Here is a 55,639-nt window from a genome sequence, read left to right as displayed (position 1 = left end):
CCCGAGGTGCGCTCGCCGATCTCCTGGATGACCTGGTAGCCGTGCATGGGCCCCTCGGCGAGGAGGAGCAGGATCGCGGCGCGGATGTCGCCGCGCCCGGCACGACCGCCCGGTCCGCGGCCACCGGGGCCGCGGTGTCCGCGACCGCGCGGGCCGCCGCCGGGGCCACCAGGGCCGGCGCCCGGCCCGCCGCGGTGTCCGCGGGGGCCGCGGCCCTCGAAGCGGTCGTCGAAGCGCTCGTCGTGGCCGTGGTGGCCCGGGTGGCCCGGGTGGTCGTGATGGTCGTGCCCGTCAGGACGGGCGGACCCGTCAGGACGACCGGCACGGTCAGGACCGGCCCCGTCGGGTCGTCCGCCGCGGCCGCCGCGCGGGCCACCGGGGAAGTCAGCGTCGGGTCCGAAGCCCTCGGGCTGGGGGAAGTCGTCGCGTCGGCGACGGGGTCGGCCCCCGAAGGGGTCGAAGGCGCCGGCGCGGCCGGAGCGGTCGCGGGGCGGGCGGGAAGAGTCTGGGTGCTGATGGGGGGTACGCATGGGGTGTCTCCTGACGAGTCCGTGTGTCTGTGGGGGCCCCTCCGCAGGGGCATGCCGAGCGATGGGCTCGGGGGACGGGTGCCGGCGGGTTCTCGTCGGTCCTCCGACGGGTCCTCGGCCTGGCATCCGGGTCGTCGACGCTGCGCAGCCTGTGCCGCACTCTCCGCGTCGATGAGTTAAAGATATATCGTTGACGTATCGATAGTCAACCCCGGATCTCGATCGGGTTGCGGAGCCCGCGCGGGAACCGTCCAGGTCGTACAGTGACGGGAAGGCCCCGGGCACTCGCGCCACGGGACCGGCAGTCGCTCAGCAGTCACCGTGCAACGACGCACACCCCGCACCGTCGCACGTCCCACGCCCGCTCCGGACCAGACAGAGGCGCAGATGACGACCAGCACGCCCGGACCCACGCAGGTCCCCCGGCACTACCTGATGTGCCGCCCCACGTACTTCACGGTCAGCTACGAGATCAACCCGTGGATGGACCGCGCCCGCCCGGTCGACACCGCGCTCGCCGTCTCGCAGTGGGAGCGCCTGCGTGACGTCTACCTCGACCTCGGGCACCGCGTCGAGCAGATCGACCCCGAGCCCGGCCTGCCCGACATGGTCTACGCGGCCAACGGCGCTACCGTCGTCGACGGCCTGGTCTACTCGGCCCTGTTCCGCCACCCCGAGCGGGCGCCCGAGGGCCCGGCCTACCTCAAGTGGTTCGCCGACCGCGGGTACGTGACCCACACGGCCGACCACGTCAACGAGGGCGAGGGCGACCTCCTCGTCGCAGGCGACGTCGTCCTGGCCGGGACCGGGTTCCGCACCGAGCGCAGCGCGCACCAGGAGGCAGCCGACCTGTGGGGCCGCGAGGTCGTCACGCTCGAGCTCGTCGACCCGCGCTTCTACCACCTCGACACCGCGCTCGTCGTCCTGCGCGGCAGCGAGGGCGCGCCGCGTGTCGCGCCGGGCGGCACGCCGCCGCCGTTCCTCACTCCCCTGCCCGACGGCGCCGCGCACCCCCTCGACCCGCCGCACCCCGGCGCGGCTCGTGCTGCGGTCGAGGTGCCCGTGGACCTCGCGTACTACCCGCCGGCCTTCTCGCCCGCGTCCCAGGAGCTCCTGGCCGAGCGCTTCCCCGACGCGCACCACGCGACCGAGGCCGACGCCCTGGTGCTCGGCCTCAACGCGGTGAGCGACGGGCGGCACGTCGTCCACGCCCCGGCAGCGACCCACTTCGCGGGCGCCCTCGCCGAGCGCGGCTACGAGACGCTCGCGGTCGACACGTCCGAGCTCCTGCGCGGCGGCGGCGGCGCCAAGTGCTGCACGCTGGAGATCCGCTCGTGAGCGCCCAGAGCCAGACGGCCCCCGCCTCCGCGACCACTGCCGGTGCAGCACCCGACCACCTCGCGCACAACTACCACCCGCTGCCCGTGACCATCGCCACGGGCGAGGGCGCCTGGGTCACCGACGTCGACGGTCGGCGCTACCTCGACCTGCTCGCCGGGTACTCGGCGCTGAACTTCGGGCACCGCCACCCGGCGCTCGTCGAGGCCGCGACCGAGCAGCTCGGGCGCGTGACCCTGACCTCGCGCGCGTTCGACCACGACCTGCTGCACCCGTTCGCGGACCGCCTGACGCAGCTGATCGGTCCGCTGGTCAGGGACGGCGGCCCCGGCGCGACCCCGATGATGGTCCCCATGAACACCGGCGCCGAAGCCGTCGAGACCGCGATCAAGGTCGCCCGCAAGTGGGGCTACGAGGTCAAGGGCGTGCCGGCCGGGCAGGCGAGCATCGTCGTCGGGCACGGGAACTTCCACGGGCGCACCACGACCATCGTGTCGTTCTCCGACGACCCCGACGCGCGGGACGGCTACGACCCGTTCACGCCCGGCTTCCGGCTCGTGCCCTACGGCGACGCCCGCGCCGTTTCGGACGCGATCGACGAGACCACCGTGGCCGTCCTCATGGAGCCGATCCAGGGAGAGTCGGGCGTCGTCGTGCCGCCCGACGACTACTGGCCGACGCTGCGCCGCGTGTGCGACGAGCGCGGCGTCCTGCTGATCGCGGACGAGATCCAGTCAGGACTGGGCCGGACGGGGACCACGCTCGCGTGCGAGCTGTGGGACGTGAGGCCGGACCTCGTGACGCTCGGCAAGGCGCTGGGCGGCGGCGTCGTCCCCGTGTCGGCGGTCGTCGGGCGCAGCGACGTCCTGGGCGTCCTGACGCCCGGCACGCACGGGTCGACGTTCGGCGGCAACCCGCTCGCGTGCGCCGTGGGGCTCGCGGTCGTCGCCCTCCTCGAGACGGGCGAGCACCAGGCCCGGGCACGTGACCTGGGGACGCACCTGCACGCTCGGCTCGCGAGCCTGGTCGACGACGGTCTGCTGACAGGTGTCCGAGGTGTCGGGCTGTGGGCCGGGATCGACCTCGACCCGGCCCGCGGGACGGGCCGCGACCTGTGCGAGGCGCTGCTCGCGCGGGGCGTCCTGGCCAAGGACACGCACGGCTCGACCATCCGTCTGGCCCCCCCGCTCGTCGTCGACCGTCCAGACCTCGACCTCGGGATGGCCGCTCTGCGTGACGCACTGACGCAGCTCGCCGCGGATCGGTAGAGTCCGGAGGGTGACCACTCCTGCCTCTGACACCTCCACCCGCCTCGCCGAGTGGCAGCAGGCCTACACCGACCTGCAGTCCCTCGGCCTGAAGCTCGACCTGACCCGCGGCAAGCCCTCCGCCGAGCAGCTCGACCTCTCCGACGCCCTCCTGGCACTTCCGGGCGCAGGAACGGTCACCGACGCCGACGGCACCGACGTGCGCAACTACGGCGGGCTCGACGGCCTGCCGCAGGTCCGCCGCATCTTCGCCGAGCTCCTCGACGTCCCCGTCGCCCAGCTCCTCGCGGGCGGCAACGCGAGCCTCACGCTCATGCACGACACGCTCGCGTTCGCCATGCTGTTCGGTCTGCCTGGTTCCGAGCGGCCGTGGTCGCGCGAGGAGAAGGTGCGTTTCGTGTGCCCGGTCCCGGGCTACGACCGCCACTTCGCGCTGTGCGAGGCCTTCGGCATCGAGATGGTCACTGTCCCCATGACGGCCGACGGCCCCGACGCCGAGGCCGTGGCCGCGCTCGTCGCGGACGACCCCACCATCAAGGGCATGTGGGTCGTGCCGACCTACGCCAACCCGGACGGCTCCGTGGTCTCGCGCGAGGTCGCCCAGCGCCTCGTCTCGATGCCCGCTGCGGCCCCGGACTTCCGCATCATGTGGGACAACGCGTACGCGGTGCACCACCTCACCGACGTCGAGACCGAGTCCGCACCCGCCCTGGCCCTGGCGGCCGAGGCCGGGAACCCGGACCGCGTGCTGCTCTACGCGTCGACCTCCAAGATCACGTTCCCCGGCGCGGGCGTCGCCTTCCTGGGTGCGTCCCCCGCCAACGTCGCCTGGTACAAGAAGCACCTCGCGGCCCAGTCGATCGGCCCGGACAAGATCAACCAGCTCCGCCACGCCCAGTTCTTCGGGGACGCCGACGGCGTGCGCGCGCACATGCGCAAGCACCGCGACGTGATCGCCCCCAAGTTCGAGGCCGTCGACACCATCCTGCGCGAGCGCCTGGGAACCGACTCCGGCGCCTCGTGGACCGCGCCGCTCGGCGGATACTTCGTGTCGCTCGACGTCGTCCCCGGGACCGCGGCGCGCGTCGTCCAGCTCGCCAAGGAGGCGGGGATCGCCCTGACTCCCGCGGGCGCGACGTTCCCGTACGGCAAGGACCCCCACGACGCCAACATCCGCCTGGCACCGACCCTGCCCCCGCTCGACGAGGTCCGGGTCGCGATCGACGGCGTCGCGACGTGCGTCCTGCTCGCGGCGGCCGAGAAGGCGGCTGCGGACGCCTGACCTCCTCCTCCCGGAGCTGTCAGGACCAGCGTGACCTCTGGTCCACGCTCGTCCTGACGAGCGCTGCTCCCGACGGGCGCCCCCGGCCCCCGGGCCGGCGGCCGCCCGTCGTCGCATGATGGAGGGATCGCTCGCCGTCGGGTCCCGGGCACACCTGGCCCGCTCGGCGTCCCGGCCGACCCTCGCACCGATGAGTTCCCACGCCCCGGACGGTCGAACACTGGACAGACCCGTGCACCACCCACGACACAGGGAGCACGCATGACCAGCGCACCAGACCTGGCGATCGAGGCCCACGGCCTCGTCAAGCACTTCAAGGAGACCCGGGCCGTCGACGGGATCGACCTCGCCGTCCCGACCGGCACCGTCTACGGCGTCCTGGGCCCCAACGGCGCCGGCAAGACCACCGCCGTCCGCATGCTCACGACGCTCCTGCGCCCCGACGCCGGGACTGCCCACGTCCTGGGCCACGACGTCCTCACCCAGCCCGATGCGGTTCGCTCGCTCGTGGGCCTCACGGGCCAGTACGCGTCGGTCGACGAGGACCTCACCGGCGCCGAGAACCTCATCGTCATCGCGCGCCTGTACGGCTTCTCGACGCTCGCGGCGAAGCGCCGCGCCCTGGACCTCATGGAGGCCTTCGGGATCGCGGAGGCCGCGAACCGGCCCGTCAAGACGTACTCGGGCGGAATGCGCCGCCGCATCGACCTCGCCGCGAGCCTCGTCATGAGCCCGCGCGTGCTGTTCCTCGACGAGCCCACGACCGGCCTCGACCCCCGCAGCCGCAACCAGGTGTGGGACATCGTCCGCGTCCTCGTGGCCGACGGCGCGACCGTCCTGCTCACGACCCAGTACCTCGAGGAGGCCGACCAGCTCGCGGACCGCATCGCGGTGATCGACCACGGCAAGGTCATCGCCGAGGGCACCGCGACCGAGCTCAAGCGCTCGGTCGGCGAGGGGTCGGTGTCCCTGCGGCTCGCCTCGTCGGGCGACCGCGGCCGGGCCGCGGAGATCGTCGAGCGGGTGCTCGGTGCGGAGGTCGTGCTCGCGCAGGACCCGTACGCGTTCTCCGCGCGCGTGCCCGACGACGGCGCGGACCTCGCAGCACAGCTCCTGCCGGCCCTCGCCGAGGCCGGGATCGCGGTACCAGAGTTCACGCTGGGGCAGCCGAGCCTCGACGAGGTGTTCCTGGCGCTCACGGGCCAGCCGGTCGACGAGGACGAGCAGACCGACCACGAGGAGGTGGCCTGATGGCCGCGACACAGACCGAGGTGATCACGACCCCGGAGGCGCAGGTCCTCCGCGCGGCGATCGCGATCGACCAGCACCCGACACGGCCCTCGCCGCTCGCGAACACCTTCACGTTCGCGTGGCGCGCGCTGCTCAAGATCAAGCACGTTCCCGAGCAGCTCTTCGACGTCACCCTGACGCCGATCATCTTCACGCTCATGTTCACGTACCTGTTCGGCGGCGCGATCGCCGGGGACCCGGAGACGTACCTGCAGTACCTGCTGCCCGGGATCCTGGTGCAGACCGTCCTGATCATCACGGTGTACACGGGCTTCACGCTCAACACCGACATCACCAAGGGAGTGTTCGACCGGTTCCGCTCGCTGCCCATCTGGCGCCCGGCCCCGATCGTGGGGGCGCTCCTGGGCGACACGGTCCGCTACACGATCGCGTCGGCGATCACGGTCGGGCTGGGGCTGGCGATCGGTTTCCGGCCCGACGGCGGCGTGGTCGGCGTCCTCCTGGCCGTGGCGCTGCTGCTGGTCTTCGCGTTCGCGATCAGCTGGATCTTCACGATCCTGGGCCTCGTCATGCGCACGCCCAACGCCGTGATGGGCGTCTCGATGCTGGTCCTCATGCCGCTGACCTTCGCGTCGAACATCTTCGTGAACCCCGACACGATGCCCTCGGGGCTCAAGGCCTGGGCCGAGATCAACCCGGTGAGCCACCTGGCCACCGCGGTGCGCGCCCTCATGGCCGGCACGGCGACGTTCGACCAGATCGGGTGGGTGCTGCTGGCCTCGGTCGTGCTCACGGCGATCTTCGCGCCGATCACGATGCACCTGTACCGGACGCGCAACTGAACCTGCGCGCCCCCCGACGTGTCAGGGCGGGCGTGACCCTGAGGTCACGCCCGCCCTGACAGGTTGCGGAACGGTCGTCAGCCGGCCTGGTCGTCGGCCGCGGGGGCCTTGTCGTCCTCGCAGCGCTTGGTCACGACCATCACGGGGCACGCCGAGTGGTGCAGCACGGCCTGGCTCGTGGACCCGAGGAGCAGGCCGGTGAAGCCTCCGCGACCCCGCGACCCGACGACGATGAGGTCCGACGCGGTGGAGAACTCCGTGAGCAGCTCGGCGCCGGTGCCGTCCAGGACGATGCGCTTGATCGTCACGTCGGGGTTCTCGGCCTCGTGGCGGTCCACGATGACGTTGAGCCCCTCGGTGATGTCGTCGAGCACCTGCTGGTGGTCGATCGAGGCGGGCAGCCACGCGAGGAGCCCTGCACCGGCGCCCACGGGGACTCCAGCCACGGCGACGAGCTCGGCCCCCCACGCCCGGGCCTGCTTGATCGCGTGGCGCAGCGCGATGTCGGCCGACGGCGACCCGTCGACGCCGACCACGATCCGCTTGAGGGGGTTCACGGCAGGGAGCTCCGTGTTGTCGTCCGGTCCGCTCTTGAGCGGCACGACGACCGTGGGGCACCTCGAGTGGGCGGGCAGCGCCGACGACACGGTGCCCAGGAGACGCTCGGTGAAGCCGCCACGCCCTCGCGTACCGACCACGACCAGGCCGTAGTCCTTCGAGAGCTCGACGAGCACTCCTGCGGCGTCCCCGGTGGCGATCGCCGCGGTGGTCCTGACACCTGCCGCCTCGGCCCGCTGGGTGGCCTCGGCGAGGACCGCCTTGGCCCCTTCCTGGATCGCGGTGTCGTCCAGGGCCGCGTAGCCGCCGTCGAGCGAAGCCGCGGTGAAGGACGGGAGGGAGTACGAGCACACGATGTGCAGGGGCCATCCGACCTGGCGCGCGTACGCGGCCGCCCAGTCCAGCGCGTGCAGGCTGGGGGTCGATCCGTCGACGCCGACGAGCACGATCTCCGCACGGGTCATGGTTCCGTCTCCTTCCGAGGGCAAACGTCCATCCTGAGACAAACCTATCGAAAGAACTGGCAAAGTCACACCGGCGCGCGCACACCGAGGACGGGGCGGACGCAGAGAACCCCGCCCCTCTGCACGCAGCAGAAGGACGGGGTTCTCGGCCGGTTCGCGGAAGCTCTTCCGCTGTTCCGGGTGGTCTCAGGCGACGCGGATGAACGTCGGGTTCGACTGCCAGATCTGGCGGACCTGGATGGTCTTGCCGGGGCGCGGTGCGTCGATCTGCATGCCGTCGCCGGCGTAGATCGAGATGTGACCGGGGGTCCAGATGAGGTCGCCCGGCTGGGCGTCGGCGGCCGACACCTTGGTGCCGACGCCGCCCTGAGCGCTCGAGGTGCGCGGCAGGCTGATGCCGGCCTGGGCGAAGACGTACTGGGTGAAGCCCGAGCAGTCGAAGCCGTCGGGCGAGGTGCCGCCGTAGACGTAGGGGACGCCCACGTAGCGGGTGGCGATCGAGACGATCGCGGAGCCGGCGGCCGAGGCCGGAACCTGGACGGGCGCGGCCTTCTCGGTCGTCGCGGTGGTCGCGCTGGACGCCGCGGTCGAGGTGCGCTGGTTGGAGCGCGACGGGGTCTGCGTGGCGCGCGTCTCGACGACTCGCTCGACGACGGGCTCCGGTGCGGGGGTCACGGCGACGGCCGCGCTCTCGATCGCGAAGCCGGCCTCGGCGGCGACCGTGACGGCCGGCGCGGACTCGAGCGCGGCGCGGGCCTGAGCCGTGAGCGCGTTCAGGTCGACGGTGTTGAGCTTGGTCGAGTCCTGCTCGACCGGTGCTGCGTTGGCAGCCGTACCGCCCAGCATCGAGACGATGAGTCCCGACGAGGCAGCGACGACAGCGGTGCGGCGGCCGACGGAGGAAGCCGTCGCCGCCGAAGCAAGGGTGGAAAGCGGGCGTCGTGCTGCACGATGGCGTGCGCCGTTCGTCACTGCGTTCACTAGTTACCTCTCCTGGACGCCTGCGAGGTCAGCTGTCGGGTTCGGGTGGGAGAATCACCCGGCCGTCCGGACCGAGGTCCTTCTGGCTTCACCCCAAGGGCACCGTTGCCGGTACCCGAATTTGGGTCCCCCGTCCCTGTCAGCGGGTCGTGGTGTTCCTCTCGCGGTGACAGGGTTAGGCGTTCCGCGCGAGGGCTTCGACGAATGAGTCTTCCGTGAAGCAGAACCGACCGTACAGGACCGCTCGGAGAATGTCACGTTCCCATCACGACGAGCTCGCAGACCGTGCCGGACCAGGACGAACCACCCCGGGCACAGCGCCGCCCCCGTGCCAGCCGGAGCGGCGGCACGGGGGCGGCGTCGGCCGTGGTGCGCCCTGTCAGGGTGCCGTGACGAAGATGTGGCGAGCGACGTCGTCGGGCAGGTCAAGAACCGTCTCCGCGCCCTCCGCGGACACCGTGAACGACCCGGCCTCCGGCGTGACCGCGACCTCCTGGCGGGGCAGGATGCCGGCGGCCGCGAGGCGCGCGAGCAGGTCCGTGTCCGTCTGGAGGGGCTCCGCGATGCGCTGCACGACGACGCGCAGCTCGCCCGGCGCGCGCCCCGCACGGTCCGCGGCGGCCACGTAGGTCGGCAGCGACACGACGCCGTCGAGGTACTCGATCTCCTGGATCTGCTCGCCCAGCTCCGACAGGCCCGGGATGGGGTTGCCGTACGGGTCGTAGTGCGGGTGGTCGAGCAGGCCGATGAGGCGCTTCTCCACGAGCTCGCTCATCACGTGCTCCCACCGGCAGGCCTCGACGTGCACGAACTCCCAGTCGAGCTTGATGACGTCGGTCAGGAGGCGCTCGGCGAGGCGGTGCTTGCGCATGACGCGCTGCGCCTTGGCGTGGCCGTCGGGGGTGAGCTCGAGGTGACGGTCGCCCGTCACCACGACCAGACCGTCACGCTCCATGCGCGCCACCGTCTGGGAGACGGTGGGCCCCGAGTGGCCGAGACGCTCCGCGATGCGCGCGCGCAGAGGGACGATCCCCTCCTCGTCGAGCTCGTAGATGGTCTTCAGATACATCTCGGTGGTGTCGATCAGGTCGGTCACGTCGCGCTCCTGTCGCTTGGGGGCTTGGGGGCACCTGCCGCACCGGCGGGCCGCTGACCACTAGTTTAGGTCCGAGCCACCGACATTGTGGACGGCGAGCGGTGTTCGCGCCAGGCCGGACTATCGTTGGCCCGTGCCTGAGCCCACCCAGATCACCGTCCCCCCGAACCTGCTGCCCAGCGACGGCCGCTTCGGCTGCGGTCCCTCCAAGGTCCGTGAGGCGCAGGTCCGCGCACTCACGGAGGCGGGGACGTCCTTGCTGGGGACCTCTCACCGCCAGGCACCCGTCAAGTCGCTGGTCGGTCGGATCAGGTCCGGCCTGGCCGAGCTCTTCGACGCCCCGGAGGGCTACGAGGTCGTCCTGGGCAACGGCGGTTCGTCAGCGTTCTGGGACGTCGCGACGCTGTGCCTGGTGCGCGAGCGCGCCCAGCACGCCGCGTTCGGCGAGTTCGGCGCCAAGTTCGCGACCGCGACGACGCGCGCCCCTTTCCTGGCGCCCTCGCAGGTGATCACCGCTCCCCCCGGGTCGGTGGCCGTCCCCGAGGCCGCGGACGGGATCGACGTCTACGCCTGGCCCCACAACGAGACCTCCACCGGGGCCATGGCCCCCGTGCGCCGCGTCCCGGGCTCGCGCGAGCAGGGCGCGCTCACCCTGGTCGACGCGACGTCGGGCGCGGGCGCCCTCCCGGTCGACCTCGCGGAGACCGACGTGTACTACTTCGCGCCCCAGAAGGTCTTCGGGTCCGACGGCGGGCTGTGGGTCGCGATCATGTCGCCCGACGCCGTCGCGCGCGCCCAGGAGATCGAGTCGGGCGACCGCTGGGTCCCCGAGTTCCTCTCGCTCGGCGCGGCGATCACGAACTCGCGCCAGGACCAGACCCTCAACACCCCGGCCGTCGCGACGCTCGTGACGTTCGCCGAGCAGGTGGACTGGCTCAACGAGCAGGGGGGCCTCGCGTGGGCGAGCGAGCGGTCCGCGACGTCGGCCCGGACCCTGTACTCGTGGGCCGAGTCCCGCGACTGGGCCACCCCCTTCGTGGCACGCCCCGAGGACCGGTCCACCGTCGTCGGGACGATCGACCTCGACGAGTCGATCGACGCGACGCAGGTCATCACCGCACTGCGCGCCAACGGGATCCTCGATGTGTTCCCGTACCGCAAGCTCGGGCGCAACCAGCTCCGCATCGGGATGTTCCCGGCGATCGAGCCCACCGACGTCGAGCTGCTCACGCGCAGCATCGACTTCGTGGTCGACGCGCTGGTCTGACCCCGCGGCTCAGGCGGCCGACGCGGCGTCCTCGGCGTCGTCCACACCGAGCCGACGGCGCGTCTCGCTGCGTGCGTTGCGCTCCTTGGGGGTCCCGCCCTCGGGGTAGGTGACCACGAGGTGCGGGCGTCGGGTCACGCGGTAGCTGACGGTGAACTTCCAGTTCCGCATGGCCCAGATCGCGGCCCCGACGGAGACCAGGAGCGCCGTGATGGAACCGATCCCGATCGCCCAGCGCGGCCCGTAGGCCTCGGCGATCCAGCCGACGATCGGCGCGCCGACGGGCGTCGCGCCCAGGAACACGATCATGTACAGGGACATGACGCGCCCGCGCATGACGGGGTCGGTCGTCATCTGGATGGTCGTGTTGGCCGCGGTCATCATGGTCAGCGACATGAAGCCCACGGGGATGCAGGCGATCGCGAAGGTCGTGTAGCTCGGCATGAGCGCCATGACCCCGGTCGCGATCGCGAAGCCGAAGGCCGACCCGATCACGAGCCGCACGCGCGGCCGCTCCCGCCGGGCCGCCATGAGCGCACCGGTGAGCGACCCGATCGCGAGGATCGAGCCGAGCATGCCGTACTCCCCCGCGCCCATCCCGAACTCGACGCGCGCCATCATCGCGGACGTCAGCTGGAAGTTGAGCCCGAACGTCGACACGACGCTCAGCACGACCATGATCACGATGATGTCCGAGCGGCCGCGCACGTACCGGATGCCCTCGCGGATCTGCCCCTTCTCGCGCGAGGCGCTCGGCAGCCTGTGCATCTCGCGGGTGCGCATGCGCGAGAGCGCGAGGATGGTCGCGCCGAAGCTGATGCCGTTGATGATGAAGACCCAGCCGGTGCCCACCGCGGCGATCAGCAGGCCGGCGACGCCGGGGCCGATGAGGCGGGCCGCGTTGAACGAGGCGCTGTTGAGGCCCACCGCGTTGGACAGCTTGTCGCTGGGCACCATCTCGGCGACGAACGTCTGGCGCACCGGTCCGTCGAGCGCGGAGACGCACCCGAGCGCGAGCGCGAAGCCGTAGACGTGCCACAGCTCGACGTGCCCCGACAGGACGAGGGCACCGAGGCCGAGCGCGAGCACACCCGAGGCGCCCTGCGTGGCCATGAGCATCTTGCGGCGCGGCAGGCGGTCCGCGAGGACGCCCGCCCAGGCGGACAGCGCGAGGACGGGCGCGAACTGCAGGGCAGTGATGACGCCGACGGCGACGCCGGAGTTCGCCGTCAGGACGGTCAGGACGAGCCAGTCCTGCGCGATGCGCTGCATCCAGGTGCCGATGTTCGCGACGAGCGCGGACCCGAACCAGAGGCGGTAGTTGAAGTACTTGAGGGAGGAGAACGTCGCGCTCATCGGGCGGCGATCCGGGTCAACAGGTCACTGGCGCGGGCCAAGGTCTCTCTTTCGTCGGGGGTCAGGCTGATCAGCTGCTGGGTGAGCCATGCGTCGCGGCGCCGTCGGGTCTCCTTGACCTCGAGCACGCCGGCCTCGGTGAGGGCCACGACGACCTGGCGCTTGTCCGTCGGGTGCTCGAGCTTGTGGACGAGGCCGAGCTCGACGAGCGCGTTCACGGTGCGCGTCATGGACGGCGGCCGGATGCGCTCGTGGGTCGCGAGCGCGCCGGGGGTCATCTCGCCGTGCTTGTGGAGCACGGTCAGGACACCGAACTGGCCCTCGGGCAGGTCGGCACCTCCGCGCTGCGAGCGCAGGGCGCGCGAGACGCGGGTGAGGGCGATGCGCAGGTCGCCACCGAGGGTCGCGGGCCGACACTGCGCCTTCGTGGGGGACGAGGGCGTGGACTGTTCCGCGGGAGGCACATCGTTACCTTAACTCATTACCTTAGGTAAGGAAAGGGTCCGGGTGGGGTGAGAACGCTCCCGGGCGGAGATCCGAGACGTCCCGAACGTCCGCTATGGTGTGCGCCGTGCATCAGGAACTCACCCTCGCCGAGACGCTTCACCTCCTCGGCCTCATGGGCCGCAATCTGCCGTCGTTCATCACGTCCGTCTCGGGGCGCGACGACGCGCTCGACCTCGTCGCGGAGCCGCGCCAGGTCAAGCGCCTCCCCGCGCCCCTCAAGCTCGCGACGCGCCTCGCACCCACCGTCCGCGCGACGCTCCGCGTGATCGACGTGACCGACGGCGTCGCGACCTTCTCCGTGGAGGCGAGCGCAGGCGGCCTGCCCGCACACAAGCTCCTCGGGCTCGCCGCGAGCCGGATCGAGGCCGTCGTCGCCGCCAAGGGGCTGCCCGCCGGCTCCGTGCGCGTCCTGCCCGACGCAAGGATCGCGCTCGACGTCCAGCGCCTCCTCCAGGCCCGCTACCCCGGCACCCGCGTCGCCGGCATGACCTTCAGGAACGGCCTCGTCGTGCTCGACGGCGCCGCAGCCTGACGGACCGCCCCGCAGCCCCTCGCCCCGGAGCGACGCCCTGTCGCTCAGCGGCGGGGCGACGCCGTCGCTCGGTCGAGCAGGTCGAGGAAGGACCGGTAGTACTCCTCGACGTAGTGCACCGGCGAACGACCCCACCTGTGGTCGGGGTCGCCCACCACGAGGTGCGCCGGCACACGCACGAACTGGTGCGGCGCAAGGTCCAGCCGCAGCCGCCCGTACATGTACTCGAGCAGGTGGTTCGCCTCGGCCGACGCCTGGTAGTCGAACCGGGTCCCGTCGGCACACAGCTCGGCCCAGCGCGCCTGGTGCACGACGATGCGCTCCACCAGGCCGGCCGCCCGTGCCTCGGCCATGAATCGACGACGACCGGCCTCCCAGGCCATCAGGAAGTCGACGGACCCGGGGGCGACGCGGTGGAGCTCGGGCGAGAGTCCCCCGGCGCGGAGGAGCTCGGCCGACGGCGTCCCGACGCCGGCGCGGTCGTCCACCAGGATCCCGAACCGCTCGTCGACGAGGTCGACGACGATCACGTCCGCCTGCACCGTGGGCATCGCCCGCCAGAACGTCTTGGTCAGATCCCGTTCGACCATGCGCCGCTGGAAGGCCGACGGGATGACCGCGGTGTCGACCCCCTCCAGGCCGTGGTCGGCGAAGGCGCTCGCGAGCGAGCTGCGCGCGTAGTAGTCGGCGAGCCGAAACCTCGGCTCGCCCGGCAACGCGAAGGCGTCACGGGTGACACAGCTGCCGTGGATCAGGACCGTACGAGCACCGGCACCGGAAGGTACCGCGTGTTCGGTCACTTCACCGTGGGTGGGAGCACCGCGAGCTCTGCCTTGTGCTCCTCGACGAACGGCGCCGCCGTGTCGGTCGCGAAGGACGCCATGAGCGGGTCGAGCAGCTCTCGGTTCAGCACGACGATCGACTGCCCGTCGGCGGAGCGCCCCGTGCCGTTGTGCGGCGCGGTGAGGAAGACGACGTCGTTGGTCGACAGGCCGCGCGCGCTCATGTAGAGGGCCTGGATCCGATCCATGGTCAGCCCCTCGTCGACCGCCACGGACTCGCTGAACGCCTTGAAGAAGGACGTCATCATCGGCACGTCGTTACGGTTGTTGTTGACCTTCGCGAGGATCGATCGCATCCAGTTCTGCTGGCGCTGCGCGCGGCCGAAGTCGCCGTTGGCCAGACCGTGGCGCTGGCGCGTGTAGGCGAGGGCCTCCTCGCCGGACATGTTGTGCACACCCGCCGTGAACTGGACCTTCTTCCCGTCACCGATGTCCTCGGGGATGCGGATCAGCACGCCGCCCAGAGCATCGGTGAGCGTCGTGAAGGACGTGAAGTCGGTCAGTGCGAAGTGGTCGATCCGCACACCCGTGAGCTGCTCGACGGTCTCGATCATGAGGGCCGGCCCGCCGTAGGAGAAGGCCGCGTTGATCTTGGCCTCGCCGTGCCCGGGGATCGGCACCCAGCTGTCGCGCGGGAACGAGACGACCTGTGCCGACTTCCTGTCCGCCGGCAGGTGGACGAGCATGATCGCGTCGGTGCGCTGGGCACCGGCCTGCCACTGCGAGGGATCGCCCGCCGAGATCCGGCTGTCCGAGCCGAGGACGAGGATGTTGACCGCTTCGTTGGAGGCATCGGGGTTCGTCGGCGCCGGCGCCGGACGGTCCTTGATGTCCGCGAAGGGGTCGGCGAGCTTCTCGATGTTCTGGTCGAGGCTCTGCCGGAACGCGACGACCGCGGCGAAGCCCCCGAGGCAGATCACGGCGACCAGGGCACCCAGGACGATGAGGGTGGTCCTCGTCCTGTTCTTGCGCTTGCGCACGTGACGACGGCCAGGGCTCACGTCGCGCGGATCAGGGGTGGACTCGGTCCCGACCGGGAGCTGCTCGTTGCCAGACACGGTTGCATCCTAAGGTACCCGGCGATCGCTCGGGCCCGGAATCCCGCCCTTCGCGCACCTCTTCACCCCCTGAGCAGCACGGGTGTTTCGTTCGGACACCCACCACAGCGATAGAATGTGGAGGTTTAGCGAGAGAACGTGGGACTTCCGTACGCCATTTCGCCCGATACGTGAAGGCGAGCGGGCTGTGCCGACCGATGTCCTCCCACACTGCCGAGGGAAATCAGGGGGACATGGACCGCCGCCGCACGAGGGGAGCGCTCCGCGCGCGACGGAAGCCGTCGTCGGGGCATCACGTCCTCCTGGTGACCCATCACTACGCCCCCGAGACCGGTGCGCCGCAGCGCCGTTGGGGGGCTCTCGTCGCCCGGTTCGTCAGTGCGGGTGTCGACGTGAGCGTGCTGACCCCCCCTCCGCACTACCCGTCGGGCACCCTCGCTCCGGGCTCCGCCGAGCTGCGCCCGGGGACCGTCTCCCGCGGCGCGCACGGTGAGCGCATCATCCGGGTGCACTACCGGGAGCACACGACCGGCCTGGTCTCACGCACCGCGGACCACCTGGTGGCCGCCATCAGCTCGATCGGGCTGGGTCTGCGGCGCCTGCGCCGGCGCACCCACCGCCCGACCGTCGTGATCGGGACCGTGCCCGGGATCCCGAGCATGTTCGCGGCCTGGGCGCTCGCGCGGATCTTCCGCGCGGCCCTGGTGGTCGAGATGCGCGACGCCTGGCCCGACCTCATCCGGCCGAGCGGGATCATGACCGGTTCGCTCGCCCAGCGCCGTCCCGGTCGCGCCTTCGCGACGACGCTCGCCCACCGGGTCATCACGCGGTTGCAGTCGCGCGCGGACCTGGTGGTGACCACGACGGAGACGTTCGCCGACGTCCTCCGTTCCCGTGGTGCCCGCAACGTCGCGGTCGTGCGCAACGGCACGGCCTTCCCCGTGGTCAGCCGTCCCGTAGTGGTGCCGGGGACCGACCTCGAGCCGCGGCCGTTCCGCGTCGTCTACGCAGGCACGCTCGGCAGGTCACAGGGTCTCGAGGTCGCGGTGCGTGCCGCTGCGGTGGTCGAGTCGCGCGGGCTGCCGATCGAGGTCCGGATCGTCGGAGCAGGCAACGACGCGGCACAGCTCGCAGCACTCGCTCGTTCGTTGGGAGCGCCGGTGACGGTCGGGCCGCCGATCCCCCACACCGAGATCGAGGCCCTGTACGAGTGGGCGGACACCCTCGTGGTCTCGCTCCGTGACTGGGAGCCCTTCCAGTGGACCGTGCCCTCGAAGCTGTACGAGGTCATGGCCTCGGGGCACCACGTCACCGCGTGCGTCGCGGGAGAGTCGGCCGAGCTCGTCCTCGCGCTCGAGGCGGGGGACGTCGTGCCACCCGGGGACGTCGAGGCGCTGGCGAACCTCTGGGCCGGCTATGCGGAGTCCGGGGTCGCCCCCGTCGCGAGCCGTGCCGCCAGCGCGTGGGTCGCGATCCATGCGAACGACGACGTCCTCGCCGCGACGTACCTCGCCCTGCTCGACGACCTGGCCCGATGAGCCGCCCGTCCGCCGTGCGGGACCTCACCCGCAACGTCCGGTTCGCCCTGTCCTTCGGGACGCGCGCGCTCGTCGACGACCCGGTCTGGCTCCTGATCCAGGCCGTGCGGCGCTCCCCCGCCCGGGTCCGGGCCGGCGCCGTGCGCGCCCTGGGCCTGGCACCGTCCCCGTCGGCGCCGCGCGCTCTCTCGCGCTACCTCGCGGGCGACTCCGCCGGTGCTGCCGACGAGTCGACCCGACTCCTCGAGTCGTCCGGCGGGCGGTCGCGGATCGGGGGCGAGGTGGCCGTCGCCGTCGGGCGTCCCGACCTTCTGGACGCTTTCCCCTCCCCCGGACCTGCGCACCTGCGCGCCTTGTGGCAGCGGGGCGACGTCGCTGCCCTGCGCGCGGCACGGGCGTCGGGCCGCGCCGAGCGCCGCGTCCTCGCGAGCCTGCTGGGTCAGGTCGACGCCCTCGCGCCGCGCGCGGAGGTCGCACCCCGCGAGCGACCTGCCGCCTCTCCCGGCCCGACGGCGACGCTCGCCGTGCTGCACCACCTCACCAACTCGTTGCCGCACACCCAGAGCGGGTACACCCTGCGCAGCCACGCGGTCCTCACGGCCCAGCGGGACGCGGGGATGCGGGTCGAAGCCACCACCCGGGCCGGCTACCCGGTGACCATCGGGTCGTTGACCGCCCGGGGGGTCGACGTCGTCGACGGGATCCCGTACCGACGACTGATCCCGTCCAGGCTGCCGAACGATCCCGCCCGACGGTTCGCGGACGCGACCGACCTGCTCGTCCGGTCCGCGGAGGACTTCGCCCCCGACCTCCTGCACACCACGACCCCCGGGACCAACGGGGACGTCACCCGCGCAGCGGCGCGACGCCTGGGGATCCCGTGGGTCTACGAGGTGCGCGGCCTGCCCGAGGAGACCTGGGTCGCCTCGCACGGGACGCCCGAGGCCCGCGAGGCCGCGGAGCGCTCCGAGCGCCGGGCGTTGCTCCGCGCCAAGGAGACCGAGCTCGCGACGTCCGCGGACGCCGTCGTGACCCTGAGCGCGACCATGCGCGACGAGCTCGTCTCCCGCGGCGTACCGGCCGAGCGGATCTCGGTCGTGCCGAACGCCGTGCGGTCCTCGCTCCTGTCGGAGCACCCGGCCCCCGACGCCGCCCGGGCGGCGCTGGGGCTGCCCGAGGCCGCGTTCGTCGTCGGCACCGTGAGCAGCCTCGTCGGGTACGAGGGGCACGACACGATCCTGCGCGCCGTCGCGCTCCTCCGGCAGCGAGGCGTCGACGCGACCGCGCTCGTCGTGGGCGACGGCGTCTCCCGGCCCTCGCTCGTGCGCCTCGCCGACGAGCTGGGGCTGGGCGCGCACGCGATCCTCCCGGGACGGGTGCCGCACGAGCAGGCCTCCCTCTACATGGCGGCGCTCGACGTGTTCCTCGTGCCGCGCCGCGACGACCGCGTGACACGGCTGGTCACGCCGCTCAAGCCCGTCGAGGCCATGGCGATCGGCAGGCCCGTGGTCGCGAGCGACCTGCCCGCTCTCGCCGAGGTGCTCGACGCTCCCCGTGGCGGCCTCCTCGTCGCCCCGGACGACGTCGACGCATGGGCCGACACGATCGAGTCGCTGCACCACGACGCGGCACTCGCGGAGGAGCTCGTCACCCGAGGTCGAGCACTCGCGAGCGAGCGCACCTGGGCGAAGAACGCGGACGCATACCGGAGCATCTACCGACGTTGCCTAGGATTCGCCTCATGACCGCAGCATCGAAGGCCCCGACGACCGGGCAGACGGAGGGGAAGGCCAGCCCCGCGGATCTCTACGCGATGCTCTTCCAGGGGCCCGAGACCAAGATCGAGGTCATCTCGGCAGGGCGCCTGACGCGGGTCGGAGCACGGCCACCGCTCGGCGAGTACGTCTCCCAGCTCTGGGGCCGGCGCCACTTCCTGTGGGCCGACGCCCGGGCCAAGGTCACGAGCGGTACCCGGGAGACACTGCTCGGCACGGCGTGGCTCGTGCTCAAGCCGGTTCTGGACGGGCTCACGTACTTCCTGATCTTCGGGCTGCTGCTCAAGTCCTCGCGGGGGATCGAGAACTTCCTGGGTTACCTGATCGTCGGGGTCTTCCTCTTCGCCTTCACGACGCGTTGCGTCACGGGCGGTGCCCGCTCCATCACCGCCGGGCGGAACCTCATCCGTGCGTTCGCGTTTCCCCGAGCCGCGCTCCCCATCTCCGTCATCCTGCGCGAGATGCTCAACATGGTTCCGGTCCTCGGGGCGATGGTCGCGATCCTCCTCGTCCTGCCGCCGACCGAGGCCATCACATGGCGGGTGCTGCTGGTCCCTGGGGTGCTGGCGCTCCAGGTGGTCTTCTGCACCGGGCTCGCACTGCTGCTCGCGCGCGCAGCCGCCAAGGTCCCCGACCTCAACCAGCTCATCTCGTTCGCGATGCGGCTGTGGCTCTACGGTTCGGCGGTCTTCTTCTCCTACGAGCGGTTCATCGACCACCCGACCGTCCTGTCGCTCATGGAGGCCAACCCCATGTTCATGGTGCTGGACATGGTGCGCGACTGTCTCCTCTATGGCGAGACCCCGGCCGGCTCGATGTGGCTCGCCCTGAGTGCGTGGGCGTTCGGCACCGTGATCGTGGGCTTCCTGGTGTTCTGGCAGGGGGAGGAATCGTATGGTCGCCTCTGACCCGTTCGCCACGGCCACGGTCGCGGTCCAGGACGTCCACGTGCGATACCGCGTCCCGTCGACGGACGCGGCCGAGCGGCGGCGCTCCAACCGGCTGACCCGCGCGGCAAGGACGCTGATGGGGCGTCAGCCCATGGTCATCGTCCGCGCGCTCGCCGGCATCTCCTTCGTCGCCCGGTCCGGTGAGCAGATCGGCATCGTCGGTCAGAACGGGTCGGGCAAGAGCACCCTGCTGCGGATCATCGCCGGGCTCGAGAAGCCTGCACGCGGCCAGGTGCTCGCCGAGAGCAGCCCCGTCCTGATCGGCGTCAACGCGGCCCTCGTCCCCGACCTCTCCGGTGAGCAGAACGTCAGGCTCGGCTGCCTCGCCATGGGACTCTCCCCCGAGGAGACCGCCCTGGCGGTGCCCGACGTCATCCGGCTCGCCGGACTCGGCAAGTCGATCTACCTCCCCATGAAGACGTACTCGTCCGGCATGGGGTCCCGTCTCCGCTTCGCCATCGCGACGGCGGCGAACCCGGACATCCTGCTGATCGACGAGGCGCTCGCCACGGGTGACGCCGCGTTCAAGGAGCGTAGCGAGGTGCGGATGGAGAAGCTCCGTGAGAACGCCGGAACCGTCTTCCTGGTGAGCCACGCCGCACAGACCATCGAGGAGACGTGCACCCGCGCGATCTGGCTCAACCACGGTCGCCTCATCCTGGACGGCCCCGCCGAGGACGTCGCCCTGCGCTACCGCAAGTGGGCGTGGGCGATCGCCAAGGACAAGCCCGAAGAAGCCAAAACCATCATCGAAGAAGCGCTCCGAGAGCGCGAGGACACCTTCGTCAAGATCGAAGAGCCACCGGGGAAGTTCTACACCCCACGCCACGTCCGAGGGCAGCGGAAGAGCACCCGAGACACAGAAGAGAGCAGGTAGCGGTGCGCCCCCGCATCATGACCGTCTACGGGACCCGGCCGGAGGCCATCAAGGTCGCCCCGGTCATCAAGGCCCTCGAAGCCAGTGACGACTTCGAGAGCGTCACCGTCGTCACCGGGCAGCACCGCGAGATGCTCGACCAGGTCAACGAGCTGTTCGGCATCGTCCCGGACCACGACCTGAACATCATGAGCCACGGGCAGACGCTCGCGCAGATCTTCGCGCGCGTCATCGAGGGGCTGGACCCGATCCTCGAGAAGGAGGAGCCCGCGGCGGTCATCGTGCAGGGCGACACGTCGACGTCGACGGCTGCCGCACTCGCCGCGTTCTACCGGCAGATCCCCGTCATCCACCTGGAAGCCGGCCTCCGCAGCGGCGACATCTCGTCGCCGTTCCCCGAGGAGGCCAACCGGAGGATCACGACCCAGATCGCCGCGCTCCACCTGGCGCCGACGGAGGTGTCCCGGGCGAACCTGCTGGCCGAAGGCGTGGACGACTCGACGATCGTGGTCACGGGGAACACAGTTATCGATGCACTTCTCATGACCGCGTCGAAGGAGGTCCACTTCGACGATCCCGCTCTGGAGGCTCTTGCTGCGAGCGGACGAAGAATCCTGCTCCTCACGACCCATCGCCGGGAGAACTGGGGGGCTGCGATGCTGGGTGTCGGTCGTGCCCTGGCCCAGATCGCGCTTGAGTTTCCGGACGTCGAGATCGTCCTCCCTCTGCACCGTAACCCCCTGGTAAGGGAAGCTCTACTCCCGGCGTTGAACAACATCGCCAACGTGACGACGATCGAACCGCTGAACTACGGTCAGTTCACCCGCCTTATGTCATTAAGCTACCTCATCGTCACAGACTCAGGAGGCATCCAGGAGGAGGCGCCCAGCCTCGGAAAGCCAGTCCTCGTCCTTCGCGATAGCACCGAAAGGCCCGAAGGCGTCGCCGCTGGAACCACGCGACTCATTGGAACATGCCAAGAAGACGTCGAGCATCAGATTCGCCAGTTGCTCAGTAGTCAAGAGCTTTACGACAGGATGGCGGGCTCCACGAACCCGTACGGGAACGGTGACGCGGCCCAGTCTTCCCTTCATGCGCTCAGGTCGAACACCGACCGTAGATCGGCCAACCCAGGAAACATGCAGACCACCACCTTCGGCACCACACGCAAGTGAGACGATCCAGATGATCCCCAGCACAGATACCCTGGCCAGACGTACGGCAAACACGGCAAAGCTGGTCGCGCGCAAGGCAATTGCCTCCGCTTCGCGACCCACCAACGCGGCAGCACGGTACAAGTACGGCTTGGAACTTCTCAAGACCGGGAAGATCGACGCCGCTGAACAGCAGTTCGCCTCGGCTGTCGAACTGAATCCAGGGCAGGCCGAATGGCAACACAAGCTAGGTTTCGTCCAGGAGAGGAAGAAGCGCTTCGAGACCGCGCTCGGGTCCTACTTGGCTGCGATCGCGCTCCGTCCTGGCGTCTCTGAGTGGCATTACAGGGCCGGAAGGTGCCTCCAGGCCCTCCATCGAAGGGACGAAGCAGTCGGGCACTTCGAGACTGCCCTACAGCTTGATCCGAGCAACAAGCGCGCGGCGCGCGAGATCCTCGCCTCGGTTCCAACAGGTGTCCCGGCGTGGCGAAAGCTCGACCTAGTAGCACGTGCAGCGCGCACCCTCACTGACGAGAACTCGATACTTGCACTGGCACGCGCCGCGAGCGCAATGCGTGACCACAAGTTGGCCGCGTCAGAGTACGCCAAGTATCACCAGATCACGTCCGGCACGGCGCAGACGCATCTCTCGCACGGCCTGGCGCTCGAAGGAATCGGGCAGGTCGACGAGGCTGTCGAGGAATACCGGGTCGCCAGTCGCCTCGATACGAAGCACGACGCCGCAACCCTGGGTCCAGGTGCGTTGTTTCAGGCTCAGGGCGACTGGGAGAAGGCCTCCGAGTGGTACATGAGGTCCTGGAACGAAGGCAATAGACTTCCGTTGATCGCCTTTAAAGCGGCGTACGCGCTCGATCGGCAGTACAGGTGGGAAGAGGCGATTCACTGGTTCAACACCGCCCTCGTCCTCGAGCCAGAGAAGGCCTACTGGAACTACAAGTTGGCACATGCACTCGAACGAAACCATGAGTACGAGTTGGCCGCAGATGCCTACTCGCGAGCTCTCGAGATCGGTCAATGGAAGCAAAACGACTGGGCCTATCGGCTGGGATTTTGCCTAGACCGAATCGGGGCTCACAAGGAAGCCTTCGTCGCACTCCTCGCCTTCGCACGGAGGCCGCAGCCACTTCAGCTGACCTCGGGGTCTGACGACGAATCGTCCCTTTCCAAGGCCGAGGGCCGGTCCCGCTCACTGCAACACCAGCTGCGCATAGCCGAGGCCGGTGTCGCGCAGTACCCGACGAGCCCCGAGTCTTGGCTAAGGCACGCACGACTCCTCAGCGAGGCGCGCGACCCCGAGCGCTCGATCCATGCCTTCGCTCGATACAGGGAGCGTGCGAACGAGATCGAGTTGGGTGCGGCTGCTGACCACGCACAGGCGCTCGCCTCCGGAGGCGACTACGTTGGAGCGACCGACGTCCTACTGGCAGCTCGCGAGTTCAGTCGGCCGGACGGAATCCCGCTCGACGAGGTCCTGACGTCGACGCACAAGCGTCGTCGCGCACTCTATGCCGAGTACTGGAGCCGCCATCCGGTCAACAACCGGGTGGTCATGTTCGAGTCCTACTGGGGGGAGAAGATCTCCTGCAACCCCCTCGCAATGTACAAGGCGATGATCAGGGATGATCGATACCGCGATGCCCTCTTCGTCTGGACGGTCAAGTCCGATACCTCCGTCCCCGAGGCGCTGCTCACGCACCCCCGAACGGTGCTGGCCAGTTATGGGAGCGAGTTATACATCCGAATGCTCGCCACAGCGGGCACCCTCATTAATAATACGTCCTTTGTCGAATATTTCGCGAGGCGTCCGGAGCAGAAGTATCTGAACCTCTGGCATGGCACCCCGATCAAGGCCATGGGGAAGCACATCAAGTCCGGCATCATGGACCACGCGAACGTCGCCCGAAACTTTCTCAATACTACGCACATATTTGCGCCGAATGAGCATACCCGAGACGCTCTGGTCAATGACTACGACATCTCCGGCCTGTACTCGGGATCCGCCATCGCGACCGGTTCACCGCGGCTCGACCAAGTAGTCGGAGCAAACCGCCACAATTCCCGAGCCGCGCTGCTTCAGAAGCTCGGCCTACCAGTGAGTCCTACGTCCCAGATCGTCTTCTACGCCCCGACCTGGCGTGGCTCCCCCACGGACCGCACCGTCGACGTCGCAGCAATAACAGACGACCTCACTGCCATGGCAAGAACGCCGGACACCCACGTGCTATTCCGCATGCACCATCTTGTCGAGAACCAACTGGAGGGTCTAGACCTTCCCGCGATTCAGGTACCCGAGGCGATCGACACGTACGAAGTGATGGGGGCCGCCGACGTTCTCGTCACCGACTTCTCGAGCCTCATGTTCGATTTTCTCGTCACCAATCGCCGGGTCATCATCTACGCTCCGGACATCGACACATATGCCGCACAACGAGGGCTCTATTTCCACCCATCCCAGGCCTTCGACGACATCTGCACCGACCGGACGAGCCTGGTCGACCTCTTGAGCTCTCATGACACGTTCACTCCTGGACCTCGCTACAGGGCCAGCCGACAGAAGTACGTCGCACATGAAGACGGCAATGCGGCACAACGGTGCATCGACCTACTCTATTCCGCTCCGAAGCCGTCGCTCCAGACAGCCGAAAAAGTTCGCTTGGTTTTCTACGCTTCTCTCATCCCGAACGGGATCACCACTTCCCTGATTAGCCTCCTAAAGACAATCGATCGGGAGAAATACGAAATCTCGCTCATCGTCGAGCCAGACAAGGTTGCGAAAGACGAGGGGCGAGCAGCGATGCTGCGCCTCGTCCCGGAGGACGTGATGTTGATCGGCAGACAAGGGGTCCTTCTGGCCACACCGGAGGAACAGTGGGTCATCGACCGCTTTACCCACACCGGTCAGATGTCATTCGCACAACGAAAACTGTTCGATGCCGCCTATGAGCGTGAACACGTTAGGGTGCTTGGAACTCCCCTACCTGCCGTGTACATCGAATTCGAGGGATACTCGCTGTATTGGATGTCTCTTTTCAGTGTCGCGCACGCAAGGAATGGCCACAGTATCGCGTTCATGCACAGCCAAATGCTTGACGAGTCTCTCGTCCGTTTTCCCAGGCTTGCCCGGATCTTCCGCCTCTACCGACGATTCGATCAGCTCGCCGCTGTCTCCGGTGCGACCGCCACACTGAATCAGGCGACCCTCGGGGCTTTGGGACACGTCAGACCCGGTCAAGTCTCCACTGTTCACAATGCGCTCGACTGGGAGTCGATCCAGTCTCGCGCGAAAGAGGAACTGCCTGCACCTGTCGCATCGGCTACTGCGAGCCGGTGGCCCGTGATCGTGACCGTCGGACGGCTGTCCACCGAGAAGAACCAGGCGGACATCATTCATGCGGTCCAGACACTTCGGGCAACGTACCCAAGGGTCCTTGCCCTCATCGTCGGGTCCGGACCGATGGAGTCGTCTCTCGAGGCCACGATCCAGTCGCTTGGCCTCGCCGATCACGTGCGGCTTACCGGACAGCTAGCCAATCCAATGCCGCTCGTTGCGCTCGCAGACGTCTTCACCTTGACGTCGCTGCACGAAGGCCAGCCGATGGTCCTCTTCGAGGCGATGACCCTGGGTACCCCCATCGTGACTTACCCTTCGCCTGGAATTCTAGAAGCTACGCACCTTGGATACGGGTCGGTCGTTAAGCCGAACAGCGACGACCTGGCCGCCGCCCTCGTCGCCACGATCGAACACCGGGGCGACTCTACCGAGGCTTTTGTTGCACCCAAGTACAACGCCACATCAAAGCGCGAGTTCGATGCCCTGGTCCAGTGCGCGCTTAAGACTGGAGACTGCTCCGATGACTAGCCCGACACTCACGACCGTGGCGACACTTGAGAACCCATGGACGAACCGCGTCATGCTGGACACGCTCGATGCAAACCCCCAGGCCAACTTTCTCCATCTTCGCCGCGCGGACATATCTACACAACGCAACTTCGTGACTATCGGCGTGAGGGACCTCGAGACCCATACCATGGTCAAGACGCTCGCCTCACGCGGATATCTTCACTACATGGCCAGCGAGGGCGAGTCACGATTTGTTCATCAACGCCGCCTTTCGACATTGTGGAAAGCCGTCATCGACGGGGACCTCTCAGTAAGCGACAATGGCGCCTACTATTCCTTGGAGCTTCCCTCCGAAGTGGAGCCTCGGCGACTTCTTGTTCTTTTCAGCAGTATCTACGCACCGCCCACTAGTGCAAGCCTGTGGCGCTACATGGCCAGAAACTACCAGCACGTCAACTCATCGATACCGGATGACACTGCCATTCTTCGTATCGCTGACGTCGGCGGTGTTCTCGGCGCGTTCTACCTGGATACGACCGCGATGCCTACCAACTCGGCTGTGATATCCGGGCTCATCGAGCAGACGATCAACGAGTTGGGTATCCCCCGTAGCTCAGCCGTCCTGCTCGGGCCGTCGAAGGGAGGGACGGGCGCCACGTTCCACGGACTTCGGCTCGGCCTCCCGTTCGTCGCGGTCGATCCGATTCTCGATGACACTCACTACGAGCAGGAGATGTCGGATGCGCATTTCACTGGACACCCTGTCTTCCCGGCTGCCAAGCAGGCCGTGTTCGGCAATCTGTTTGCGCAGGTCCTGGAGACATACTCTCCTGGTGAACCCAGAGGTCTGTTCGTGACCTCCCCGCGCTCGGCTCAGTATCCGATCGTCATTGATGCGGCCCGGGCTTTGGCCGGGGTCGTGTCGGTCATGACCGCAGACAGTCCCCGGATCAAGTCGCATCCGGATGTCGCTCGAGTGACTCTCGGTCCGACGCTCAGTCTGGTCAACAGCCTCTTGTGTGGTTGGCCGACGCCTCGCGGGTTCTTCTCCGTGTAGCGGGCCCGCCAAGAGCTTGACGGGCGGGACTGCACGGGACTCATCTCGTGCAGTCCGGCCCGTCGTCGTCGACCTGGGGCGCCCCGAACCCCTCACCCTGGATGGCGATAGGCTCCCGTGCCATCCGGGGCGGTGCATCAACGCGCCCTCCCGCCGCAGTGCTAGCGGGTCGAGAGGTCCGACTTGATCTGGCTCGTGGAGATTTCGGCGGTACGCGCAAGGTACTTGACCTCACAGAGGTCCGAGAACTCATCGAACTTACCTTCCCAGTCGTCCCCCATGACGAGCACGTCGACGTGGTAGCGGACGATGTCCTCCGCCTTCTGCTCCCAGGTCTTCTCCGGGATCACCAGGTCCACCGACCTGATCGCCTCGAGGATTCCTCGGCGCTCCTCCCAGCTGAAGTACGCCCTCTTGTTCTTCCCGGCGTTGAACTCGTCGGTGGAGAGGGCGACGATCAGGTAGTCGCCCTGCGCCTTGGCTCGCTCCAGCAGTCTGATGTGACCGTAGTGCAGAAGGTCGAACGTCCCGTAGGTGATAACTCGCTTCACTGGCTCATCCTCTAGGTTCTTCACTGAGTTGTTTCAACGGGTCGTGGCATGCTCATCGTCCGAGTGCGTCGGCGACCCGCGTGTGGATCTTGGTCTGAACATCGTCGAAGAGCGTGACAGTGGGGCTCGTCACCGCCTTTGCGGTGACCGACCGAAGCGCCTCGGCCACCAAGGGTTCCAGGGCCTGCTGATCGCGGGCGATGGGCCACGTGCTGGCACCTGGCCAGCCGCGGTAGAAGCCTCGTTCTTCGTCACGGTAGTACTCGAGGTCGGGCGCATAGTGCACCACTGGCCGCCCGGTGAGCTCGAAGTCAAAGAGGATGGACGAGTAGTCGGTGACGAGTACATCGCTCACCAGGAGCAGGTCCTCTGCCTTGGGATAGCTGCTCACGTCAAAGACGCCTGGACCTCGACCGTGCCGTCCACGTGTCATGTGGTGCGATCGCAGGAGTACACGCGCCCCCCAGGAAGCGGCGAGCCGGTCGAGCTGCAGCCGCGTGGTCCAATCAAGCCAGGAACTCCGGTCGGAGTCTCGCCATGTCGGGGCATAGAGAACGATCCGCTCGTCCACCCCGATCCCCAGGCGCGAACGAACCTCTTGATGTCGCCCGTCAGTTCCCTGGACGAGGACGTCGTCTCGAGCCTGCGGACCGACCAGGGTCTCGCCTCGATACCCCAGACCGGAACGCAGGTCCTTCTCCGCCTGCTCGTCGGGTGCAAGCAGAAGATCCCATTGTGCGACCTGGCGTTCCATCAGCCGGCGGTACGTGGGCGGCACTCTGGAGCGAGGCAGGTCGAGGAGGAGCCTCTTCAAAGGGACGCCGTGCCACGTCTGGATGAAGAACTGACCGTCCGACTTCGAGAAGTAGTGCGGAAAGTTGTTGTTGCTGATGAGGACCTTCGTCGACTTGAGCGCCATGTGCCACTCACGCGATCCCGTCACCAGAGGGATGGCGTCGGCCGGCAGCAGAACGCTGTGGTCCGTCACCGACCAGTAGAACGGCGCTGTGACGCCTGCTCGGCGCAGCCCGAGGTGCACTGCTCCCGGGTTGTCGGCCCCCGACTTTCCGTTGAAGGACTCGAACAGGACGGCCGGACGAAGTGGTCGTTCAGACACCAGTGCCCGCAACTGCCGTTGTCCGCGTCTCGTCCGTTCCTCCGCCGTCAAGGGTGCGGTGACATTGACACCGACCGACCCGTCGCGACGAGTCTCCGCGCGCACGGTGGTGTCAACCAGTCGGACCTCGAACTCTCGACGCACGATCTCACCGGCGCCACGTACCCACTGGTCCACCTCGCCCGTCACGTGCTCCGACCATCGGAGGAAGAAGCCGTTGGAAGGCAGCGCTACCCTCCTCTGCGTCCGATCGGTCGTCGAGATCGTGAATCGCGCACGAAACTGGCCGTCACCAGCCACCTCCACCTGATGGGGCTCAACGCTGGCGCGAGAGCTCGACAGGGCCACACGAAACACCTCCGGTCGAGGATCGGCACGCCCGACGAGAACGATCTCTTCCCCTCGTCCCGCCTCGATCCTCGTGACGCTGACGCGACGCGCTCGTTCCTCTACGACGAGGCAACCCTGATCGTCGGACACCGAACGTCCTCGAGAGGTCGGATCACTCGACGACGGCCCCGAGGAAACGCGCCGGGAACGTCCTTCGCGGTCCACTCCCTCGACAAGCCAGCGCCTCTCCCCGGCGACCAGGAGCGCACCGGACAACGGCGGAAGTCTGCCCTCGAAGACGCGAGGACCTTTGCCTTCCGGTCCGTTCACGGGTAACAGCTCGCAAAGATCTGTTCCTTGTCGCAGGACGACCTTCTCGGTCGTGGCTCCGTCCCGATCCTCGACCTCGACCCTCACGTCCCGGCCGGCAACAGTCGCGGCGTGAGACAGGACCTGCACCGCGACACGTTGGACGACAAGCCGGTCGTAGTGGTCCGTCCTGGCCACGTTCCGGTGATCGTCGGCCACCGGACCCGGCCACACTCGTTGTGGCCCTCGTCGCACCTTCACCGAGGCGCGGACGTCGGCCTCGCCGACTCCTGCCGACGCGACGAAGGTGAGAGAGCCGTCGTCGGGCAGGTGTGGAACATGCACCGTCCCCTCGAACCCGGTCATCGCGTAACTACGCCAGGGGTCTGCGGCGCTCTCGTCGACGATACTGTCCGGCGCGGGCACGAGGGTGAGATCGACTTCTCCGCCGTCCTCGCGGATGGCCCTTATCCGGACGGGCACCGTGACCGCGTCGTGGTCCAGGCCTGGAACGTAGAACGAACCGCGCACACGAAGGACGTCAGGAGCTTCCCACTCGACGTCGCGAACCGAGCCCGCCAGCCTCAGGTCGACCGGCTGCACGTCCAACAGGGCAGGGGCGATCGCGGTGCGAAGGCGCGCCAGATACGACGGGGCGATCTCCAGCCCACGTGCACCTGGCTCGAACGGGACGCTGGTCGTGTCCTCCAACCGTGTCGCGAGTATCTCCTCGACGTCCACGCGAGACCCCTCTGTGAGCACGGCCGCTAGCATGCGTTCCTGGGCCGGCATCTTCGTCCATGTCGCCTGAGGGGCGCGGCGCGCGATGCGCGCCGCACCATCAGCGAGAAGGTCCCAGTACTCGTCGTCGGACGTGGGGACGTGCCCAGCGTGCAGGGCCAGGTCCGACCCCAACCACTTGGCGAAGACGTGCGCCCTCACCTGCTCCTGTTGCCCGTCGACAAGATGGGACAGCCGGTCGATGACATCGAGCCGATCCCGCAGGTCTGCGATCTCCTGCTTGTTCTGCGACCGGGAACGTCGCCCCTCAGGTAGCCGCCAGGCGTAGACGTCACGGTTCAACACGTCGAAGGTTCCCGGAGCCAACGCCATCCGTAGCGTGGGTTCCTGGTCCTCGTAGTTGACCTCCTCGGGGATTCCGGGCACGGCCGAGTCCCACACGGTGCGCCGATAAACCTTGTTCCAGAGCACCGGCTCGTCCAAGATCTCAGGCATAGCCGCCAGTGTCGTCGCCCGTCGATCGACGTGGTGCCCCTTCTCGACGATGGCGGGTCGGTGCTGACCGGCTCCGCCGGTGCGAACGTATCCGCCCGATACGAAGTTCGAGCCTGTGCGCTCAAGTGTCTCGACCATCGCCGCATACGCCCCCGGCAGGACGACGTCGTCCGCGTCTGCGAACGCGAGGAACGTTCCTTGCGCGTGGGAGATCCCGAGGTTGCGTGCCGCACCAGCCCCGGCGGATGTGGCTCGTATCAAGCGGAGCCTTGAGTCGACCGCGGCGAGCTCTTCGACGATCGCTGCGGTGCGGTCGGTGGAGCCGTCGTCCACCACGACGACATCGATGTCTCGAAGCGACTGGTTCAGGATGCTCCGGAGACACTCGTTGATGCTCTCCTCGGCGTTGAACGCGGGCACGACGACAGTCAGAGTGGTGCATCGCTTCGTTCGTCGGAACCTCCGCCGGAGCCGCGCAACCGCATGCCGCGCCTTGAGCAGCGAGCTGCTAGGCAAGGGTGTGCCGATCCTCCGAGGGAGACCGGCGACAGAAGCTGATGAATCGCTCGTCGCCCATGACATCTGGGTCGATGGTCTGGAAGACGTCGTGGTCGACCAGGTGCACCACGAGCTGGGCCCCGGCCAACCCTTCGTCGAGGGAGGCCAGGGTGACGTTCGGGCGCCTGGAGAGCCTGGCGGGGAGCGAACGGACATGCGGCTCGACGACGAGCAGCTCGGTCGTGGGACAGAGCCTCGCGAGCTTGTCGACGATCTGGACCGCGGGAGACTCTCGCATGTCGTCGATGTTGGGCTTGAACGCGAGCCCGAGAACTGTGATCCTCGTCAGCCCCGCCCGTTCCGCGATTCCGGCAACCTGCCTGGCAACCCTTCGTGGCTTGGCGTCGTTGACCTTGCGTGCTCGCTTGATGAGCTTCGAGTTCTTCGGGTCCGATGCCACGATGAACCACGGGTCGACAGCGATGCAGTGCCCTCCGACGCCGGCGCCCGGCTTCAAGATGTTCACACGGGGATGGTGGTTCGCGAGATCGATCAGTTCCCAGACGTCGATGCCGAGGTTGTCGCTGATCACCGAGAGCTCGTTGGCGAAGGCGATGTTCACGTCACGGAACGAGTTCTCGACCAGCTTGGCCATCTCAGCGGTGACGGCGTTCGTCAGGTGGATCTCGCCCTGGCAGAACAGCTGGTAGAGGTCACGAGCGCGCTCGGCGGCCTCGACCGTCAGGCCGCCGACGATCCGGTCGTTCGTCACGAGCTCGATCATGACGCGGCCCGGGAGGACGCGCTCAGGGCAGTGCGCCACATGAATGACGGGACGGTCCTGCGAACCGTCCAGGCTCAGGTCCGGACGGGCACCGAGGATCCAGTCCGCCATCTGCTGTGTCGTGCCGGGTGGGGAGGTCGACTCGAGGATCAGGAGCTCGCCCCCCTGCAGGTGCGGGGCAATCGCCTGAGCTGCGGCCTGGATGTAGGAGAGGTCCGGCTTCCTGTCGTCCGTGAAGGGGGTTGGGACCGCCACGATGAAGGCGTCGGCCGGCGAAGGCGTGAGCGCGGCACTGAGCTTGCCCTGCGTCACGGCGCCCGCGACGTACGTCGCGAGATCCGGCTCGACGAACGGCACGTCGCCGCGATTGACGGCGTCGACGGTCCGCTGGTTGACGTCGACGCCGAGGACGCCGACGTCCTGCGACGCCAGGATCGCTGCCGTAGGGAGACCGATGTATCCCAGTCCGATCACCGCTACCGAGCTGATGCCCATGGTGCTTCGTTCTCCTTGCTCAGAACGAGGCGTGCTGATCAGCACGCCCGTAGAACTGCACCTCGCCGCTCGCAAGCAGCTCGGCGTCGGACACCGTCCAGGTGTGCGCACCGGACCCGGAGCGCACCTGGACGAAGTTGAAGCGGTCCGCCGAAAAGACACGGGCTCCCGCGTCCACGGCGTCCCGGAGAAAGGCAGAGTCCTCGCCGCGGCTCACGCCCTGGAACGGAGTCGTCGCCGCGAGGTCTCGACGGGCGACGATCGTCGGCCCCATGACGAAGTCGGTGAACCGGTGCTCCCGCTCCGCGAACCGCAGCAGCGTCGCGTCCATGCCCTCGACGTACATGTAGTGCGCCTGCTTGCCCACGACCTCGGCGCCGCTGTACGCCATGGCGTACAGCTGGTCGGAGAGGTACTGCGCGCCGTACAGGTCGTCGTCGTCCATCTTGGCGACGACGTCGCCGTCGGCTGCAGCGACGAGGCGGTTGAGGCAACCTCCGAGCGGTACCTCGGAGCCTGCGGTCAGGAGGACCAGGTCCTCGATACCCGCCTCCTTGGCGCGCATCCGCACGTCTGTCTCGTCGACATCGAACCCGTGGGTCAACAGAGCCAGCTGGAGCGCCACGTCCTCCTGGCCGCCGACCGAGCGCAGGACGTGGTCGAGCTGATGGGGCCGGTTGGTCGAGACCAGGGCGGTGACCGACGCACGCGGCACCACGGGAGAGTCAGCCAGGCCGACACCGTGCAGGACGCTCTGCACGCGGGCCCCGTACGTGTGCTCTCGCCAGATCCTGCGTTGGCCCAGGTGGGTCGCACGATCACGCATCTCCGCAGATCTGACGAGGGCCCGGACCGTGTTCCCGGCCTCCGCCCGGTCGGAGACCACGAACACCTCGTCCGCGGGGAAGAACTCACCGATCGCGCGGCTCGGGGTCGTCACCACCGGTGTGCCACAGGCCGTGATCTCGAAGACCCGGCGAGCGCACATGCTCGGGGAGTCGACGATCGAGTTCACGTTGAGGAACACCTTGTACTCGCGGTACGCGGTCAGCATCCGCTCGTAGTCGAGCGACCCCACGATCCGGCCGGCCAACGGCTCCGGGAACTGGTAGTTCGGGTCCCCGCCCTGGAAGCGGGAGAAGATCTCGAGACCGTGCTCCATCCGCGAGGAGACGTCGAACGCCCCGCCCAGGAGCAGATCCATCTGCTCGCGTCGCTCGGGGTACTTGTGGGCGAAGTACATGCCACCGAACGCGACATCCCGTTCCGGGCCACGGCCGTGCGCCCGCACCGGGTTGTGGATCGCGGGCTGGGCAGCGAAGGGAAGAACGCTCACGCGGTCGTGACCGAGCCGCTCGACGTAGTCCGGCACCCGGTGGACGTCGGTCGTGCAGACCTGGTCGAAGAGTGCCGCGGCGTCGAGGAAGTCCTCGAAGTGGACCGGGTCCTCCTTGTTCCAGAAGACCGTCGGGATGCCCTGCTCGCGGCAGTACGCGATCAGCTCCACGACATCGGGCATGGGCGCCGATGGACCGGTCAGGTGGTACTGCCAGGCCCCGCCGTTGCCGTTCCACGCCGACTCGACGAAGAGCAGATCGATCGGCTCGTCGGCCAACACCCGACGCCATGTCGAGGGCTCGAGGAGCACCTGCTCCCACTCGAACGCGAACGCGAGACGGGAGAAGTCGTCGAGGATCACCCCGACGCGCAGGTCCGGCCGCGACGGCCGACGGTCCGAGGAGTCCCACGGGTCGAACGTCAGTCCGTCTTCGCTGCGATACGCCCTACGCCCGCTCCCCGGGGACACGACCCGCCGACGACGCAAGAAGGACCGCAGCTGGGGCACACCGCCGTGCCGAAGATGCCAGAGGGCTCGGCGCGCCGCGCCCAGTCCCCCGCCCCTGCGAGTCGTCACATCTGCCATCCTGGCTCGTTGCTGTGGAACACCCTTGCCCAGCGCCTGCGCGGGGCCGCCGGCCTGAACGAGCGAGCCACGGAGTGCGGCACTATAGTACCGCTCTCAGGCCCCTCCCAGCCCACGGCCCTCAGGGCACGTAGGCGACGACCGTCCGGCCAGATCCGTGCAACGACAACGTTCCCGCAGCGTGGGGGACGAAGACCGACTCCCCCACCCGCAGCCGGGTGCGAAGGGATTCACCCGGTGCCCCTTCTGCATCGTCCGGGCACTCCACCTCGAGGTCTCCGTCCAGCGCGAGGACGATCCTCGGCCCCTCGGCAGGCAGCGGCACGGCCTCGGCACCGACCTCGCCCATGACCAGCGCGAACTCCGCGATCGACGCCCGGTACTCCCGCAGTCCCGTCTCCACCGCGGGCATGCCTCGGCGGCCCGGTGCGGGGACCGCCCCCAGCGGCCGGATCCGGGGCCGCGCCGCGGGCCCGGGGGCGTACGTCACGCAGGCCAGCAACGACTCGACGTCCACACGCTTGCTGGTCAGCCCCGCGCGCAGCACGTTGTCCGAGCTCGCCATGATCTCGACCGCGCACCCTGACAGGTAGGCGTGCACGTGCCCGGCAGGGACGAACATCGACTCCCCCGGCTCGAGCGTGACCCGGTTCAGCATCAGCGACACCACGGCCCCGGGGTCTCCAGGGTGCTGCTCCGCGAGAGCGACCACGGTCGCGTCGGCGCGCGGCGACGTCGTACCTGCTGCCAGGCGGGCCCGGACGTCGGCGACGGTCGATGCCAGGTCGGCTGCGACGTCGGGCGCTGTCCTCGCGTGCAGGGCGAGCGTGAAGGCCTCCCGCAGGCCCGCTGCCGAGCGCTGCGCCTCCAGCGCGGCCCTCATCGCGGCGACCAGGTCGCCGCTCAGCCCCTCCAGCAGCTCCAGGATCCGCACCGGCCGACGGAAGCCCGAGAGCCCCTCGAACCGGGAGACCGCCACGACCATCTCCGGCTTGTGCTGGTCGTCGTGGAAGCTGCGATCCGGCGAGTCACGAGGGACGCCCTCGCGGTTCTCCCGGTTGAACCCGGCACGCGCCCGGTGCGGCTGCGGGTGGACCTGCAACGACAGCGCGCGCTCCGCGGCGAGCACCTTCAGCAGGTACGGCAGTCGTGGACCGTAGTCGTCGAGGACACGCTGCCCGAGCATCCGGACCGGGTCGTTGCGGATCAGGTCCGCGAGGGACGCCGAAGGCCCGCCGTCGGCCGAAGCCGACGACGGGCCCTTCGGATGTGCCCCCATCCACAGCTCGGCGAGAGGCTCCCCGTCCTGCTCCAACCCCAGGAGCGTGTGCAGCGCGCTCCTCGAACCCCAGTCGTAGGACTGGAGGGTGGGCGTCAGGCGCAGGATCGGGAGGCTCATCGCCTGAGAGCGTACGTCAGACGCCCAGGGCGTCGCTGATCGGGTCGAGGGTGAAGTAGATGATGAACGCGACCGCGGAGACCCACATGAGCGGGTGGATCGCCTTGACCTTGCCGAGCGCCAGCTTGATGACCACGAAGGCCAGGAAGCCCGCGCCGATGCCCGCGGTGATCGAGTAGGTGAAGGGCATGAGGGCGATCGTGAGGAACGCGGGGATCGCGACCTCGACGTTCGTCCACTTGATGCCCGTGATCTGCGTCATCATGAGGAAGCCGACGAGGACCAGCGCAGGCGCGGCGGCCTCGCTCGGGACCAGTGCGACGAGCGGCGAAAGGAACGTCGCCAGCAGGAAGGCGATACCCGTCACGACGGCCGCGAGGCCCGTGCGCGCGCCCTCGCCAACGCCGGTCGTGGACTCGACGTAGCTCGTGTTGGACGAGACGCTCGCGGCGCCACCGGCCGCCGCGGCGACCGAGTCGACGATGAGGATCGCACGCGACTTCGGCGGGTTGCCCGTCTCGTCGAGCAGCTTGCCCTCCGCACCGACCGCGACCATGGTGCCCATGGTGTCGAAGAAGTCGGCGAGCAGGAGCGAGAAGACGAGCAGGACGACCGTGACGATGCCGACCTTCTCGATCGACCCGAGCAGCGAGAACTGACCCAGCAGACCGAAGTCGGGGACCGCGACCGGGCTGCCGTCGAGCTCAGGAGCGTTGAGGTTCCACCCGTTGGCCGCGCCCGCACCCTTGGTGCCGACGCCCGCGACCGCCTGGATGACCACTGCGAGGACCGTCGCGGCGAGGATCGAGATGAGGATCGCGCCCCGGACCTTGCGGACCCACAGGACGATCATGAGGACCAGGCCGACGACGAAGACCAGGATCGGCCAGCCCGCGAGCGAACCGGTCGCGCCGAGCTGGAGCGGCGTGCCGCCGCCCGCGGCGACGAACCCGGCGTTGACCAGGCCGACGAGCGCGATGAACAGGCCGATGCCCACGCTGATCGCGGTCTTCAGCTCGACCGGGACCGCACGGAAGACGGCCTCGCGGAAGCCCGTGAGGACGAGCACCAGGATGATGAGGCCCTCGATGACGACGATGCCCATCGCGTCGGCCCACGTGACCTCGGGGATCGACGCGATCGTGAAGGCCACGACCGCGTTCAGCCCGAGGCCGGCCGCGAGAGCCATGGGGTAGTTCGCGAACACGCCCATCGCGATCGTCATGACGCCCGCGACGAGTGCCGTGGTCGCGGCGATCATCGGGAAGTTCGCGCCGTCCGCGCCGCCACCCAGAAACTGGCCCGTACCGTCGGGGGCCGTCCCGAGGATGATCGGGTTGAGGATGATGATGTAGGACATCGCGAAGAACGTGACGAGACCGCCACGGATCTCGGCGCCGATGGTCGAGCCGCGCTCGGTGATCTTGAAGAAGCGGTCGATGCCGCTGGAACGCGGGGGGGCTTCGCGCTCGTCAGTCGTGGTGGTCATGGGGAGAATGGTGCCAGATCCCGTGTTGCGCTTCCGAATCGTCCACGTGACGTGCTAGTGACGTGTCCGCGGTCACGTCCCGCCTCGCGACACGCGGAAGGCTCACGCCGACAGACACCCACGGGTCGGCGGTCGCCGAGCGCCCGTCGCCGAGCACCCGTCGCCGAGCGCGCAGCCCGGCGACGGCAGTGCTCAGTACGCCCCGTGCCCGGAGACGACGGCTCTCGCCGTGCGCGCCAGGATGAGGATGTCGCCGAACAACGTCCAGTTCTCGACGTAGTAGACGTCGAGGCGCACGCTCTCCTCCCAGGACAGGTCCGAGCGTCCACCGACCTGCCACAGTCCCGTCAGGCCGGGCTTGACGAGCAGGCGCCTGCGCACCTTCTTCTCGTAGGTGCTGACCTCGCGCGGCAGCGGCGGGCGGGGCCCCACGAGGCTCATGTCGCCCCGCAGGACGTTGAAGATCTGCGGCAGCTCGTCGAGCGAGTAGCGACGGATGAAGCGGCCGACGGTCGTGACGCGAGGGTCGTTGCGGATCTTGAAGAGCGGCCCGGACCCCTCGTTGTTCGCGGCGAGCGCGGTGAGGTCCAGGTCGGACCCGACGCGCATGGAACGGAACTTGAGCATCGAGAACGTCTCGCCGTTGCGCCCGACGCGCTGCTGGGAGTAGAAGACCGGTCCACGGCTCGTGAGCCGCACCGCGAGCCCGACCGCGATCAGGACAGGCAACAGGAGGAACGTCAGGATCGCCGCACCGAACCAGTCCGAGATCGACTTGACCACGAACTTGGGGCCGCTGAACCGAGGAGCGTCGACGTGCAGGAGGGACACGGACTCGGCCGGGGTGATGGTGATGCGGGGTCCGGCGACGTCGACCAGCTCGGTCGTCAGCATGAGGTCGACACCGAAGGGCTCGAGCTCCCAGCTGAGGTGGCGCACGACGTCCGCGGTCACGGCGTCCGAGCCGCTCACCGCGACGCACCCGGCGCCGACCCGCGCCGCGATCTCGCCTGCCGAGCGGAGGTCTCCGAGGACGGGCACGCCCAGGATGGCGTCACCCTCAACGGCGCGACCGCTGGGTGTGCACACGGCGACCACCCGGTACCCGGAGCTGTCCCGCTCGTTCAGGTCGCGGATCAGGCGCTCGGCCTGGTCCCGGTGCCCGATCGCGAGGACCGCGGTCCGGTGAGAACCCACGGCCCGCTTGCGGTGCAGCCACTGCCGCCAGAAGTAGCGGCCCAGGAGCAGCCCGGCGAGGCCGAGCGGGAACGCGAAGATCAGGTAGCCGCGGGCCTCCTGGAAGCGCAGCAGGAAGGCGAGGATCGCGAGGATGCCGAAGAGTCGCCAGGACGCGTCGAAGACCCGCTGGTACTCGGTCGGCCCGCTGCCGACGACCCGCACGTCGCGCGTCTTGGCGAACGCGAGCGAGCCGGCCCAGGCGACGCCGATCAGGACGCTCAGCACGAGGTAGGGCAGGAACAGGTTCTCGCGGACGGGCTGGCTGATGAACTGGTCCCACCGCAGGAAGTACGCCGCGGTGACCCCGATCGTGATCGCGAGGAAGTCGGTGACGACGAGGCGGATCCGGTACGACCGCTCCCACGTGACCGACTCGAACGCGGCGCGCACCGCCCGAAGGGGCCCGGGTTGCGCCGTCGTCAGGATGTGGCGGAGTCCACGACGCGAATCGTGAATGACGCTTCCGGCCATGGCCCGGCTACCTCTCGATCAATCCGACGGCCGCTTCTGGACCGCCGGAACGCCTCATCGTAAGAGTCGGCGCACAAAGAAATGAATGACCCACCAGCCTTTTCACCCGGGTGAGAAGAACGCCCGCCCGGCGAGTCCCAAGCCTGGGATCCCGCCGATCCTGGCGCCGGTCCGGGAGACTCGGCAGGTCGGAGAATGGTGATGGACAGATGTCCAAGTCGAGGAGGACCGGAATCCTCTCGGTTCAGCGCTACGAGCGAGCCCGTAATTTCCTGTACAGCCGTCCAACGAAGGAGGAGCGGCGAAGTGGGGATCGTAGCGGCTGGGGTTGCCGCACTGGAACCCCGTCCGCGTCCCGTCTCACCCGGGAGAGACCTCTCCTCGACGGTCTTGTGACGCCGCTCACGGGTGAAAACGGGCACGTCTTCCTTGCGGGTCGCACACACCGTCGGTCGCTGCCGCTGGTCCAGCGCCCGGTTCACGGGGTTTTGCCCGGTTCGCGCCACGGCGCCCCAGACCGGAGGAGCGCCTTTTAGCACGACCTCCTTCACACCGGGCGGAACGACGCGCCGAGCGACACCGACTTCTTTTTCACCCGACGGGACGTTCGCGAGACGTAGACTGCGAGCGTGCCCTCGATGATCTCCTTGCTGGTCCACCCGGAGCGGCGCCGCCCCAACCCGCCGGCGCTGCGCGTCGATCTCAAGCCCGTGATCCTGGTGGGAATGAGCCTGTGGGCCGTCGCCCTCGTGGTCTCGGTCGTCCTCCTGGTCCTCGACCGGGCGACGTTCGAGCTCCCCGCGACCTGCGCGGCCGGGATCGTGCTCGGCATGATCGGTCTCGGTTGGGAACGCCGCAACCGGAGCGAGTACCGCTCGCAGGGCTAGGGGCGCGCGACACCGCCCTCTCGCCGCAGCACGCGCACCGCACCCGCCCTCAGCCACGAGGGACGCGGCCTAGCTCTCTATCCCCGCCCGACGGCGCGTGGTCCGGTTCGCGTGCACCGACCACCGCGGGACCCACCGCGCGAGCGCGACGGCCCCGAGCAGGCCGACCGTCCCCGAGGCGACGATCCCGCCCGCGAGGCTCCCCAGCGCGGCACCGGCCGAGACCACGAGCGGGCCGAGCGCGGAGCCGGAGTCCTGGAAGAGCCGCCAGATCCCGAGGAACTGCGCACGGACGTCCGGTGGTGCGACGTCGGCCCCGAGCGTCATGAGGATGCCCGAGCCGATCCCGTTGCCGAAGCCCATGACCATCGCGACGACGGCCACCCCCGCGACGGTGCTCGTGAGCGGCAGCACGACGATCGCCCCGCCGAGGACGACCATGCAGGGGATCGCCACCCACAGCCTCCCCCAGCGGTCCATGACCTTCCCCGCGGGGTAGAACAGCAGCATGTCGACGGCTCCCGAGAGCCCGAAGATCACGCTCGTGGTGGCAGGGCTGAAGCCCAGGTGCTCGGACCACAGGGGCAGCACGACCTGCCGGGCCGCCCGCGTGGCCCCGACCATGACGACCGCGATCCCGAGCGTCGCGAACACCCGCCAGTTCGCGGCCAGCACCGTGCGGAAGCTGACGGGGGCCATGGACCGCCGGTGAGCCGTCGAGCCGGCCGCGACGTCGGGCACGAGGGCCGTCACCAGCCCGGCGACGACGCTCGTGCCGACCGCCAGCCAGTACACCGCGGGCAGGTCCCAGACCCACAGGACCGCGGCCGCCGCGAACGGCCCCACGAACGCGCCGATCCGGTGCGTGCCCGCGAGCGTCGACAGCGCCCTGGCCCGCTTGAGCACGGGCGTGACCTCGGTCAGGTAGGCCTGCCGGGCGAGCATGAAGACCGCGTTGGTCATGCCGACGCAGAAGACCCCCGCGCCCAGGACCCACAGGTTGGGGGCGAGCGCGCACGCCACGAGGCCGACGATCGAGGCGGCCGCGGCCGTCATCATGGCCCGCCGGTCGCCGAACCGGGCCGCGAACGCACCGGCCGGCACGTCACCGGCGATCTGCCCGAGCCCCAGCAGCGCGACGACGAACCCGGCCAGCGCGATCCCGGCCCCCATCGAGATGGCGCTCAGCGCCACGACGGGGACGATCGCGCTCACCCCCGCCTCGAACACGAAGGTCGGGACGTACACACCGCCCACGAGGCGGCGGTCGAAGATGCCGGACGGTCCGGTGGCGGTTCCCGCCGTCGGACCGCTCACTCCCCGTCCCACGCGGTCTCGGCCCGCAGGTCCTCGGCCGCGGCGGGGTCGAGCAGCGCGGACTCCAGGAGGTGCCGCGCCCCGGGCCGCCCGGCGACCGCGGCCAGGCCGCGCGCCAGGCCCGCGGTCGTGGAGGCGTGGACCTCGGGTCCCGCGCTGCCCGCGCACACCCACCAGTCGACCTCGACGCCGTCCACCGCCAGGGCGTCGTGCTCGAACCAGTCGCCGGGCACTCCCGGGACGAGCGCCGCGACCCGAGGGTCGAGCGCCTGCGGTGAGCCGGCGCCGTCGGGCAGGGGGACGTCCGGCGCGCCCGGGGCCGGGAGCAGCGGCAGGTCCAGGAGGTCCGCCAGGACCGCTCCCGTGTCCGCGGCCGGCGAGGTCCGCCCCGCAAGGGCGACCGGCAGCACGGTCCGCACCTGCGCCCACATCGCGCTCGGCGCCACGGCCAGGTCCTCGGCCCGGGCGCAGGTCGCGACGGACCCGCGCAGACCGGGCAGGCGGTCGGGCAGCTCGTCGAGCTCCCCGCCGTGCGCCGAGCGGGCGAGCGCGCCCAACCCCTGCCACACCGCGAGCGCGGCGGGCAGGTCGAGGCGCGTGCCGACGTCGGGCAGCGCGGCCAGGTAGTCCGGCCAGTCCGCCGGTGCCAGATCTCCCAGGTCCGCGACCCCGCCCAGGGCGCGCACGACCTCGGCGTCCAGGCCGCTGGCCTCGGCGGGCGGGTCGGGCAGGAACGGTACCCCGCCTCGCTCGGCCGCGAAGGGCGCGCCCAGGTGCCGGCGCAACCACCACGCGGTGTACGACGGCGCGTCCCCGACCCGCGCTCCGCCCTGCGCCCGGACGGGGGCGAGGAGGGCGGCGCGGGCCTCGGGCTCGCGGGCCACGCGCGCGAGGAACGCGGGCCACGCGTCGTCGGCGACGGCGTCCAGGTCCGCGACGGCGTCGAGGTCCCCCACGTACGCCCCTCCCCCGACGAGCCCGCCGAGGAAGGCGAGGTAGTCGGCCCAGCCGTCGAGCCACGACTGCGGGTCGTCGGGGTCGTCGGGCAGGTCCGGGTCCACGTCCCACGGCGTCAGGACGTCGCGCACCCGGTGGACCGTCACGTCCGCCGGGACCCCGACCGCACGCAGGACGTCCTCGCCCCAGCGCGCCAGGACGCCCTCCGCGAGCGGGACCAGGCCGTCCAGGTGCTCGGCGGACCACGACCCGGGCACGACGCACTCCCGCGCCGCGGACAGCTCGCCGTCGGCCGTCGGCAGCGGGAGCTCGCCCCACCAGAAGGGCACGTCCTCGGGCAGCGCTCCCTCGGCGAGCGCAGCAGGCACGAGGGCCAGCACCTGCCCGACGGCGGCGGGCACCGGGTCCTGGACCTCGCCGCCCGCGTCGAGGTCGTCGAGCAGGTCGCCGTCGGCGACCTGGTCCGCGAGGTGCAGCACATGATCCCTGACCGCAGGCTCGGTCAGCAGCCCACGAGCCGACGACGGCGTCGCCCCCAGCCGCTCAAGGAGCGGGTGAGCGGCGTCGGGATGGACGAGCCGCAGGCCGAGCGAGCGTGCGAGGTCGGGGACACCGGCCGACCCCGCCGCGTCGTCCCTGCCCGAGTCGGCGGCCCCCAGGAGCAGGACCCCGCGGGCTCCCCGCGCGGTCCGGCCGTCGGCGAGCGGGACCGTGACCGCACCGAGCGCGTCGAGCACCCCCGGCTGACCCACGTGCGGGGCGAGGGCCGCGTAGACGTCGCGCCACGCGGTCGGGTCCATGCCCGCGGGCAGCTCGTCGAGCAGGTCCGCGAGCTCACGGGACCGCACACCGAGCGACCGCGCGACCGCGTGCAGCGACGGCGGCACGTCGACGAGGTCCGGCACCGCCCGACCGAGGACTGCCACCACCGCCGCGTCGCGTCCGACCTCGCCCGCGAGGACCTGGGCATCGCGCGGCGCGACCATCCGGCCGACGGCGCGCAGCACGGGCGGCCCGTCGACGTCGGCCCCCGGAAGCGGCGGCGACAGCAGGGGCGTGGCGCGCAGCGCGCCGAGCACCGCGTCCCGGACCTGGGCGTCGAGCGCCCCGGCAGGCAACCCCGTCGGTACGAGGCCCAGGACCGACGCGCCGCGCTCGGCGGCGACGAGCCCGAGCAGCCGCGCGTACGCACCGCCCGCGAGCCCGGCGAGCGCGGAGGTGACCGGACCGGGCAGGACGTGCCGGCGGCTCGGGTCCAGGGGGAACGAGGCGACGAGGAGCGCCGCGAAGGTCAACGGCTCGTCGGTCGGCGTCGGAGCGTGCAGCACCCCCGCGACCACCTCGCTCGGCGCGGGAGCCGACCGGGGCAGCGCCCACAGCAGGCTCCATCCGGCGTGCCGCTGCTCGACCGGGAGCGTGCCCAGGAGGCCCGCGTCGAAGGCCCCGCGCTCGCGCACGACCGTCCAGCGCGCGGCGACGTCGTGCAGACGGCGCGCCCGCAGGGTCCCGTCGTCGTCCTCGACCTCGACCAGGACCTCGTCCAGCGCGGGCAGCGCCAGGAGCAGCGCGTCGTCCACCTCGTCGAGCTGGGCACGGACCGCGTCGAGCGCGCCCCGGTCCCGCAGGCGGAGGGCGACGACCGTGTCCGGCGGGGCAGGAGCGGTCGCCCCGTCGGGGCCGCCCGGACCGACGGGCAGGGCGTCCGCCGCGAACGGGAGCCGCAGCACGGGCAGGGCGTCGCCCCGCTCGCGGACAGCGGCATCGAGCCGGTCAGCCGCTGCGGCCCCGGTGCCCCCTTCCGCCTGCGCCCCCGCGACCAGGTCCGACAGTGCCGCTCGCGTCCGCCCCAGCGAGAAGGTCACCCCCCCGAGCGTCGAGCGCACCGAGACCTCGTCCGCGACCGAGCGCACGGCCGCGAAGCCCACCCCGAAACGGCCCACCCGCCCGGGGGCGCCGTCCGCGGACGGGGGCTCCGTCGTCGGGCCGGCAGGACGCTTGGCCGACGCGCGCATCGACGACAACGACTCGACACCCTCCGCGTCCAGCGGTGCGCCTGAGTTCTCGGCCGTCAGCCACCACGCACCGTCGGTGTCCTGCGCGAGACGCAGCACGAGGCGGCCCGGAGAGCCCGCGTGTGCCGCGGCGTCGGCCGCGTTCTGCGCGAGCTCGACGACCACCCGGTCGCGGTAGTAGCCGCGGGCATGGTCCTCCTCGGTGTTCGCGTCCTCCCGGAAGCGAGTCGGGGACGCGAGCCACGCCTCCGTGACGGCTCGGCGAAGAGCCGACGTCCCGAAGGCGTCCGTCGTCACCGGGCCGGCTCGTCCGGGTCCGCGTCCTGCTCCGGCGCGGTCTCCGGTGTGCTCTCTGCCCCCGACGACGACCCCGGCTCAGGAAGCGTGATCCGCGACAGGGCGAGCTCGATGCTCGCCGCAGCTTCCGCGGAACGCTCGGTCGTCGGGCCTGCGAGAGTCTCTCCCGATCCGGGTACGGCGCTCGCCGCGTCACGGGCCGCGTCCAGGAGCTGGACGATCTCGACGTCCATCTCGTCGATCAGCGGGTCCGCGGCCGGCCAGTCGGTCGGGTGCGGCTCGACGTCCGTCTCCGAGTGCGCCCCGCACCCGTGGTCGAGGCTCACGACCTTGCCGTCGTCGGGCGACCACGCGTTCGCGCACACTCCGAAGACCTGACCCAGGGCGCCCTGCAGCGGGACCAGGAACCCGCACGACCCGCACTCGGCCGCCGAGGAGACGGCCCCCGGCGCCGTGGGGCCACGGGTGCCGCGGTACCAGCGCTCAGCCGCCTCGTCGCGCCCCTCGGGGGACAGGACCCGCGCCCGGGCGAGCGCGAGCTCCTCGATCGCGACGGCGTCCTGCTCCTCGTCGCCCGTCGGCACGTAGCCGGGCTCGAGGCGCGGGTCGTCCGCCTGGAACGGCAGCACGTCGCCGACGCCGATGTCCCCCGGCCGCAGACGCTCCGACCACGGCAACCACTCGGGAGCCAGGATGGACCCGTCGCCCGGCAGGAGCTCGACCTCGCACACCGTCGCGGTGCGACCGCGCGGGACCCGGGCCAGCGTCACCGTCCAGCGCCACCCCCGGTACCCGAGCATGGTGCACGCGAACTGGTGGGAGATGAGACGGTCCTCCTCGACGACCGTCCCCAGGTGCTCGCCCACGTCCCCGACGTGCTCGGCGACCTGCTCCGCCGCAGCACGCGCGAGATCCACCGCGCCCGTGAGCACGGCGTCCTTGGCGGCGCGCGCGCTCACACGACGGGTCGAACCTTCAGCGGCGGCTACGGCAGCCATGTCATGCCTCCAGGTCGTCGGCGACGGCGCGCAGCACCTTGGCGAGCTGGGCTCCCTGCGCGGCATCCGGGTACCGGCCACGGCGCAGCGAGCCGCCGACCTTGTCCATGACCTTGATGAGGTCCTCGATCACGACCCCCAGGTCCTCGGCCGGGCGGCGCTGGGCCTTCGCCACGGACGGCGCAGGGTCGAGCAGCTTGATCGCGAGCGCCTGCGGGCCGCGCCGCCCGTCGGCCACGCCGAACTCGACCCGGGCACCGGGCTTGGGGGCCGCGCCGTCGGGCAGGGCGGAAGCGTGCAGGAAGACCTCGTCGCCCTCATCGCTCGCGATGAAGCCGAACCCTCGTTCGGTGTCGAACCACTTGACCTTGCCGGTGGGCACGTGAACCTCGTTTGTGCTCGTGGGAATCAGAACTCCCAGGTTACCGGGACAGAGCCCTCACAGTCGCATCCACCGGGCCGCGCCCCGACGAGCGCGCCCGGGTGAGTTCCGGCGGCGGGGAGTTCTCCCCATGGAAGGGGGCTGCGGCCTGCCTGCGGCCTCCACTAGCCTTCGGGCGACTGCCGACGCACCGCGCCGGTCGAGCCGCCACCGACCCAGAGGGTTCCCCATGACCACGCCGCCCACCTTCCCCCCTGCCGACCCCTCGGGGGCGTGGCAGCAGCATGCCGGTGGCGCGGCCCTCGGGCAGGCCCCGGTCGCGACCGTCGGGCCCTCCCGCCTGCGCACCGGCCTCGTGCTCGGCGGTGCGGCGACCGCGGCTCTCGTCCTGGTCGGCGGAGGCGTGTTCGCCTACAGCGCGCTCGACGGCGGTGGGGCCCAGCCCGAGGCGGCCCTCCCGGACACCGCGTTCGCCTACGTCCGCGTCGACCTCGACCCGTCGGCCACGCAGAAGGTCAACCTGCTGCGCCTCGCGAACAGGTTCCCGGACCTCGCGGCGGACCTCGACGTCGACCTGGGCGACGACGCCGACCTCCGCAAGCTCGTCGTCGACGCGATCGCGAAGAGCGGGACGTGCGAGATCGACTACGCGACCGACGTCGAACCGTGGATCGGCCAGCGTGCCGCGATCGCCGTGCTGCCGCCCGTCGAGGGCGCGACCGGGGACGCAGGATCCGCGCCCGAGCCCGTGGTCGCCCTCCAGGTGAACGACGAGGGCGCCGCACGGGCGGCCATCGAGTCCGGCCTGGGCTGCGGCGACGGCGCGAAGCCCGCACAGGTCGCGTTCGCCGACGGGTACGCCCTGATCACCTCCGAGAAGGTCGTGGCCGCCGACGTGGCGGCAGCCGCGAAGAAGGCGTCGTTGGCCGACGCCCCGCTCTTCGCCGCCGACATGAAGGCGCTCGGCGACCCCGGGCTGATCTCCTACTGGGCGGACGTCGAGGGCGCGATCGCCGCGCTCGAGGGGCAGGAGGGCGCCGACGAGCTCGACGCGGCCGTCACCCAGGGCCTCCGCTCGGTCGCCGGTGCGGCGCGGGCGGGCGCCGACCACCTGGAGATCGCGATCGCCGTCGGCGCCGACGACAAGGTCCTCGCGCCGATGGAGGGGGCGGGGACCTCGCTCCTCACGGGGCTGCCGGACAGCACCCTGTTCGCCTCGTCCGCGACGATCGACCCCGCCTCGGTCGACCAGCTCTGGGAGCAGCTGAGCACGCTCGCCGACGCGTACGGGTCGAGCGGACTGGGGAGCCTGGGCTCCGGGGACGACCTGCTCGGCGACGACTGGACCCTGTCCTCGCACGAGGTCCGCACGGCAGGCACGCTCGCCACCGCCACCGAGGCCGAGTGCGCGGCACTGCTCGCGCTGCCCGAGAACGCGTTGGACGCGTCGGACTGGGGCCTCACGCCCGAGGAGCTGGCCGAGGTCACCCGGAGCTACGACGAGTCGTTCATGGCGGGCTGCACCGGGGACTACTCGGCGCTCGACGAAGGCCTCGACGCCTACCAGAGCACCGAGGAGGCAGACCTCTTCGGTGACGACCGGTCGACCGGCAGCGCGACCGACGACCTCCTGCCGAGCGGCCTCGGCTTCCAGGAGACGGTCGACGAGCTCGAGAAGACCTACGACCTGCGACTGCCCGAGGACCTCAAGACCCTGCTCGGCGAGCAGGTCGTGATCGCGCTCGACTCCGCCGGGCTCGACGACGTCTCGTCCGTGACCGGTCTGGCCGACGTCGACCTCGGCGCGCGCACGATCGGCGACAAGGCCGCGCTCGAGGACCTCCTCGGCCGCATCGACGCGATCCTCGTGGACGCCGGCGCGGAGAAGCTCACGAGCGCGACCACGAAGGACGGGCTCGTCGTCGCCTCGAACGAGGCGTACGCCGCACGGCTCGCCCAGGACGGGACGCTCGGCACCGTGGGCGCCTTCCGGACCGTCGTGCCCGACGCGAAGGGCGCAGCCAACGCGGCCTACCTCGACGTCGACGCGCTCGAGTCGGTCGCCCGCGCGAACATCGACGCGACGGGCGGCGACGACTCGTGGATCGCGTACGTCGAGCCGCTGCGAGCCGTCGGCGTCTCCAGCCGGGTCGTGGACGGCCACAGCCTCACGAGCCTGCGCGTCAGCTTCGACTGAGCATCTCGTCCGTGCGGAGGTCGCGCGGGGCGGGAGAACTCCCGACCCGCGTAACATCGGACGGATGGCCTCAACGCCTCCGGCTCAGCGCCGGACCTTCCCCGAGGCTCTTCGCTCCCGCAGCGACGAGCACCTCGTCGCGCTGCTGCTGCAGCGCCCTGACCTGGCCACTCCTTCGCCGTCGACGCTGCGCTCGCTCGCAGCACGCGCCACCAGCCGTACCAGCCTGGACCGGGCGACCGCCCGGCTCGACGCCCTCGAGCTCCAGGTCCTCGAGTCCGTCCTCGTCCTCGGGGACCAGCCCCCTCCGCGGACGCCGACGTCCCGCCCAGCACCCACCCGACCCACGCGCGGCGCCCCTGGCGACGACGGGGCCGTGACGGTCGACCGCGTCCTCGACGCGCTCGGCGCGAGCGACGCGGACGCCCCGGTCGTCCGGGCCGCGCTCGCGCACCTCGAAGAGGCTGCGCTGCTGTGGGACCGCGACCCGTCGCCGCGCACCGACCTCGCGGTCGCGCCGGGCCTGTCCGAGGTCCTCGGCCCCTACCCGGCGGGGCTCGGCCCCACCGACCCGTCGTCACCGCTCGCTGCTCGTCCGGCCGACTCCCTCACCCCGACCGGTAGCCCGGCCTGCATCGGGACGACCGCCCTCGACGACCTCCTCGCGGACGCGCCACCCGGTGCACGCAGCATCCTCGACGCCCTCACCTGGGGGCCGCCCGTGGGCGTCGCGCCGCGCGCCGACCCCGTGGGCCGGGAGGCGACGACGTGGCTCCTGCGACAGCGTCTCCTGCTCGCGTCCGACGAGCGGCACGTCGTCCTGCCCCGCGAGGTCGCCCTCGCCCTGCGCGAGGGCCGCACGCACGCCCGGCCGCTCGCCCACCCGCCCGAGCCCGACGCCCCGCACTTCGCCGAGGACACCATCGCCGCAGAGGCCGCTCGCGCGGCGCAGGACGCGGTCCGGCTCGTCGCCCACCTCCTCGCGCTGTGGCAGGCCTCTCCGCCGAGCGTCCTGCGCGCGGGCGGCCTGGGCGTGCGGGACCTCCGGCGCCTCGCGACGACCCTCGAGGTCGAGGAGCCGTCGGCCGCGTTCGTCGCCGAGCTCGCGCTCGCCGCAGGTCTCGTGGTCGACGACGGCGAAGACCCTCCCTCGTTCACCGTCACGGTCGCGGGCGAGGACTGGCTCGACCTTCCCCTGGCAGCCCGCTGGGCGCTGCTCGCCGCGGCCTGGGCGGGCTCGGGCCGGACGCCGTGGACCGTCGGCAGCCGCGACGAGCGGGGCACGCTGCGCGCCGCGCTCGAACCCGACCTCACCAGGCCGTGGGTGCCGCGCCTGCGCTCCGACCTGCTGTCCGCGCTCGCCGACCGCCCCGGGACGGCCCTGACCTCGGGCGACCTCCTGGAGGTCCTGCGCTGGGGGTCGCCCCGGTCGGTCCCTCCGCTCCAGGCGATCGAGGGCCTGCTCCACGAGGCCCACCTCCTGGGGGTCACGGGGGTCGGGGCGCTCGCCCCCACGGGCCGCGCGCTCCTGCGGCCCGACGGCGCCGCACCCGTCGCGCGCACGAACGCCCCCGCGGAGTCGAGCAGGTCGGGCGCGCCCGTGCTCACGTCCTCGGAGGCGGCGCTCGCGGCCGCACTCGAGTCGGTCCTGCCGCCCGAGGTCGACGAGCTCCTGCTCCAGGGCGACCTCACGGGCATCGTCCCGGGCCGACCGAGCACCGCGCTCGAACGGCTTCTGGAGGACGCCGCCGAGGTCGAGTCGCGCGGGGCTGCGATCACGGTCCGCTTCACCCCCGAGTCACTGACCCGTGCGTTCGACGCTGGCCGCACCGCGGACGACCTGCTGGCCGACCTCGCGGGCCACTCGCGGGCGTCGCTCCCCCAACCCCTCGACTACCTGGTCCGCGACACCGCTCGCCGGCACGGGCGGCTGCGGGTCGGGAGCGCGTCGAGCTACGTGCGCGCGGAGGACGCCGCGCTCCTGACGGGCCTCGTGGAGGACCCGTCGCTGCGTCACCTGTCGTTGTTCCGCATCGCACCCACCGTGCTGGTCTCGCTCGTCCCCGCGGCGACGCTCCAGGCCGCGCTGCGCGACCGCGGCCTCGCCTCGACCGTCGAGGGACCCGACGGGCGGGTCGTGCGCACCGAGCGGCTCCGCACCACGGTCCGTTCCCGCGTGGGCGGGCGCCGCCCGCTGGACACGGCCACCCGGGGGCGCTCCGCCGTCGGGCCGGCGGTGCACCAGGAGGACGCCGCGGCCCGGCGCGAGCGGTACGCCGAGCTCGTCCCCCGTCTGCGCGCGGCCGACGACGCGGCGCTCGCCGCTCCTCCCACGACGACGACCCGTGAGGACGTCGCGCCCGAACCTCGCGGAACAACCGAACCCCCCGCGGCGTTGGGACTCCTGCGCGACGCGATCGACGCGGGCGACCACGTGGTCCTCGAGACGATCGACCCCACCGGTCAGCCGACCCGGCGCCGCGTCAAGCCCCTCGTCCTGGAGGGCGGCCGCCTGCGCGCCCTCGACCCCGCGCGCGACGCCGAGCTGACCGTCGCCGTCCATCGCATCGCGGGCGTCTTCACCGACGCCCCCGCCCCCACCCAGGACGCGTCGACCGACGCGACCACGAACGCGTCGGCGGGGGCGCCGAACGACTAGCCCGCACCACCCGCGTCACGACACGGCGCACCACCCGGAAGGACGCCCATGGCCGACGGCCCCCTGATCGTGCAGAGCGACAAGACCTTGCTGCTCGAGGTCGACCACCCCCGCTCGGGCGACGCCCGACGGGCGATCGCCCCCTTCGCCGAGCTCGAGCGCGCCCCCGAGCACGTCCACACCTACCGGCTCACGCCGCTCGGGCTGTGGAACGCGCGCGCCGCGGGGCACGACGCCGAGCAGGTCGTCAACGTGCTGCTCGAGTACAGCCGCTACCCCGTGCCGCACGCGCTGCTCGTCGACGTCGCGGAGACCATGGCGCGCTATGGGCGGCTCCAGCTGGTCGCGCACCCGACGCACGGGCTCGTGCTCCAGGCGACGGACAAGGCCGTGCTAGCAGAGGTCCTCAAGTCCAAGCGGACCGCGGGTCTGGTGGGCGACCGGCTCGGGGACGACTCGGTGGTCGTGCACCCGTCCGAGCGCGGGCACCTCAAGCAGGTGCTGCTCAAGCTCGGCTGGCCCGCCGAGGACCTCGCGGGGTACGTCGACGGCGAGAAGCACCCGATCGACCTGTCGCCGACCGACCCGGCGCACGAGGACAAGCCCTGGGCCATGCGGCCCTACCAGCAGCAGGCCGTCGAGGGGTTCTGGCACGGGGGCAGCGGCGTCGTCGTGCTCCCTTGTGGCGCGGGCAAGACGATCGTCGGCGCCGGGGCCATGGCGAAGTCCGGGACGACGACCCTGATCCTCGTGACGAACACGGTGAGCGCGCGCCAGTGGCGCGACGAGCTCGTGCGGCGCACGACGCTCACCGAGGACGAGATCGGCGAGTACTCGGGCGCCCGCAAGGAGATCAAGCCCGTCACCATCGCGACCTATCAGGTGCTCACGACCAAGCGGAAGGGTGTCTACACGCACCTCGAGCTGCTCGACGCGCGCGACTGGGGCCTCGTGGTCTACGACGAGGTCCACCTGCTGCCCGCACCGATCTTCCGCATGACCGCGGACCTCCAGGCGCGCCGCCGCCTCGGACTGACCGCGACGCTCGTGCGCGAGGACGGGCGCGAGGACGAGGTCTTCAGCCTCATCGGGCCCAAGCGGTACGACGCGCCCTGGAAGGACATCGAGGCCCAGGGGTACATCGCGCCCGCGGACTGCGTCGAGGTGCGCCTCACGCTGTCCGACCGTGACCGCATGGCGTACGCGACCGCCGAGCCCGAGGACAAGTACCGGCTCGCTGCCACCGCGGCGGGCAAGAACCGCGTCGTCGAGCAGATCGCGGCCGCGCACCCCGACGACCAGGTCCTCGTGATCGGCCAGTACCTCGACCAGCTCGAGGAGCTCGGCGACCACCTCGACGCGCCCGTCATCACGGGGGCCACGACGGTGCGCGAGCGCCAGCGGCTGTTCGAGGCGTTCCGTTCCGGGGAGATCTCGCGGCTCGTCGTGAGCAAGGTCGCGAACTTCTCGATCGACCTGCCCGAGGCGTCGGTCGCGATCCAGGTGTCGGGGTCGTTCGGGTCCCGCCAGGAGGAGGCGCAGCGCCTGGGTCGCATCATGCGGCCCAAGCAGGACGGCCGCACCGCGCACTTCTACGCCGTGGTCTCGCGCGACACCGTCGACCAGGACTTCGCGGCGCACCGCCAGCGCTTCCTGGCGGAGCAGGGCTACGCGTACCGCATCGTCGACGCCGAGGACCTGGGCGTCGTGCAGTAGAGGGAGGGGGTGTATTCTCTGCGGAGCGGCACCAGGTGTCGTCGCTCCGCAGAGAACACACCCCCTCCCTTGCGCCCGCCTGACGGTCCACCCCGGGCCGTTCGTCCCCCCCTACCCCGTCGGGGTTCCGACGCGACGCGCTCCCGACGCGAAGCCGAGCCACGTGTGCCGGTTGCCCGCCCAGCACCAACCGACCTTGGGTGCGCCGCGTCGCTCCTTGCCGTCGCGACCGGTGCCGTTCGAGATCCACACTGCGGGCGTCCGCGCGTCGAGACGTCCCTCGTCCTTGCGCAGCCGCGAGCCGATCGTCATGTAGCAGTGGTTGCGCTCGACGACGTCGGGTGTCTGGAGCGCCCAGTGGATCCCTTCGCCGAGAACGAGCGGCGTGCGGTCGCGTCGCTCGAACTCGGGCAGCGCCTCGTCGGGGGACCAGTTCGCCAGGTCGTCGCCGCGGTCGACGTCGGTCACGACGTACAGCGGGCCCTCCGGGAGCACGAGCCCCTCGATCGGCTCGAAGCGGTCGACGTCCTCCATGTCGACGACGACGAAGCCCTCCTTGTCCCCGAGCCTCGTGAGCGGCGCGAGGACGGACGGCGGGGCGAGGCGGGGATGCACGGCGAGCAGCCCGCCGTCGGGCGCATCGTGCGCAAGGTGCCCGACGGCGTCGCGCACCTCGTCCGCCGACAGCCCGGCGAGAGCATGGACGCCGAGCGCGATCAGCCGCTCGGCCTGGTCGACGAGCGGCGGTAGGGCAGCCCCCGGGCGCGGTGCCGTCGCCGGCGCTGCCAGCGGGGCCGCAGCTCGTGCGGGCGTCGTGGTCGTCGTGGTCGTCATGGGTTCCTCTCGTCGACGTCGTCCCTCTAACATGGTACGCCGTACGAACATTCCCAGCGGACGGTCCGTGGCGCCACCCCCGCGCCTCGAACCATCACGTCGGGTGAAATGCCCCTGCTGTCCCGTTTCACGATTGCGACACCCGCACCCGTGGGAAAGGATCACGAGGTGGCCTCGTCGTCCGTTCCCCCCGCACTCCCCCGCCCGGCGCACCGTGCGCGTCTTTCCGTCCTCCGCGGCGTCCTGTCGCTCGGGATCGCCGGCGCGCTCACCCTGACCGGCCTCGGCTCCACCGCGACCGCCGAGCAGCCGCTCAACCTCCCGGGCAGGATCACCGACCCCGCCGGGGTGCTCGGGGACCGGACCGACGAGATCGAGAAGGCGATGGACCGGCTGGAGGACGACACCCCGTACCAGCTCTTCGTCGTCTACGTCGACACGTTCGACGGGCAGGACGCGCAGACCTGGGCCACCTCGACGGCCAACCTGTCCGGCCTGGGCCGGGACGACGTCCTGCTGGCCGTCGCGACCACGGACCGCCGGTACGACCTGTCGGCCGACCACAACATCGGACTGTCCGAAGCCTCGCTCGACACGGTCCAGGAGGCGATCGAGGACCAGCTCAGGCAGGACGACTGGGCGGGGGCCGCGGTCGCCGCAGCGGACTCCCTGCACGCCGAGGCGACGGGCTCGTCGTCCTCGGGCGTCTCGGGCTGGCTCGTGGCCCTCGTGGTCGGCCTGCTCGCGATCGCAGGCTGCTTCGTGGTCCGCGCGATCCTGAGCAAGCGCCGCGGGACGGCCGCGAGGCCCGGCGGACCGGACGAGGCCGACGAGCTCGCCCAGCTCCCGACCGACGAGCTGGACCGGCGGGCCAGCTCGGCCCTCGTCGCGATCGACGACGCCGTCAAGACGTCCGAGCAGGAGCTCGGCTTCGCGCAGGCCCAGTTCGGCCTCGAGGCGACGCAGGAGTTCCAGGTCGCGCTCGAGAAGGGCAAGCAGAAGGTGTCCCAGGCCTTCGCGCTGCGCCAGCAGCTCGACGACGACACCCCGGAGGCCGAGCCCCAGGCCCGCACGATGATGGCGCAGATCATCGCGCTGTGCACCGAGGTGAGCCGTTCGCTCGACACCGAGTCCGCCCAGTTCGACGAGCTGCGCGACCTGCAGTCCCGAGCCCCCGAGGTCCTCGACACGGTCGAACGTCGCGCGGGCGAGGTCGAGGCCCGCGTCGCTCCGGCCCGCAGCACGCTCGCCGCGCTCTCCGCGACCTACCCCGAGGCAGCGCTCGCCTCCGTCTCGGCGAACCCCCAGCAGGCCCTCCAGCTCGTCGCAGGCGCCCGCGAGGCGATCGCCGCCGGGCGGTCGGCACTCGAGGGCAAGGACCGGGCGTCCGCCGTCGCGCACGCCCGCGCCGCCGAGAACGCCGTCGGGCAGGCCATGATCCTCCTCGACGCGATCGACTCCGCGGGCGAGGTCCTCGCGCAGGCGGGCCAGCGCCTCGACGTCGCGGTCGCGTCGATCACCGCGGACATCGCCGACGCCGCCCGCCTCGCACCGGCCGACCCGACCGTGTCGGCGCGCGCCACCGAGGCGCAGTCCGCAGTGGCCGAGGCACAGACCGCGCGCAGCGGTGGCGACCCCATCGCGGCCCTGCGCCGGCTCACCGACGCCGAGGCCGCGATCGACGCCGCACTGGCTCCGTTCCGCGCGAGCGCCGAGCAGGCCGCACGCGCCGCGGCGCTCCTGCGCGACACCATCGGGCGCGTCGACTCCCAGATCCGCGCGACGAACGACTTCATCGAGACCCGGCGCGGCGCCGTCGGGCCCGAAGCCCGCACGCGGCTCTCCGAGGCGATCCGCCACCTCGGCGAGGCCCGTGCCCTCCAGCCCTCCGACCCCGTGCGCGCGCTCGCCACGGCCCAGCAGGCCGACGCGCTGGCCCAGGCCGCGGCACAGCTCGCGCAGCGCGACGCGTCCGCGTGGGAGTCGCAGCAGAACGACGCGGGGATGTTCGGCGGCGGCTCTGGAGGCGGCGGCAACAACGTCGGCGGCATGGTCCTGGGCGGCATCCTCCTCGACCAGATCCTGCGCGGCGGGGGCGGCGGACGCCGGTCGGGAGGCGGGTTCGGCGGCGGCTACGGCGGAGGCGGGTTCGGGGGCGGTGGCTTCGGCGGGTCGTCGGGCCGCTCGTCGCGGGGCTCGTCGGGCGGGAGGTCCTCGGGCGGCCGCTCGAGCAGAGGAGGACGGTTCTAGGTCGGACGGCACGGCAAGCACGAGCATCGCGCACCCCATCCACGAGCAGGAAGGCACGACCGATGGCAGAGAAGCAGAGCATCTTCGGACGCATCACCCAGCTGGCCAAGGCGAACATCAACTCGCTCCTCGACGGCGCCGAGGACCCGCAGAAGATGCTGGACCAGCTCGTCCGCGACTACACCAACAGCATCGCCGACGCCGAGCAGGCCGTCGCGCAGACCATCGGCAACCTCCGGCTCGCCGAGCAGGACTACAACGAGGACGTCGCGGCAGTGCGCGAGTGGGGCGACAAGGCCGCCGCCGCGTCCGCGCAGGCCGACCGTTTCCGCTCGTCGGGCGACACCGCGGGCGCCGACAAGTTCGACAACCTCGCCAAGGTCGCGCTCCAGCGGCAGATCTCCGCCGAGGGCGAGGTCCGCCAGGCCGAGCCGCTCATCGCGTCGCAGCGCGAGACCGTCGAGAAGCTCAAGACCGGCCTCGCGCAGATGAAGGGCAAGCTGGGCGAGCTCAAGTCCAAGCGTGACTCCCTCGTCGCCCGCCAGAAGTCCGCCGAGGCGCAGCAGACCGTCCAGGGCGCGATCAGCTCGATCAACGTCCTCGACCCCACGAGCGAGGTGTCGCGCTTCGAGGAGAAGGTGCGTCGCGAGGAGGCCAAGGCGCTCGGCCAGGCCGAGGTCGCCGCGTCCTCGCTCGACGCCCAGTTCGAGGAGCTCGAGGCGTCAGGGGCGAACATCGAGGTAGAGGCGCGGCTCGCGGCGCTCAAGAGCGGCGGCGCCTCCCCGGCCCCGCAGATCACGCCCACGACCGTGACGTCGATCGAGGCCGGCACGCAGGACGCCCCGTCCGGGGGCTGGTAGGCCCCGGCCCCGACCGACGGGGGGGGGGGGGGGGGGGGGGGGGGGG

At 70.6% G+C, this 55,639-nt stretch carries 39 protein-coding genes, 1 pseudogene and 1 riboswitch; of the genes and pseudogenes, 20 read left to right on the top strand and 20 right to left on the bottom strand.

Annotated elements, in window-relative coordinates; genetic code table 11:
• Positions 1-530, bottom strand: a pseudogene (locus H9652_RS19790) (PadR family transcriptional regulator); the annotation flags it as partial.
• A 387-nt stretch (positions 531-917) separates the two neighbouring features.
• Here H9652_RS19790 and H9652_RS11160 point away from each other — a divergent pair.
• The 5 genes from H9652_RS11160 (at position 918) to H9652_RS11140 (ending at position 6,511) form a co-directional block, all read left to right on the top strand.
• Positions 918-1,868, top strand: a complete 951-nt coding sequence (locus tag H9652_RS11160; RefSeq protein WP_191796300.1) for a dimethylarginine dimethylaminohydrolase family protein — start codon at positions 918-920, stop codon at positions 1,866-1,868.
• Positions 1,865-3,136, top strand: a complete 1,272-nt coding sequence (gene rocD / locus H9652_RS11155) for an ornithine--oxo-acid transaminase (RefSeq protein ID WP_191796299.1) — start codon at positions 1,865-1,867, stop codon at positions 3,134-3,136. The genes H9652_RS11160 and rocD overlap by 4 nt, the downstream gene beginning before the upstream one ends.
• A gap of 10 nt (positions 3,137-3,146) precedes the next feature.
• The gene (locus H9652_RS11150) at positions 3,147-4,418 is read left to right on the top strand and encodes an aminotransferase class I/II-fold pyridoxal phosphate-dependent enzyme (protein WP_318244125.1); all 1,272 of its coding nucleotides are present in this window, start codon (positions 3,147-3,149) and stop codon (positions 4,416-4,418) included.
• 261 nt (positions 4,419-4,679) lie between these two features.
• A complete protein-coding gene (locus H9652_RS11145; RefSeq protein ID WP_191796298.1) occupies positions 4,680-5,669 on the top strand; it encodes an ATP-binding cassette domain-containing protein in 990 nt (329 codons plus the stop codon).
• Positions 5,669-6,511: an ABC transporter permease gene (locus H9652_RS11140; protein WP_191796297.1), complete on the top strand. Its 843-nt coding sequence runs from the start codon at positions 5,669-5,671 to the stop codon at positions 6,509-6,511. The genes H9652_RS11145 and H9652_RS11140 overlap by 1 nt, the downstream gene beginning before the upstream one ends.
• A gap of 77 nt (positions 6,512-6,588) precedes the next feature.
• Here H9652_RS11140 and H9652_RS11135 read toward each other — a convergent pair whose 3' ends face one another.
• The 3 genes from H9652_RS11135 to H9652_RS11125 all read right to left on the bottom strand — a co-directional run bounded on the left by H9652_RS11135 (position 6,589) and on the right by H9652_RS11125 (position 9,610).
• Positions 6,589-7,533 (bottom strand): universal stress protein, encoded by a 945-nt coding sequence (locus tag H9652_RS11135; RefSeq protein ID WP_191796296.1) that lies wholly within the window; start codon positions 7,531-7,533, stop codon positions 6,589-6,591.
• Between the two features lie 186 nt (positions 7,534-7,719).
• On the bottom strand, positions 7,720-8,379 hold the full coding sequence (locus H9652_RS11130) for a C40 family peptidase (protein ID WP_225228085.1): 660 nt from the start codon (positions 8,377-8,379) through the stop codon (positions 7,720-7,722).
• 137 nt (positions 8,380-8,516) lie between these two features.
• A riboswitch (cyclic di-AMP (ydaO/yuaA leader) is annotated at positions 8,517-8,679 on the bottom strand.
• A 214-nt stretch (positions 8,680-8,893) separates the two neighbouring features.
• Positions 8,894-9,610, bottom strand: coding sequence for a metal-dependent transcriptional regulator (locus H9652_RS11125; RefSeq protein WP_191796295.1), 717 nt, complete (start codon positions 9,608-9,610; stop codon positions 8,894-8,896).
• Positions 9,611-9,743: 133 nt separating this feature from the next.
• Here H9652_RS11125 and serC point away from each other — a divergent pair, with 133 nt between their 5' ends.
• Complete coding sequence (gene serC, locus H9652_RS11120; RefSeq protein WP_318244124.1) at positions 9,744-10,877, top strand: phosphoserine transaminase; 1,134 nt, start codon at positions 9,744-9,746, stop codon at positions 10,875-10,877.
• A 9-nt stretch (positions 10,878-10,886) separates the two neighbouring features.
• Here the strand turns inward: serC and H9652_RS11115 are convergent, their stop codons facing one another.
• Both H9652_RS11115 and H9652_RS11110 read right to left on the bottom strand, forming a co-directional pair.
• Positions 10,887-12,233, bottom strand: coding sequence for an MFS transporter (locus H9652_RS11115; protein ID WP_191796294.1), 1,347 nt, complete (start codon positions 12,231-12,233; stop codon positions 10,887-10,889).
• Positions 12,230-12,697 (bottom strand): MarR family winged helix-turn-helix transcriptional regulator, encoded by a 468-nt coding sequence (locus H9652_RS11110; protein WP_191796293.1) that lies wholly within the window; start codon positions 12,695-12,697, stop codon positions 12,230-12,232. The genes H9652_RS11115 and H9652_RS11110 overlap by 4 nt, the downstream gene beginning before the upstream one ends.
• Before the next feature lie 107 nt (positions 12,698-12,804).
• Here H9652_RS11110 and H9652_RS11105 point away from each other — a divergent pair, with 107 nt between their 5' ends.
• Positions 12,805-13,272, top strand: a complete 468-nt coding sequence (locus H9652_RS11105) for a hypothetical protein (RefSeq protein ID WP_191796292.1) — start codon at positions 12,805-12,807, stop codon at positions 13,270-13,272.
• 44 nt (positions 13,273-13,316) lie between these two features.
• On the opposite strand, the gene H9652_RS11100 is transcribed toward H9652_RS11105, so the two are convergent.
• The gene (locus tag H9652_RS11100; protein ID WP_191796291.1) at positions 13,317-14,072 is read right to left on the bottom strand and encodes a DUF6270 domain-containing protein; all 756 of its coding nucleotides are present in this window, start codon (positions 14,070-14,072) and stop codon (positions 13,317-13,319) included.
• Positions 14,069-15,172, bottom strand: a complete 1,104-nt coding sequence (locus H9652_RS11095) for an LCP family protein (protein WP_318244123.1) — start codon at positions 15,170-15,172, stop codon at positions 14,069-14,071. Before H9652_RS11095 ends, H9652_RS11100 begins: the two co-directional genes overlap by 4 nt.
• 305 nt (positions 15,173-15,477) lie before the next feature.
• On the opposite strand from H9652_RS11095, the gene H9652_RS11090 reads away from it, so the two are divergent.
• The 7 genes from H9652_RS11090 to H9652_RS11060 all read left to right on the top strand — a co-directional run bounded on the left by H9652_RS11090 (position 15,478) and on the right by H9652_RS11060 (position 26,385).
• Positions 15,478-16,710, top strand: coding sequence for a glycosyltransferase family 4 protein (locus H9652_RS11090; protein ID WP_318244122.1), 1,233 nt, complete (start codon positions 15,478-15,480; stop codon positions 16,708-16,710).
• Positions 16,707-18,455, top strand: coding sequence for a glycosyltransferase family 4 protein (locus tag H9652_RS11085; protein ID WP_191796290.1), 1,749 nt, complete (start codon positions 16,707-16,709; stop codon positions 18,453-18,455). Before H9652_RS11090 ends, H9652_RS11085 begins: the two co-directional genes overlap by 4 nt.
• Positions 18,452-19,393, top strand: coding sequence for an ABC transporter permease (locus tag H9652_RS11080; RefSeq protein ID WP_225228084.1), 942 nt, complete (start codon positions 18,452-18,454; stop codon positions 19,391-19,393). The genes H9652_RS11085 and H9652_RS11080 overlap by 4 nt, the downstream gene beginning before the upstream one ends.
• Positions 19,380-20,312: an ABC transporter ATP-binding protein gene (locus H9652_RS11075; protein ID WP_138822978.1), complete on the top strand. Its 933-nt coding sequence runs from the start codon at positions 19,380-19,382 to the stop codon at positions 20,310-20,312. Before H9652_RS11080 ends, H9652_RS11075 begins: the two co-directional genes overlap by 14 nt.
• A 17-nt stretch (positions 20,313-20,329) precedes the next feature.
• Positions 20,330-21,487: a non-hydrolyzing UDP-N-acetylglucosamine 2-epimerase gene (gene wecB / locus H9652_RS11070; protein WP_191796289.1), complete on the top strand. Its 1,158-nt coding sequence runs from the start codon at positions 20,330-20,332 to the stop codon at positions 21,485-21,487.
• Between the two features lie 130 nt (positions 21,488-21,617).
• Entirely contained in the window at positions 21,618-25,346 is a 3,729-nt protein-coding gene (locus tag H9652_RS11065; RefSeq protein ID WP_191796288.1) for a CDP-glycerol glycerophosphotransferase family protein, read from the top strand.
• Positions 25,347-25,362: 16 nt separating this feature from the next.
• Complete coding sequence (locus H9652_RS11060) at positions 25,363-26,385, top strand: XcbB/CpsF family capsular polysaccharide biosynthesis protein (RefSeq protein WP_191796287.1); 1,023 nt, start codon at positions 25,363-25,365, stop codon at positions 26,383-26,385.
• 161 nt (positions 26,386-26,546) lie between these two features.
• Here H9652_RS11060 and tagD read toward each other — a convergent pair whose 3' ends face one another.
• The 7 genes from tagD to H9652_RS11025 form a co-directional block, all read right to left on the bottom strand.
• Positions 26,547-26,936 (bottom strand): glycerol-3-phosphate cytidylyltransferase, encoded by a 390-nt coding sequence (gene tagD / locus H9652_RS11055; protein ID WP_191796286.1) that lies wholly within the window; start codon positions 26,934-26,936, stop codon positions 26,547-26,549.
• A gap of 52 nt (positions 26,937-26,988) precedes the next feature.
• The gene (locus H9652_RS11050) at positions 26,989-30,348 is read right to left on the bottom strand and encodes a bifunctional glycosyltransferase/CDP-glycerol:glycerophosphate glycerophosphotransferase (RefSeq protein WP_191796285.1); all 3,360 of its coding nucleotides are present in this window, start codon (positions 30,346-30,348) and stop codon (positions 26,989-26,991) included.
• A gap of 88 nt (positions 30,349-30,436) precedes the next feature.
• Complete coding sequence (wecC, locus tag H9652_RS11045) at positions 30,437-31,705, bottom strand: UDP-N-acetyl-D-mannosamine dehydrogenase (protein WP_191796284.1); 1,269 nt, start codon at positions 31,703-31,705, stop codon at positions 30,437-30,439.
• Positions 31,706-31,724: 19 nt separating this feature from the next.
• Positions 31,725-33,404, bottom strand: coding sequence for a glycosyltransferase family protein (locus H9652_RS11040; protein ID WP_318244121.1), 1,680 nt, complete (start codon positions 33,402-33,404; stop codon positions 31,725-31,727).
• A gap of 346 nt (positions 33,405-33,750) precedes the next feature.
• Complete coding sequence (gene manA / locus H9652_RS11035; RefSeq protein ID WP_191796282.1) at positions 33,751-35,028, bottom strand: mannose-6-phosphate isomerase, class I; 1,278 nt, start codon at positions 35,026-35,028, stop codon at positions 33,751-33,753.
• A 16-nt stretch (positions 35,029-35,044) separates the two neighbouring features.
• Positions 35,045-36,517 (bottom strand): NCS2 family permease, encoded by a 1,473-nt coding sequence (locus H9652_RS11030; RefSeq protein WP_191796281.1) that lies wholly within the window; start codon positions 36,515-36,517, stop codon positions 35,045-35,047.
• A gap of 192 nt (positions 36,518-36,709) precedes the next feature.
• Positions 36,710-38,146, bottom strand: a complete 1,437-nt coding sequence (locus H9652_RS11025; RefSeq protein ID WP_318244120.1) for a sugar transferase — start codon at positions 38,144-38,146, stop codon at positions 36,710-36,712.
• Positions 38,147-38,865: 719 nt separating this feature from the next.
• On the opposite strand from H9652_RS11025, the gene H9652_RS11020 reads away from it, so the two are divergent.
• Positions 38,866-39,114 (top strand): DUF2530 domain-containing protein, encoded by a 249-nt coding sequence (locus H9652_RS11020; RefSeq protein WP_225228097.1) that lies wholly within the window; start codon positions 38,866-38,868, stop codon positions 39,112-39,114.
• Between the two features lie 69 nt (positions 39,115-39,183).
• Here H9652_RS11020 and H9652_RS11015 read toward each other — a convergent pair whose 3' ends face one another.
• From H9652_RS11015 to H9652_RS11000, 4 genes are read right to left on the bottom strand one after another with little or no spacing between them, the layout of a single operon-like run.
• Positions 39,184-40,431, bottom strand: coding sequence for an MFS transporter (locus H9652_RS11015; protein ID WP_318244119.1), 1,248 nt, complete (start codon positions 40,429-40,431; stop codon positions 39,184-39,186).
• Positions 40,428-43,697 carry a sacsin N-terminal ATP-binding-like domain-containing protein gene (locus H9652_RS20320; protein ID WP_191796278.1) on the bottom strand — a complete coding sequence of 1,090 codons (3,270 nt, stop codon included), beginning with the start codon at positions 43,695-43,697 and terminating at the stop codon, positions 40,428-40,430. The genes H9652_RS11015 and H9652_RS20320 overlap by 4 nt, the downstream gene beginning before the upstream one ends.
• Positions 43,694-44,695 (bottom strand): DUF3027 domain-containing protein, encoded by a 1,002-nt coding sequence (locus H9652_RS11005; RefSeq protein ID WP_191796277.1) that lies wholly within the window; start codon positions 44,693-44,695, stop codon positions 43,694-43,696. The genes H9652_RS20320 and H9652_RS11005 overlap by 4 nt, the downstream gene beginning before the upstream one ends.
• Position 44,696: 1 nt before the next feature.
• Positions 44,697-45,077 carry a cold-shock protein gene (locus H9652_RS11000; protein ID WP_030144143.1) on the bottom strand — a complete coding sequence of 127 codons (381 nt, stop codon included), beginning with the start codon at positions 45,075-45,077 and terminating at the stop codon, positions 44,697-44,699.
• Between the two features lie 229 nt (positions 45,078-45,306).
• Here H9652_RS11000 and H9652_RS10995 point away from each other — a divergent pair, with 229 nt between their 5' ends.
• The 3 genes from H9652_RS10995 to H9652_RS10985 all read left to right on the top strand — a co-directional run bounded on the left by H9652_RS10995 (position 45,307) and on the right by H9652_RS10985 (position 51,649).
• Positions 45,307-47,274, top strand: coding sequence for a DUF3352 domain-containing protein (locus H9652_RS10995; RefSeq protein ID WP_191796276.1), 1,968 nt, complete (start codon positions 45,307-45,309; stop codon positions 47,272-47,274).
• Between the two features lie 64 nt (positions 47,275-47,338).
• Positions 47,339-49,933: a helicase-associated domain-containing protein gene (locus H9652_RS10990; protein ID WP_191796275.1), complete on the top strand. Its 2,595-nt coding sequence runs from the start codon at positions 47,339-47,341 to the stop codon at positions 49,931-49,933.
• Positions 49,934-49,981: 48 nt separating this feature from the next.
• The gene (locus tag H9652_RS10985; RefSeq protein ID WP_138822945.1) at positions 49,982-51,649 is read left to right on the top strand and encodes a DNA repair helicase XPB; all 1,668 of its coding nucleotides are present in this window, start codon (positions 49,982-49,984) and stop codon (positions 51,647-51,649) included.
• 111 nt (positions 51,650-51,760) lie between these two features.
• On the opposite strand, the gene H9652_RS10980 is transcribed toward H9652_RS10985, so the two are convergent.
• On the bottom strand, positions 51,761-52,483 hold the full coding sequence (locus H9652_RS10980) for a DUF5701 family protein (protein ID WP_225228082.1): 723 nt from the start codon (positions 52,481-52,483) through the stop codon (positions 51,761-51,763).
• A gap of 168 nt (positions 52,484-52,651) precedes the next feature.
• Here H9652_RS10980 and H9652_RS10975 point away from each other — a divergent pair, with 168 nt between their 5' ends.
• A complete protein-coding gene (locus tag H9652_RS10975; RefSeq protein WP_318244118.1) occupies positions 52,652-54,733 on the top strand; it encodes a TPM domain-containing protein in 2,082 nt (693 codons plus the stop codon).
• 62 nt (positions 54,734-54,795) lie between these two features.
• Complete coding sequence (locus H9652_RS10970; protein WP_191796273.1) at positions 54,796-55,593, top strand: PspA/IM30 family protein; 798 nt, start codon at positions 54,796-54,798, stop codon at positions 55,591-55,593.
• Positions 55,594-55,639 lie beyond the last annotated feature (46 nt).

The organism is Oerskovia rustica (assembly GCF_014836555.1).
Lineage (GTDB): Bacteria > Actinomycetota > Actinomycetes > Actinomycetales > Cellulomonadaceae > Oerskovia > Oerskovia rustica.
The sequence above is the reverse complement of the archived record's forward strand: the minus strand, read 5'-3'. Positions and strand labels throughout refer to the sequence as shown.

What these genes read in the sequence shown, in the direction of transcription:
- H9652_RS11160 (WP_191796300.1), top strand. Translation starts at nt 918, where the DNA reads ATGACGACCAGCACGCCCGGACCCACGCAGGTCCCCCGGCACTACCTG.
- H9652_RS11145 (WP_191796298.1), top strand. Translation starts at nt 4,680, where the DNA reads ATGACCAGCGCACCAGACCTGGCGATCGAGGCCCACGGCCTCGTCAAG.
- H9652_RS11140 (WP_191796297.1), top strand. Translation starts at nt 5,669, where the DNA reads ATGGCCGCGACACAGACCGAGGTGATCACGACCCCGGAGGCGCAGGTC.
- H9652_RS11135 (WP_191796296.1), bottom strand. Translation starts at nt 7,533, where the DNA reads ATGACCCGTGCGGAGATCGTGCTCGTCGGCGTCGACGGATCGACCCCC.
- H9652_RS11130 (WP_225228085.1), bottom strand. Translation starts at nt 8,379, where the DNA reads ATGCTGGGCGGTACGGCTGCCAACGCAGCACCGGTCGAGCAGGACTCG.
- H9652_RS11115 (WP_191796294.1), bottom strand. Translation starts at nt 12,233, where the DNA reads ATGAGCGCGACGTTCTCCTCCCTCAAGTACTTCAACTACCGCCTCTGG.
- H9652_RS11085 (WP_191796290.1), top strand. Translation starts at nt 16,707, where the DNA reads ATGAGCCGCCCGTCCGCCGTGCGGGACCTCACCCGCAACGTCCGGTTC.
- H9652_RS11080 (WP_225228084.1), top strand. Translation starts at nt 18,452, where the DNA reads ATGACCGCAGCATCGAAGGCCCCGACGACCGGGCAGACGGAGGGGAAG.
- H9652_RS11075 (WP_138822978.1), top strand. Translation starts at nt 19,380, where the DNA reads ATGGTCGCCTCTGACCCGTTCGCCACGGCCACGGTCGCGGTCCAGGAC.
- wecB (WP_191796289.1), top strand. Translation starts at nt 20,330, where the DNA reads ATGACCGTCTACGGGACCCGGCCGGAGGCCATCAAGGTCGCCCCGGTC.
- wecC (WP_191796284.1), bottom strand. Translation starts at nt 31,705, where the DNA reads ATGGGCATCAGCTCGGTAGCGGTGATCGGACTGGGATACATCGGTCTC.
- manA (WP_191796282.1), bottom strand. Translation starts at nt 35,028, where the DNA reads ATGAGCCTCCCGATCCTGCGCCTGACGCCCACCCTCCAGTCCTACGAC.
- H9652_RS11030 (WP_191796281.1), bottom strand. Translation starts at nt 36,517, where the DNA reads ATGACCACCACGACTGACGAGCGCGAAGCCCCCCCGCGTTCCAGCGGC.
- H9652_RS11020 (WP_225228097.1), top strand. Translation starts at nt 38,866, where the DNA reads ATGATCTCCTTGCTGGTCCACCCGGAGCGGCGCCGCCCCAACCCGCCG.
- H9652_RS11005 (WP_191796277.1), bottom strand. Translation starts at nt 44,695, where the DNA reads ATGGCTGCCGTAGCCGCCGCTGAAGGTTCGACCCGTCGTGTGAGCGCG.
- H9652_RS10995 (WP_191796276.1), top strand. Translation starts at nt 45,307, where the DNA reads ATGACCACGCCGCCCACCTTCCCCCCTGCCGACCCCTCGGGGGCGTGG.
- H9652_RS10990 (WP_191796275.1), top strand. Translation starts at nt 47,339, where the DNA reads ATGGCCTCAACGCCTCCGGCTCAGCGCCGGACCTTCCCCGAGGCTCTT.
- H9652_RS10985 (WP_138822945.1), top strand. Translation starts at nt 49,982, where the DNA reads ATGGCCGACGGCCCCCTGATCGTGCAGAGCGACAAGACCTTGCTGCTC.
- H9652_RS10980 (WP_225228082.1), bottom strand. Translation starts at nt 52,483, where the DNA reads ATGACGACCACGACGACCACGACGCCCGCACGAGCTGCGGCCCCGCTG.
- H9652_RS10970 (WP_191796273.1), top strand. Translation starts at nt 54,796, where the DNA reads ATGGCAGAGAAGCAGAGCATCTTCGGACGCATCACCCAGCTGGCCAAG.